Genomic DNA, 55,487 nt, shown 5'->3' on the forward strand with positions numbered 1-55,487 from the left:
TGCTTCTGACTTGCTGCGATCAGCGAAGCCTTGAATTCTAGCACAGTTTTTAGCGTCGTTGCAATCAAATTTCTTCGATTTTTTCAACACCAGCGATCTGCATCGCTCTCTTCAGCAGAGCCTTGCATTGTAGCACGTTTTTTCGCGCTGTCTACAAGACTTTTCTGACTCATCGCTGTCTGCAAGGCAGTGTGGCGACGAGGGATCGAACTATAGCATGGGTTTTTACCGATGGCGTGAAATTCGTGAACTTCCCTTCAAGTTGCCAAAGCAACCGAGACCACGCCCTTCGCCATCGGCCCGTAGCCTGCCCTAGCGGGCAGGCTACGGGCGTGAGGCCTTGCCGCCTGTGCCAGGAATCGGGCCCGCATAGATAATGCGCGCACGATGGCATTGATTACTTTGTTAGACGCCCAACTGGCGTTCGGGCATGTGGCGCTTCTCGACCACGCCCAGTTTTCCCTGGAGAGCGGCGAACGTGTGGGCCTGATCGGTCGCAACGGCGCAGGGAAGTCCTCTTTGTTGAAGATTCTTGGCGGACTGGCCAAGGCCGATGACGGCCAGGTCCAGACGCAGTCCGGTATCCGCATTACTTATGTGGCGCAGGAGCCGGTGCTTGTGCCCGAGCAGACAATCTTCGAGTCGGCATCCGCCGGCATAGCCGAGGTGATTGCCGTGCGCGACCGCTACCTGGCTGGCGCCGAGGGCGAGGATCTCGATGCGCTGCAGTCCCAGATCGAGGCCTATGACGCCTGGAACTGGGAGCAGCGCGTGGAGGAGACTCTGCAGCGGCTGCACCTCGATCCCGAAGCCGTGGTGGGCACCCTGTCCGGCGGGATGAAGAAGCGCGTGGCACTGGCCCAGGCCCTGGTGGCGAGACCCGATGTACTGCTGCTGGATGAGCCGACCAACCACCTGGATCTTGACGCCATCGAGTGGCTGGAAGAGTTGCTACTGAACTTCAAGGGCAGCGTAGTGACCATTACGCACGATCGATCCTTCCTGGACCGGGTTTCCACGCGCATCGTGGAGCTGGATCGTGGAACGCTGCGCTCGTATCCCGGCAATTTCGTCCAGTACCAGCAGACCAAGGAGGATCAGCTGGCCCAGGAGGCCGTGATCAATGCCAAGGCCGACAAGCTGCTGGCCCAGGAAGAGGTCTGGATCCGCAAGGGCGTGGAAGCCCGCCGCACGCGCAGCCAGAGCCGCATCGGCCGGCTTGAGCAGTTGCGGGCCAACCGCGCTGCCCGCCGCGAGGTGCTGGGTGGCGTGAAGATGGACATTGCGTCGGGCCGAGGCGACGGCTACCAGGGCAAGATCGTGGCCGAGCTGACGGATGTGGCCAAGTCCTTTGGCGACAAGAACATCGTCTCCCACTTCACCGCCACCATTTTGCGCGGAGACAAGGTGGGCCTGATCGGACCCAACGGCGCAGGCAAGACGACGCTGCTCAAGATGATTCTGGGCGAACTGGCACCTGACAGCGGCCAGGTGAGGCTGGGGGCGAATCTGCAGGTGGCGTACTTCGACCAGATGCGTCACCAGATCGACATGGATGCCACGCTGGAGGACTTCATCAGCCCCGGCAGCGAGTGGATCGAGATCGGCAGCCAGAAGAAGCACGTGAAGAGCTATCTGTCGGATTTCCTGTTCTCCCCGGCGCGCGCCCATTCCCCCGTTCGCTCGCTGTCTGGCGGGGAGCGCAACCGCCTGCTGCTGGCCCGGCTGTTTGCCCGGCCCGCGAATGTGCTGGTGCTGGACGAGCCGACCAACGATCTCGATATCGAGACGCTGGAAATGCTGGAAGACCTGCTGCAGAACTACGACGGCACCGTTTTTCTGGTCAGCCATGACCGCAGTTTCCTGGACAACGTGGTCACCAGCACCATCGCCTGGGAAGGCCCGGGCCAATGGCGCGAATATGAAGGCGGCGTGCAGGACTGGCTGGATCAGTCCCGCCGCAGCCGCGATCTGGCCGAGGCCGCGCAGCCCAAGCCATCCAAGGAAGAGGCCAAGCCCGTTGCGGCACGCAGCGACGGCAAGCCCAAGCGCAAGCTCAGCTACAAGGAGCAGCGTGAGCTCGATCAGTTGCCCGAAAGCATTGCAGCGCTGGAGGCAGAGCAGAAGTCCATTCGGGAAGCCTTGGCCGATGGTTCGCTGTATGCCAGCGACAATTCCCGCGCCGTTCAGTTGCATCAGCGCGATGGCGAGATCGATGAGCAGCTGATGGAGGCGCTGGAGCGCTGGAGCGCACTGTCGGAGTGAGCTTTCTTCGGACGAAAAAAAAGAGCGCATGGCGCTCTTTTTTCATGGGTGCCGCCAGGACCGGCCGTTGCACTCAAATGCGGTGGTGAACCTGGTCCGAACCTATGCGCAGCTTGCCCAGCAAGGCGGAGGCGATCTGGTTGAGGGGCAGCACCTCGTCGGCCGCACCATGGGCGATGGCCTCGCGCGGCATGCCGAAGACGATGCAGCTGGCTTCGTCCTGCACGAAGTTGTAGCTGCCCGCATCGCGCATTTCACGCATGGCGACCGCGCCATCGGCACCCATGCCGGTGAGCATGATGCCGTAGGCGTTGCGGCCCGCACAGGCCGCCACCGACTTGAAAAGCACCTCGACCGAAGGCTTGTGGCGATTCACGGGCGGGCTGTCATCCACCACGGCGACATAGTTGGCACCGCTGCGCTGCACGGAGAAATGCTTGCCGCCCGGTGCGATGTAGGCGTGGCCGGGCAGCAGCCGCTCGCCCTGCTGTGCTTCCTTCACGGTCATCTGGCACAGGCTGTTGAGCCGGGCCGCGAAGCTGGTGGTGAAGCCCGGCGGCATGTGCTGAGTGATGACGATGGCCGGGCAGTCGGCCGGCAGATGGGTGAGCACTTCACGGATGGCCTCGGTGCCGCCGGTGGAGGCACCGATGGCAATCAGTTTTTCCGTGGACAGCCGCCCCAGCAGCGACGCCGGTGCAGCCTGGCGCGGCGCGCTCATGCCAGCCGAGGCGGAGACCGGCGCCACCGCGCTGCCGGTGGCGGGAGCCGCACTGCGCGGAGCGACCGGCAGGCGCCGGACCTGGGCCACGGCAGCAACGCGGATCTTGTCAACGATCTGCGCGGCCAGCTCCTGCAGGCCGTTGGACACGCCCACGCGCGGCTTGGCCACGAAGTCGATGGCGCCCAGCTCCAGCGCGCGCATGGTGACCTCGGCGCCGCGCTCGGTCAGCGTGGAGATCATGACCACCGGCATGGGGCGCAGCCGCATGAGCCGGCCCAGGAAGTCGATGCCATCCATGCGGGGCATTTCCACATCGAGCGTGATCACGTCGGGATTCATCTCGCGGATCATCTCGCGTGCGATCAGCGGATCGTTGGCCGAGCCGATGCATTCCATGTCGTGCTGGCGATTGATGATCTCGGACAGCAGACTGCGCACCAGCGCAGAGTCGTCCACCACGATCACCCTGATTTTCCTGTCCATTCCTTTGAACCTTCCTCAAAACAGGTCGACCGAGCCGCCTGCCGTATTGCGTGCCACGACGGCTGCATTGCCGCGCGTGAATTCCTGCTGTACCAGCTCCTCCGGATGGGCATGTGCCAGGCGCTTGACCATGGCCTTGCCGCTGGCGGGGAAGAACACCACCTTGCGCGGGTAGATGTCCAGCACATCCTCCGAGACGATGGGGATGCGTTCGGTCTGCAGGTACTGCGTGACGAAGGCGGTATTGCGTTCGCCCACGTTCATGGTGGTGAAGTTGTGCATCACCTGGCCGCCGCCGAAGATCTTGGCCTGCAAAGACTCGCGCCGTGCGCCGAGCTTGAGCATTTCGTTGATCAGCAATTCCATGGCGTACGAGCCGTAGCGGCCCGACGCATCGGCGGAGTCGCCGTCGGGCAGCATGAAATGGTTCATGCCGCCCACGCGCATGGTGCGGTCCCAGATGCAGGCCGAGATGCACGAGCCCAGCACGGTGACCAGGATCACGTCCTCGTTGGAGACGAAGTATTCGCCCGGCAGCACCTTGACGGCGTTGTGCTGGAAATGCGGGTCGTAGTAGAAGAACGACGCCTCGCCGGGGTAGCGCTGCTGGCGCTTGAGCTGCTCCAGCGAGGAGCGCGGCACCGGGTCGCCCGGCGCCGGGTAGTCCGCAGCGGTATAGCTGTTGATGCGCGGCGTGCGGCGGCGCTCCGAAGGCGGCGGGGGCGGTGCGAAGGCGGAGCGGTCTCCGATCATGGGAAGACCCCCTTGTGTGCGGCAGGACCTGCGTCAGCGGCGCTCATAGACCGTCTTCCCCTTGAGCGTGAACAGATCGCGCGAGTCGCTGAAGTTCTCGGCATGTCCGACGAACAGCAGGCCCCCGGGCTTCATGACGCGGTGGATGCGCTCCAGCACGCGGCGCTGCGTGGCCGCATCGAAGTAGATCATCACGTTGCGGCAGAAGACCACGTCGAAGGGATCGCGGAACGGCCAATCGTCACGGATCAGATTGACGTTGAGAAACTCCACCAGGCGGCGCAGCTCGGGCTTGACGCGCACCAGGCCCGCATTGCCGGCCTTGCCCCGCAGGAAGAAGCGGTGCAGGCGCTCGGCGCTCATGCCCTTGATGCTTTCGGCGCGATAGACACCGGCCGACGCCGTGTCCAGCACACGCGAGTCGATGTCGCTGGCCTGCAACTGGAAGCTGGGCGTGGCGCCCAGCACTTCCAGGGCCGTCATGACGATGGAGTAAGGCTCTTCCCCGGTCGAGGCCGCGTTGCACCAGACCTTCCAGGCCGTGCCGGCCGGCTTGCTGCGCAGATGCTGGGCAAAGATCTCGAAATGGTGCTGCTCGCGAAAGAACGCGGTGAGATTGGTGGTCAGCGCGTTCACGAACTCCTGCCACTCCACGCCATCGGACTGGGACTCCAGCCAGTCCAGGTAGGTGGCAAAGCTGTCGTAGCCCGTCTCGCGCAGGCGCCGCGACAGGCGGCTGTAGACCATGGCGTGCTTGCCATCGTGCAGGCTGATGCCGGCACGCTGGTAGATCAGCGCCTGCACGCGGGCGAAGTCCCGCGACGACCATTCGAATTCGCGCCCCTGGGCCAGGGGCCCGTTGGCTGCCCCGTCGTCGGCGACGGGGCGCGCGGCCAGTGCCGCATTGGAAGAACCGGATCGCATGAGGGCGCTCAGTGCAAGAACGGGTCTCAGTCGGCCGAAGCGACCAGGCCCATGTCCACGTTGTTCATGAGCTTTTCGATGTCCAGCAGGATGAGCATGCGCTCGCCCACCGAACCCAGGCCCAGGATGCAGCCGCTGTCGATGGCGCTTTCGATGTCCGGCGCGGGGCGCACGGCTTCGGGAGCCAGCTCCATCACGTCGCTGACCGAGTCCACCACGATGCCCACCACGCGGTTGCGCAGGTTCAGGATGATGACGACGGTGAAGCTGTTGTATTCGACCTGGGAGCAGTTGAACTTCAGGCGCATGTCCACGATGGGCACGATGGTGCCGCGCAGATTCACCACGCCCTTGATGAACTCCGGCGCATTGGCGATGCGCGTGGGCGGCTCGTAGCCGCGGATTTCCTGCACCTTCAGAATGTCGATGCCATATTCCTCCTGGTCCAGGCGGAAGGTCAGGTACTCGCGCGCGCCGGTGGCGACGCCTGCAGTCTTAGCGATCACGCTCATTGCTCAGCTCCTCAACTGTCGGGCCCGCGCCGTGGTGGCGAAAGCCATGGTTTTTGGCGGCGCGCAGGCTCTGCCTGCGGCTCCGTCGTTTGTCGTCAGGTATCCCTGTCCTATTCAGTGGCGCGCGCGGCGCACCAGCGCACCCGTGTCCAGAATCAGCGCCACCGTGCCATCGCCCAGGATGGTGGCGCCCGAAACGTTGGGCACCTTGCGATAGTTCGATTCCAGGTTCTTGACCACCACCTGGTGCTGGCCCAGCAGCTCGTCGACCAGCAGGGCCACGCGGCTGCCGTCGGACTCGACCACCACCATGATGTTGCTGGACTGGCTGGTGTCGCTGCGCGGCACACGGAAGGTCTTTTCCAGCGCGAACACGGGCATGTACTCGTCGCGCACCTTGACCAGTTGCGTGCCGTTGGCCACGGTGTTGACGTCCTCTTCCTTGACCAGGAAGGACTCGACCACCGAGGACAGCGGCAGGATGTAGACCTCGTCGCTGACGCCCACCGACATGCCGTCCATGATGGCCAGGGTCAGCGGCAGGCGAACGGCCACGCGCATGCCCTTGCCCTGGTTGGACTCGATCTCCACCGAGCCGCCCAGCGCCGCGATGTTGCGCTTGACCACGTCCATGCCCACGCCGCGCCCGGACACGTCGGTCACCACATCGGCCGTGGAGAAGCCCGGCGCGAAGATCAGCTGCCAGACATCCTGATCGGGCATGCTGTCCGAGACATCCATGCCGCGCTCGCGGGCCTTCTTGAGAATCTTCTCGCGGTTCATGCCGCGGCCGTCGTCGCGCACCTCGATGACGATGGAGCCACCCTGATGGGAGGCTGCCAGCGTCAGCGTGCCATGCTCGGACTTGCCAGCGGCCAGGCGCTCCTCGGGCATTTCGATGCCGTGGTCCACGCTGTTGCGCACCAGATGGGTCAGCGGGTCGGTGATCTTCTCGACCAGGCCCTTGTCCAGTTCGGTGGCTTCGCCCAGAGTGATCAGGTCGATCTTCTTGCCCAGCTTGCCGGCCAGGTCGCGCAGCATGCGCGGGAAGCGGCTGAACACGGTGGACATGGGAATCATGCGGATGGACATCACCGATTCCTGCAGGTCGCGCGTATTGCGGTCCAGATCGGCCAGGCCCGCCAGCAGTTGCTGGTAGGCCGATGCATCCAGCCCGTGGCTGTTTTGCGCCAGCATGGCCTGGGTGATGACCAGCTCGCCCACCAGGTTGATGAGCTGATCGACCTTGGCCACCGACACACGGATGCTGGTCGACTCCATCTGCGCCTGCTGCGCCTGGGCAGCCGTCTTGGCAGCGGGCTTGGCCGCGGCACCGGCCGGCTGGATGGCCAGCGCGCCGTCGGCCTGGGGCATGCCGGGTGCACCGTTGAAGAAGCCGTAGGCCTCTTCGGCGGGCGGAATGGCGACCGAGGCCAGGGCGGCGTCGGGATCGTGCGCGGCATGCTCTTCGGCGACGGGGGCTTCGGCCACCTGCACCGCTTCGGTTGCAGGAGCGGCCCCGGCCGCCTCATCGGCTGCCGTGATGCGAACCTGCTCCTTGGCCACGTGGAAGGCGAACAGATCGAGCAGGTCGTCGTCGGTGGACGAGGTCTGCACGGCAAAGAGGCGGCTTTGCGGCTGATCGCAGGCCAGGTCCTCGATGCGGCCCAGGCCGGGAATGTCGCGGAACAGTTCCTTGATGGCCTCGGCCATCTCCAGACGCTCCAGCGGACCGATCAGGATGTGCAGCGAACGGCCGCCACTGGCGGGTGCCGTTCCGACGGCGCCGCCCGATACGGGCGCGGCAGGCGCGGGCGCCTCGACCGGCGCTGCCACGGGAGCAGGCGCCGGTGCCGGTGCAGCGGCCGGGGCGGCTGTTGCAGGCACGGCACTGCGGCCTTCTGCCAGCATCTCGATGCGCGCCACCAGATCCGTGGTGGACAGGGCCTCGCCCTCGTTGCCGGCCTGGTGGCGTGCCAGCAGGCTGCGGCTGGCATCGGCCGACTCCAGCAGCACGTCGACCATTTCAGGAATCGGTGTGATCTCGTGCCGGCGCAGCCGGTCGAGCAGCGACTCCATGCGGTGCGTCAGCTCGGTCACGTCGGCAAAGCCGAAGGTGGCCGCCCCGCCCTTGATCGAGTGCGCGCAACGGAAAATGCCGTTGAGCTCCTCGTCGTTGGCCGCCGACAGATCCAGATTCAGCAGCATCTGCTCCATCTGGTCGAGGTTCTCGGCCGCTTCTTCGAAGAAGATTTGATAGAACTGGCTCAGGTCGAAGTCTGCGCCCGCTCCTGCCCCATCCTGGTGTAGATCCGCCATCTTTGGTCCTGCTGTTTCCTGTTGCCCGTACTTATCGGCTCAACGCATTACTTTCTGAATGACTTCGATCAAACGGTTCGGATCGAAGGGCTTGACCAGCCAGCCCGTGGCGCCCGCAGCGCGTCCGGCCTGCTTCATCTGGTCGCTGGATTCGGTGGTGAGAATGAGAATGGGCGTGTTCTGGAACTTCGGGTTTTCGCGCAGCTTGCGCGTCAGGCCGATGCCATCGAGGCGCGGCATGTTCTGGTCGGCCAGCACCAGATCGACTTGTTCGAGCTGGGCCTTTTCGAGCGCATCCACGCCGTCCACGGCCTCCACGACGCGAAATCCCGCTCCTGCGAGGGTGAACGCCACCATCTTTCGCATCGAGGGGGAATCATCAACAGCCAGAATCGATCGCATGTATAGCTCCAACAGACGGGCAATAAAAGGTGGATGGGTGCATGGTCAGCGGTCAGAACAGTTCGACCGAGCCGGCATCCATCTCGCTTTGCGTGACGGGATTGGGCCGGTCGGGTATCGCCGGCAGGCCCAGGGAATCGTCCTCTCCCTCGTCCACACCCATGGTGGCTGCGGCCAACTGGAACGCGCAGCCTTGCAAAATCTTCGTAATATGGGCGATCAGTTGGGAGGACATGTCGTGAAACTGCAACTCGGTCACCGCCAGCCTCAACGTGGACCGGGCGGCATCGAGCTGGGGCAAGGCGGCTAGCGCCTCGCCGGCCAGCTGGCCGTGGGTCTCGTCGAAACGGTCCAGCAGGTTCTGCGTTGCGTGATTGAGAAGGCCTTCCAGGCGCTGCAGATCGCGCATCGCCACCAGCAAGGCATCCTGCAGGTCTGCGGCCACCATGACGGGCATGGGGACGGCAGGCTCGCCCGAAGGCTTGTGCATTGACTGCATTGTTACTCCACCACCAGCGTTTCAGCCCAACGTGCGCCGTGCCTTGCAGCACGGCCAACCCTTGTCAATCGTTCACGGGAATGCCGCGCATCCCTTGGTGTACACGACCATTTGCATTTATGTTCCAAAATGTATCTCATGATAGCGCCCCCGGGGATGCCAGACCACCGCACAAGCCCTTGCGCATACTGCACATCGAGGATTCCGCCGCCGACCAGGCGCTGGCGCGGCTGAGCCTGCTGCGCGGCGGGCTGGTCTGCGAGATTGTCGTGGTCGACACGCTCGATGATGCCGCAGCTGCGCTGCACAACCAGGCATTCGACCTCATCCTGGCCGACTACCACCTGCCCGGCTTCACGGCGCTGGATGCCTGGGAGCTGGTTCGCCGCCAGCCCGGGCATCCGCCCTTCGTGCTGCTGTCCGGCGCCATCGGCGAGTCGGCCGCCGTGGATGTGATGCGCGAGGGCATCAGCGACTATCTGCTCAAGGACCACATCACGCGCCTGCCCCATGTGGTCTCGCATGCGCTGGAAGTGCACGAGGCCCGCCTGGCACGCCGGCGCGCGGCGGCCGAGCTGGCGGCGTCCGAGCGGCGCCTGGCCGACCTGACCGAGCACCTGCAGACCTCCACCGAGCGCGAGCGCGCCAGCATCGCCCGCGAGATCCACGATGACATCGGCGGCTCGCTGACCTCGGTGAAGTTCGACGTGGCCTGGATCGCGCGCAATGCGCCCGAGGGCGGGCTGCGCGAGCATGCGCAGGCTGCGCTGGAGATGCTGGAGCACGCGCTGGGCGCCAGCCAGCGCATCATGATGAACCTGCGCCCGCCCGTGCTGGACCAGGGACTGGTGGCCGCCGTCCAGTGGCTGGCCGAGAATTTCGAGCGCCGCACGGGCGTGCCTACCCGTGTGCGCAGCAGCCGCGAAAGCATGGACATCGCGCCCGACATCCAGGTCGTGGCCTACCGCACGGCCCAGGAGGCGCTGACCAACGTCGGCAAATATGCCCAGGCGCGCCATGTGGACATCGATCTCTCGGACCGCGAAGGTTTTCTCACGCTGGAGGTGACGGACGACGGCGTGGGCCTGGCCGACGGCGCCCGCGACAAGCCCGAATCCTTCGGCCTGCGCGGTCTGGGCGAGCGCGCGCGCACCGTTCGGGGCTGGCTGGATGTCAGCAGTCAAGCCGGACGCGGAACCTCGGTCATCGTCTCCATTCCGCTGGACGATGGCGGCGCTTGCCCTAATATCCCGGGCAATGAATGCTGAACGCCATGGCGGCGTGACCCTTTTTCCAGGAGGCCGACTTTGATCCACGTGGTGCTGTGCGACGACCATGCGGTGCTGCGCCGGGGCATCCGCGACACCCTGGCCGAGGCAGTGGACATCAGCGTCACCGCAGAAGCAGGCAGCTATGCCGAGCTGCGTGAGCAGCTGCGCACCGCCGCCTGCGACGTGCTGCTGCTGGACATCAACATGCCCGGCCGCAGCGGCCTGGAGGCCCTGGCCAGCGTGCGCGAGACCCATCCGCTGATCAAGGTGCTCATGGTCTCCATGTACCCCGAGGACCAGTACGCGCTGCGCTGCCTCAAGGCGGGCGCCCAGGGATATGCCAACAAGGCGGGCGATCCGATGCTGCTGATCGAGGCCGTGCGCACGGTGGCCACGGGCCGCAAGTACCTGACGTCCGAAGTGGCCCAGATGCTGGCCGACAGCCTGGCCCAGCCCGCACCCCAGGTGCCGCATGAAAGCCTGTCCGAGCGCGAGCTGCAGACGCTGATCAAGATCGCGGCCGGGCAGCGGCTGACCGACATTGCCACCGAGCTGATGCTCAGCCCCAAGACCGTCAGCGTCTACCGGGCGCGCGTGCTGGAAAAACTGCAGATGAGCAGCAACGCCGAACTCACGGCCTACGCCATCCACAACCAGCTGATCTGAGGCTTTTGCGGCCGGCAGAGCGGAAAATCTGTTGTTTTTCACAACTGCTTACATTGAGGTGCCAAACACCGCGATGCCGCGCTGCAGCAAGGCGACCAGGGGCTGCTCGAGCAGCGGCAGCGTGGCCATCAATCCCGTCAGGCCCACGGTGAGCGTGACCGGGAAGCCCACGGCATAGATGTTCATCTGCGGTGCCACGCGCGAAATGATGCCCAGCACCAGGTTCACGAACAGCAGCATGGCGACCATGGGCAGGGCGATCCAGAAGGCGCTGGCAAAGACCGCCGCCCCCATCTCGTGCAGCCGCATCTGGTTGATGGCCTGCAGGAAGCTGCCGTCCACAGGAAACGCCTCGTAACTCTTGAGCACGGCCATCAGCACCAGCAGGTGTCCGTTGATGACGATGAACAGCAGCGTGGAAATCTGGACCATGAAGCGCGCCACGGCGCTGAGCTGGGCATTGGTCGTGGGATCGAAGAAGCTGGCGAAGTTCAGGCCCATCTGCAGGCCGACCACCTCGCCCGCCACCTCCACGGCGGCAAACACCAGGCGCACGGCAAAGCCCACGGCCAGTCCCACGCCGACCTGCTGTATCAGCGTCCCCAGCGCCTGCGGCGAGTTGATGCCGATCACGGGCTGATCGCCCAGCACGGGCTGCGCGCACACCGCGACCAGGAAGGCCAGGCCGATCTTCAGCCGCATGGGAATGACGCGCTGCGAGAACACGGGAGCCACGGAAAACATGGCCAGCACGCGCAGAAACGGCCAAAGAACTGGCGACAGCCAGGCCACCAGTTGGGCTTCGCTGAAGGTGATCACGGCGGCGTTTCCTGCGCGCGGCGAAGGGCTCAGCCCACCGCCTGCGGAATGGTCTCTATGGTGCGGCGGATGAAATCCACCAGCGTGCTCAGCATCCACGGACCGGCAATGGCAAACACCAGCACGGCGGAGATGAGCTTGGGCACGAAGGCCAGCGTGGCCTCATGCACCTGGGTCACCGCCTGGAAGACACTGACGGCCAGGCCCACGGCCAGCACCACGCCCAGCACGGGCATGGAGATCATGAGCAGCAAGGTCAGTGCCTCGCGGCCGAAGGTGAGCACGTATTGGGAGGTCATGGAAGGATTTCCAATAAAACGGGACTAGACGGCGAAGCTGGCCGCCAGCGATCCGATGAGCAGGTTCCAGCCATCGGCCAGCACGAAGAGCATGAGCTTGAACGGCAGGGCCACCAGCACGGGCGACAGCATCATCATGCCCAGCGACATCAGGATCGAGGACACGACCATGTCGATGACCAGGAAGGGGATGAAGATCATGAAGCCGATCTGGAACGCCGTCTTCAGCTCGCTGGTCACGAAGGCCGGCACCAGCACGCGCAGCGGCGCGGTCTCTGCGGTGACGCCGGCTTCGAGCTTGGCCAGGCGCGCGAACAGCGCAAAGTCCGACTGGCGCGTCTGCTTGAGCATGAAGTCGCGCATGGGCGCCTCGGCCTTTTCAATGGCCTGCTCGAAGGTCGCGGCATTCGTGGTGTAGGGCACATAGGCCTCCTGGTACACGCGGTCCAGGGTGGGTCCCATGACGAACAGCGTCAGGAACAGCGACAGGCCGATGATCACCTGGTTGGGCGGCGCCGACTGCGTGCCCAGCGCCTGGCGCATCAGCGACAGCACGATGACGATGCGGGTGAAGCCCGTCATCATCAAAAGGATGGCTGGCAGGAACGACAGCGCCGTGAAGAACAGCAGGGTCTGGATGGGCACCGAAAAACTGGTGCCACCGCTGCCCTGGCCGATGACCAGCGGCAGGCTGGCGGGCGCGCCCTGCGCCCAGGAGGCCAGCGGCGTGGCGCAGCACAGCGCCAGCGCTGCGGCGCCGGCGGCCTGGCTCAGCGTGCGCGCCGGGCGCTTGCAGGAATATTCAAACATTCGCACCGTCCGCAGGCAGGCTGCGCGCTTGCGCCATCGCAGCCGAAAAATCAGCAGGGGCCGGGGCCTGCAGCACATGCAGGCACTGGATGCTTTGCGCCGTGACGCCCAGCACCAGCCGCACAGTCTGCGCGCCCTCGCCCACTTCCACCGTCACCACCCGCTGCTGCGGGCCCACGCCCACGGCGCCCAGCACCCGCGACTGCAGGCCGGCTGCGCCACGCAGCGCAGCCGTGCGCTGCTGAAAGCGGCGCAGCAGCCAGGGCAGAGCAGCCATGGCCGTGACCAGGGCCACGACCGTGAGCAGGGTCGGCCACAGCGGGCCCATGCCGGCGCTCTCAGCCACGGCTGACCCGGCGCAGGCGCTCGGACGGCGTGACCACGTCGGTCAGGCGGATACCGAACTTGTCGTTGACCACCACCACCTCGCCCTGGGCGATCAGGTAGCCGTTGACCAGCACGTCCATGGGCTCGCCGGCCAGTGCGTCGAGTTCGACCACCGAGCCCTGGGCCAGCTGCAGGATGTACTTGATCGGCACCTTGGTGCGGCCCAGTTCCACCGACAGCTGCACCGGGATGTCCAGCACCATGTTGATGTCGTTGACCGGCACGTCGCCGCCACCGGCGTAGGGGCGCACGGGCTCGCCCGTCAGCGGGCCGCCCTGTTCCGCCTCCAGCTTGGCGTCGCGCTCGCGCTGCTCGTCCAATGCCTCTGCCCATCCCGAGAACGGATCGTCGCCAGCGGGCTTTTGCGTGTCTTCAGTTGCCATTGTTTTCTCCCATCCAGCCAGCATCGGCACCGCGCAGGCAGTGCTCGACACGGATTGCATACTTGTCGTTGTGAGTGCCGTACTGGCACTCGAAAATCGGAACGCCGCCGATGGAGGCGCGGATCAGCGGCTCGCGGTCGAGTTCGATGAAATCGCCGGGGCGCATGGCCAGCAGCTGCTCCACCGTGGCGTCGGCGCGCGCCAGTTCGGCCACCAGGGTCACCTCGGCGGCCTGGATTTCGCGCTTGAGCACCTTGACCCAGCGGCGGTCCACTTCAATGGAGTCGCCCTGCGTGGAGGAGTACAGGACATCACGGATGGGCTCCAGCGTCGCATAGGGCATGCAGATGTGGATGGAGCCCGAGATGTCGCCGATCTCCAGCTGGAAGGCCGTGGACACGACGATTTCGCTGGGGGTGGCAATGTTGGCGAACTGCGGCTGCATCTCCGAGCGCTGGTAGCCCAGCTCCAGCGGATAGATGCCGTGCCAGGCCTTCTTGTATTCCTCGCAGATCACGTTGACCAGGCGGTTGATCACGCGCTGCTCGGTGTGCGAGAAATCCCGCCCTTCGATGCGTGTCTGCAGCCGGCCCGTGCCGCCGTACAGCGTGTCGATGACGCCGAACACCAGCGAGGGATCGCAGACCACCAGGCCGCTGCCGCGCAGCGGGCGGATGGCGACGATGTTGAAGTTGGTGGGCACCACCAGCTCGCGCAGGAAGGCGCTGTAGCGCTGCACCGACACCGTGCCCACCGACACCTCGGGGCTGCGGCGGATGAAGTTGAACAGGCCGATGCGGAAGTTGCGGGCAAAGCGCTCGTTGACGATCTCCATCGTCGGCATGCGCCCGCGCACGATGCGCTCCTGGCTGGAGATGTCGTACTGGCGGATGATGCCCGCCTCGACCTCCTCGGTCGTGGATTTCTGGCTCTCGCCGGTCACGCCCTCCAAAAGGGCATCGACTTCTTCCTGGGAGAGAAACGAATCGCTCATGGCGCCTTGCCTCCCCGGTTACTGGATGATGAAGCTGGAGAACAGCACGCGGCGCACGGGGTTCTTGCCAGGGGAGCGGCGGCGCTCGCCATCTTCGTCCTCTGCATCCTCGTCGCGGCTGCGCTTCTTGGCCTTGGCCTGGTTGCCGTAGCCCAGCGGTGCGGACACTTCGTTGAGCACGTCGGCAGCCAGGCGTTCCTTGCCGTCGCGCTCCAGCAACTCCTCGGCCGTGCGCTGGGACACCAGCATCAGGATGCCGTTGCGGATGCTGGGCAGGTACTGCTTGACCGTAGTGGCCGTCTTCTCGTCGGCCAGCTCCAGCGTGATGCCGATCTGCACGAAGCGGTCGCCGCCCGGGTCGGACAGATTGACCACCAGGCTGTCCAGCGGCAGGAAGGTGGGAACCGTGACGGCCGCCTTGCTGGAGCCGCCCTCCTCCTCATCGGCATTGCTGTGCCGCTTGGACAGCAGGATGAAGGCAGCGGCCGCGCCTATGGCCAGGACGGCGATGATGACGATCAGCACGATCAGCTTCTTGCCCTTGGCCGGGGCGGGAGCTGCATTGTTGGCGGCATTGGGTGTGGCAGACACTGGAATTCCTCTGGGTGAGCGGGACCGCCACGCGCTCGCGCATCATGCGCGGCGCCATGACGCAGCAGGCCCATGGCAGGAATTATTCGGCGATTGGACCTCGGGCCATGGCCTGAATAAGCGCATGAAACCCCGGTTTCTCGCTGGCTTGATGGCCCCCAAACGCCACAGGCCGGGCAGCTTGTCGCCACCCGGCCTGTTCTGAAAACCCGGAAAACGGCGCATGCGCCGCCCCGCAAGAAGCGCAGGAAGAATCAGACGAACAGATCCACCCCGCCTGCCGCCGCGCGGCCACCAGCCTGTGCGGCGCCATTGCCGCCCGTGACGCCGGCGGCATCGACCATGGCGCTCACGCGGCCCTGGCGCGCCTGGGCATCCGCGCCCTGGCGCCCCCCCGCTTCGCCATTGCCGGACTGGCCACCCGCGTCCACGCTGACGCCGGCCAGTTGCAGGCCCTGGGCCTGCAGCAGCTCGCGCAGCTGGTCGGCACCGTTGCCCAGCCATTCGCGCGCCTGGGATTCGCTGGCGCCAAAGCGCACATGGGCCTCGTTGCCCTGCAGGCTGACCTGCACCTGGATGGCCTTGCCCTCATGCTCGACAGACAGCGAGGCGTTCTGGCTCTTGTTGTGCACCCAGAAGGCCACCTGCTCGGACACCTGCTGCTCGCGCTCGGTGGAGTTGCCCGGCTGTGCCTGGGCGTCGGGCTGGGCCAAGGCTGCGCCATTGTGTCCGGCGGCCTGCTGTCCCAGGGACTGGCCGGCGTGGGCCGCGCCCACGGCGGCTGCAACCCCATGCAATCCGTTGGCGGCAGACTCTGCGGAGCCGGTGCCACCTTCGCGGGCCCGCTCGAACAGGCCGCGCCATTCCGCGGGCCGCACCGCCGCCATGCCGTTGAGCGCAATGCCCGACGCCAGGGCCGCGTCCTGCCGTACGCCGGGCGCCAGCGCCTGGGGTGTGTGCTCATGCGTGGCCTGGGCTGCAGATGCCGTGCGCGCTGCGGCGGCCGTCAGCGCCGTATCGGACTGCACGGCGGCCAGCACATCGGCCGCCTGTGTCTGTGCCTGGGCGCCCTGGCGCGCAGCGGTATCGGCGGGCGTGCCGGCTGCAGCGGCATCCACTGCGCCAGCCAGCGCCGCCGTGTTGGCGTTCGCGGCCAGCGCCGCGCCTGCGGCATCGCCCGCTGCAGGTTGCGGCGCCATGAAGGCGGCATGCGCCACCACGCCCTGCTCCTGGCGCAAGGCCAGCATGGCGGCACTGCCCCGGCCAGACAACCAGTCGCCCGCCACGCCCTGCAGCATGTCGCGGTCGCCCTTGCCATCGAGGTGGGCGGTCTGCCCGACCAGGCTGAGCCAGGGCGCCTGGCCGTTGGCGGCCAGCAGCATGGCATCGGCCTGCGCGGAAGTGGCCATATCGGCCGTCTCCGCCTGGGGCTGCAGCGGCAATTGCGTCTGCAGCAGCCCCTGCGCCAGGCCGGACAGGTCAGCCGGATCCTTCAGGCTGCCCTGAATTGCTCCCTTGAGGTTGGCCAGTGCGCCGGCCCCCTCATCGCCGAGGACCTGGCCCAGGTCCGGCAGTCCGCCAATGCCATCCATGGCGGCCAGCAGCGAGGAAAAGCCTGCGGCCTGCTCATTGGACGGCGGCTGCGCCGCGCGCGCGGAACGCACGCCCTCCATGGTGCGCTGCATGGCGCTGCGCGCGTCGGCGCGCTGTTCGATCTGGTTGGTGGACATGCGTCAAGCCTCCTGGAATGTCAGCCCGAAGCTGCGGCGGAAAAACTGGATGGCCGCACGTTCGTCGGTTTCCTTTTGCTCGCGGCGCATCTGGCCCAGCGCCAGGTCGCGGCGGCGCACCTCGACCACCTTGCGCAGGCTGCTGACCCGCAGCTCGCAGGCCATCAAGGCCTTTTGCGCGGCCTCCAGGCGGATGGCCAGGTCGGCCAGCACCCGTGTCTGCAGGCCGATGGCGTGCTGCAGGCGGTCCATGAACTGGTATTGGTGGAACATGACTTCGGGCTGTACGGACTGGTTCTGCTGCACGCCCCAGCGTGCCTGCATTTCCTGCACGTAGTGCTGCAGCTGGTCCATCTGCGCCTGCGCCGCCTGCTGCGAGCGCTGACGCTCCTGCACCGCCTGGCGCGCCTCGTCACGCTTGCGCGACGCGGCATCGATGGCCACCATCAAGGCATTCAAGGACGACATACCGGGTTTTCCTCCCTGTGTTCGCTGTTGCGTTATCTCAGTGCCGCGTCACCGCATCACTGACCACCGAGCGCGGCGGCCATGCCCGAGATGCTCTCGTCCATGGAAGCCGACTCGAACATGCTTTGCTGCAGAAAGGCCGCCATGGCCGGCTGCAGCCGTATCGCCTCGTCCATCTGCGGGTCCGAGCCCGCCATGTAGGCTCCGACCTGGACCAGGTCCCGGCCCTTCTGGTAGCGCGAATAGACAGCGCGAAAGCGCCTCGCCAGCTCGAAGTGCTCGCGCGAGACCACGTTGTGCATCACGCGCGAGGCCGATTGCTCGATGTCGATGGCCGGGTAGTGGCCCGACTCGGCCAGCGCCCGCGACAGCACGACGTGGCCGTCCAGAATGGCGCGTGCCGCATCGGCGATCGGGTCCTGCTGGTCGTCGCCCTCGGACAGCACGGTGTAGAAGGCCGTGATCGATCCCACGCCGTTGAGGCCGTTGCCGCTGCGCTCGACCAGGGCCGGCAGCTTGGCAAAGCACGACGGCGGATAGCCCTTGGTGGCCGGTGGCTCGCCAATGGCCAGCGCGATCTCGCGCTGGGCCATGGCATAGCGCGTCAGCGAATCCATGAGCAGCAGCACATGCTGGCCCTTGTCGCGGAAATGCTCGGCAATGGCCGTGGCGTAGGCGGCACCCTGCATGCGCAGCAGCGGCGGCGCATCGGCCGGCGCAGCCACCACCACGGCGCGGCTGCGGTCCTGTGCGCCGAGGATGTCCTCGACGAACTCCTTGACCTCCCGGCCGCGTTCACCGATCAGGCCGACGACGATCACGTCCGCCTGGGTGTAGCGCGCCATCATGCCCAGCAGCACGGACTTGCCCACGCCCGAGCCTGCGAACAGGCCCAGCCGCTGGCCCCGGCCCACGGTGAGCAGGGCGTTGAGCGAGCGCACGCCGGTGTCCAGCGTCTCGCGCACCGGGTCGCGGTCCATGGCGTTGATGGGGTTGCGGTCCAGCAGATCGGCCGTGACGTCGGCCAGCGGCCCGCCATGGTCCAGCGGCTGCCCCTGCGAATCCACGACACGGCCCAGCAGGCCGCTGCCGATGGGCAGGCGCAGCACGCCGGCCGCCATGGACACGGGCTCTTCGGGACCGTCGCCAAAGCGCAGCGGGGCGACAAAGGGTTCGGCCGGCGTCACGATGGCGCCGCTGGACAGCCCCTGGATGTCGCCCGCAGGCATCAGGAACGCACGCTCGCCGGCAAAGCCGACGACTTCGGCCAGCACCGGGTCCTGGCCTGCCTGGCGTATCCAGCATTGCGAGCCCACCGGCACCTGCAGGCCCGTGGCCTCCAGCACCAGGCCGGTCAGGCGCGTGAGCGTGCCGTGGGTTTCCAGCGGAATGTCGCTGTGCAGGCGGGCGCGGGCATTGGACAGCAGCTGCTGCCAGGGCTTGCCTGCATCGGCCAGGGAGGCATCAACCGGCATCGCGTTCTCCGTCATACCAGGTGGAGACCAGGCCCAGCGCGGCCACGGCGCGGCGCCAGCGCTTGTCCATGCCGGCATCGACCTGGGCACCGCCCGATTCCACGCGCACATCGCCCTGGGCCACGCCAGCGTCGCTGATCCACTGCACCTTGGACTGGGCGCCATGCTCGGCGCGCAGCGCCTCGTCCAGCACGGCGAAGTCGGCAGGGTTCAGGCGCACGGTGGCGGCGCGGCCGTCGGAGGCCAGCATGTCCAGCGCCTCGCGCACCACGGGCAGCAGGGCCTGGGGCTGGCTGCGCAGCTCCTGGCGGACCACCTGGCGCGCGATGTCGCAGGCCAGGTTCAGCAATTCCTGCGCCGCATCCGCCTGCAGCTGCTTGAAGCCGGCGTCCAGGCCGGACAGCAGCGCGTCCACGCGCTGCGCCGTCTCTCGGCCCGTGCCGGAGACATAGTCATCCATGTGCTGCTGCCACTGCTGCCGGGCTTCCTGGCGGCCTTGCTCCAGGCCCTCGGCATGGCCTTCGGCGCGTGCCTGCTCCAGCAATTCATGCAGCCGCTCCTCGTCCACGGCGGGGGTGGATGCCGCCGTGCCTGGCGCGTCGGCGTCGACATCCAGCACCATGGAATCGGCGTCCAGCCGGGGCGCATCGGAGCGCCCGGGCAGCGACAGGCTGTGGAAGCCGGACGAGGAAGCGGGTGTGCGCGCCATGCCGGCGCCACCGGGTGCAGCCTGTGCATCGGGGGCGCCCTGAATGTTCGGCAGGCCGGGCAGGCTTTGCAGGCCGCCCATGTGGTCCACGGCACCAAAGCGCCACTGCACCACCTGGCGCTCGTCAATCTCCTCGGAGGGAATGAAGCGCGAGTTCATCCCACTAGACATAGCTGTCCTCCGCGCCGCTGCCGATGGTGATCTGGCCTTCTTCGGCCAGACGGCGCACCACCTTCAGGATTTCCTTTTGCTGCGCTTCCACTTCGGACAGGCGCATCGGGCCGCGGCCTTCCAGGTCCTCGCGCAGCGACTCGGCCGCACGCATGGACATGTTGGCCAGGATCTTGTCGCGCACTTCCATCGAACCGCCCTTGAGCGCGATGATCAGCGTCTCGGACACCACTTCGCGCAGCACCAGCTGCACCGAGCGGTCGTCCAGTTTGACCAGGTCGTCGAACACGAACATCTTGTCCATGATCTTCTGGGCCAGGTCCGGGTCGTAGTTGCGGATGGTGTCCAGCACGGCCACGTCGGCATTGCCGCCGAGGTTGTTGATCATCTCGGCCGCCGTCTTGACGCCGCCCAGCGAGGTCTTGCGGATCTTGTCGCCTCCGGCCAGCACCTGGAACAGCACCTCGTTGAGGTCCTTGAGCGCGGTCGGCTGAATGCCTTCCAGCGTGGCCACGCGCAGCATGACTTCGCTGCGGAAACGCTCGGGCAGCTGCATCAGCACGGCAGCAGCCTGCTCGTGCTCCAGGTGAACCAGGATGGCGGCCACGATCTGCGGATGCTCGCCGCGCAGCAGTTCGGCCACCGACAGCGGGTCCATCCATTTCAGGCTTTCGATGCCGGAGACATCGCCGCCCTGCAGGATGCGGTCGATCAGCAGCGCGGCCTTGTCGTCGCCCAGGGCGCGCTTGAGCACCGAGCGCACATAGCCGCTGGCGTCGTCCACCAGCAGGCTTTGCGCGGCCGCGTCATCGGCAAAGCGGTTGATGACGAAGTCCACCTTCTCGCGCGAGACGCCGCGCATGTGCGCAATGGTCTCGCCGAGCTTTTGCACTTCCTTGGGTGTGAGGTGCTTGAACACCTCGGCCGCTTCCTCCTCGCCCAGGGAGACCAGCAAGATGGCGGCGTCGTTCAGGCCTCGTTCGTCCATATCTCAGCAATCCGTGTTTGGCAGGCTCAGGTGGCCTCGCCGTTGATCCAGGTCTTGACGATGTTGGCCACCGCGATCGGGTTCTGCTTGGCCAGTTGGCGCGCCTGCTCCAGGCGCACCTGCTCCTGTGTGGGAGACAGATCGACAGCGGGTCCGGCCAGCGCCGGACGGTCCAGCTGCTCGCCCTCGATGGCATTGAGCTGACCGCCCACGGCAGCCGTCTTGCGGCCCTTGAGCATGGGTCGCACCAGGCCCAGCAGCAAGATGGCGCCGAACAGGGCCAGGCCGATGGGCACGCCCAGGCTGCGGGCCATGTCCAGCACTTCGGGCTGGCGCCACAGCGGCACCTCGGCCGGCGCTTCGTCCTGCACAAAGGGTGTGCTGACCAGGTTGACCGAGTCACCGCGCTCGGCGCTGTAGCCCACGGTCTCGCGCACCAGGGTCAGCAGTTGCGCCTGCTGCGCCGCCGTCAGGCCGCGCGCTGCGGCGGCAACGGTGGCGGCATCGGTGGCGCCACCGGCTGCATTCGGCGCAGCGGCCGCCACCAGGGGCGCATTGATGACCACGGCGGCCGTCAGGCGCTTGATGCTGCCCGTGCTGCCGCGTGTGTGGCGCACGGTCTTGTCCACTTCGTAGTTGGTGATGGACTCGCGCTTGCTGGCAGAGCGCACGGCGTTCTGTCCATCGGCCGCCTGGGGTGCGGGATTGGCGCCATTGACCGGCGCGGACGCGTTCTGGGGCGGCTGGTTGCTGGTGGCGCCGGGGATGCCGGTGGGCTGGGGCGGCTTTTGCTCGCCCGTGCTCTCCACCACCTGCTGGCTGCGCACCACGCCCGCGTCGGAGGACTGGTTGGGGCGGTGCTGCTCCGAGGTCGATTCGGTCTGGCTGAAATCCATCTCGGCCGAGACCTGGGCCTTCACATTGTTCTTGCCGACCACAGGCTCCAGGATATCCAGGATACGGCGCACGTACTGCTGCTCGATCTGCTGGGTGTAGTTCAGCTGCTGCATGTCCACGGCGTTGGCGTTGCCGTCGGGCGACTGCGACAGCAGCTTGCCCGAGTCGTCGAGGATGCTCACGGCCGTGGGCGCCATCTCGGGCACGCTGGAGGCCACCAGGTGCACGATGCCCGCGATCTGCGTGCGGTCCAGCACGCGGCCGGGGTACAGGCTCAGCAGCACCGAGGCCGAAGGCTTTTGCTGCTCGCGGAAAAAGCCGTTCTGATTGGGCAGGGCCAGATGCACGCGTGCGCTTTGCACGGCGGCCAGGGCCTGGATGGAGCGCGTCAGCTCGCCTTCGAGGCCACGCTGGAAATTCAGGCGTTCCTGGAACTGGGTGATGCCGAACTTGCTGTTTTCCATCAGCTCGAAGCCCGTCACCGAACCCTTGGGCAGGCCCTGGGTGGCCAGCTTCAGGCGCACATCGTGCACGCGGTCGGACGGGATGAGGATGGCGCCGCCGCCTTCCGTGTAGCGGTATGGCACGTTCATCTGCGACAGCTGGGCGACGATGGCGCCACCATCCTTGTCGCTCAGATTGGAGAACAGCACCTTGTAGTCCGGCTGGCGGTAGAACATGGCCGCCGCCCCCACGGCGACAACCAGCAGCACGGCGATCGCGCCCCAACGCAGGCGCTGGCCACGGTCCATGGCCGTCCAGCGCTGCTGCAGGGCAGGCTGGGGGACGGGAGTGGCTTGGGGGACAGGGATTTCAGCGACAGCAGACATCTTGGTTCCAGGTGTTCGAGCCCTGCACACACAGGACCCTAGCGTGCTGTCGATTATTCGAAGTCCGCCGCTTCACATTCGCCCGATAAGCGCGCCGTTTGACCTTCTATTTGCCCGGATGCGAAAACCCTGCCGACCTACGATCTCGTCATCTTGCTAACTCCGATGGAATGTGTCATGGACCTTCGCATCCCCAGTACCACCTCTCCCCTGTACGGCACCCAGCTCCCCAAAGGCGTGGGCGCAGGCGACGCATCGACCAAAGTGGCGGCTGGCGGCTTCAGCCAGGCCCTTCAAGGCGCGCTGCAGTCCGTCAGTTCAGCCCAGAACCACTCCAGCCAGCTGCAGCGTGAAGTGCAGCTGGAGAACCCGGCCGTCAGCCTCGAAGAAACCATGATCGCCATGCAAAAGGCACAGATCGGCTTCCAGGCCACGATGCAGGTGCGCAACCGGCTCGTGCAGGCCTATACCGACGTGATGAACATGCAGGTCTGAGGACGTCCGGCCCCGGCCGGACCCTCTTTGCCCACCCAAACCGCAGACCGCAGACCCAACAGCATTTGCGCGCACCATCGCATGGCTGCGTCTTTCCGGCACGCGCAGGATCCGGCCTTCTTCAAGGCGTTGTTCCGCTTTCGCCGAACCGGGCCTTTGCCCACCCTCCCCATTCCTGGCCGCCCGTCACCGCACGGCCCAAAGCACCCCGTCTTTTTCAGCAAGCGTGACCTCCTCCCGCGCATGGAGGGTCGCCTTCCGATGCGCAGCCCTGCCTGCACCGGCCGGCAGGCGCGTCACGCCGACGCCACCCCGGAAAAGACAAAACCCTCGGGCACGCATGCCGGAGGGTTGATCAGGACAGGAAAAAAGGAAGAAGGAGGCTGCTTCAGCTGGCCGAGTGGTAGATGCGCGCCTTGCCCGGTCCGGCGTGAGGGTGTCCATACAGGTCACGTCCATACGTGGCCTGGTCCGAAGCCTGGGGAATCAGCGCCGCCGCCTGGTGCTGGGCCACCACCGCCATGCGCGCCAGCTGGTCGCGCTGCATGGCCATCTGCTCGCCCAGTGCCTGGGCGCGCTCGCGCAGCTCCTGCGTCCAGTCGGCCGCGCTGAAGCGGCGGGCCAGTTCGGAAAACGCAGCCATGGCATCGCGCAGCCGGGTGCTGGACTGCTCCAGCGCGACCGCATCCTTCGATTGCAGCGAGGCGGACACCATCCGGACCACCGCGTCCAGGGAATCGAGCATCTCGCTGAGAGTCATGGGACAGGCCTTGCTGAAAAAAGAAAGCGCGTGCTCGCGCCGGAAGGAAAAAACCGAGAAAGAACCGAACCCGCGCTCAGACGCGCGAGTGCGAGAGGAATTCCTCGGAGTTGGCCAGCAGCTTGTCGGCCACGGCGTCGGCGTTCACGCGGAAGGTGCCGTTGGCAATGGCTTCGCGGATTTCCTTGACGCGGTTGGCATCGAAGTCGGCGGTGGCACGACCAGTTTGGTCCAGTGCGCGGGCCGAGTTCGAGAACGACACGGGAACACCGGCCGCCTTGGCAGGCTGGGCCTGTGCGGAGGATTCCTCGCTGGCAATGGCGCTGGCTGTCTTGGGCTGCTTGGCGGCGGCCTGGGAGGCAGCGGCGGGCAGTTCCGGTTTTTGACCTATCTTCATCTTGATTCTCCAATCGCCCTGGCGGCGTAAGGCGCTGTGCCTAGCTTTCGACTGCCTGGAACAAAACTTGAGGTTTTTTTACTGCACCAGCACCACGCCCTCGGGATTCACCACCCCGGAGATGAGCCGGCCATTATCCATGCGAACCCGCACGGTCTGGCCTTCGCCGGCGGCAGACATGGCCTTGCCCGACGATGTGACGGAAAAACCACCACCATTGACCAGAACACGCACTTCGGCACCCACCGCGAACAGCGCCGGCGTGCGCAGCATGTTCTGGCGCAGTGCCTGGCCTGCGGCCAGTGGGCGGGAAGCCACCAGGCCCACCCAGTCCTGCTGGTTGGCGTAGACGGCGGCCGAATCCTCGGCCCAGTCCACCTCGGCCTGGACGGCGTCGTCGGCCGACAGCGGGCGGCCCGAAGGCACGCCGTTTTGCAGCACCCAGGCAGGCCCCCAGGCCTTGACCGTGATGGGCAGGAACACATTCCAGGCCACGGCGCCCTGCAGGCAGCGCAGGCCCAGGCGGGTACGGCCCCACAGGCGCGAGCCTGCGGGCAAATAGGGTTCGACCTTGGCGCAGGCGGCCAGGCGCAGGCGGGGATCGAGCTGGCCCATCTGCACTTCCATGCGCAGGGGCAGGGCGCCCGCACCGGCCATGCCCTGCTGCAGGGCCTCGTCGGCAAAGCGCTGGCCGATCTGGCTGAGCTGGGCCGCGCCATCGGGCGCGTTCTGCGCGAACGCGCTGCCTGCCAGCGATGCTCCAGCGGCGAGCGCAGCGCATGCGGCGGCGCGGGCGAAGGCTCGGGCGGCGGAAGGCGGATGGGCGGTGCTGAAGTTCGACATGGCTGGGGCTCCTGACTTGCTCCGGCACCCCGTCAGGATGGGCGGGATACATGGAGCGATGCCAGCAAATATAGGGCGGGCGCCGTTTTCCGAAGCGCCGAACTGCGCAGGCAAACGCGCTTTCTTTGCGCTTTAGCGTTCGGGCCCGATTTCCATAATCGACGCATGCCGCAGTCCGTGGGCTGCCGCCATTTCGTCAACCGATCACCGCAAATCCCAGAGGGCGAGGCCGACATGCTCGACAAGATGACTGAACGACTGGACTTCCAGAGCAAGGCGCTGGTGCTGCGCGCCGAGCGCCAGCGTGCAATCGCCAGCAACATCGCCAATGCCGACACCCCGGGCTATGTGGCACGCGACTTCAATTTCCGCGAGGCGCTGACGGCCGTCACCTCCGGCCCCTCGCCCATGACGCTGGCCAGCGTCAGCCAGGGCGGCCACATTCCGCTGCCTGCCGCCGCCTCGGGGCAGAGCGCGCAAAGCCATCTCGGCTACTCGGTGCAGGCCCAGACCAACATGGACAACAACACCGTGGACCTGGACCGCGAACGCGCCAACTTCGTCGACAACGCCGTGCGCTACGAAGCCACGCTGCGCTTTCTGAACGGCCAGGCCAAGACCATGCTGTCGGCCATCCAGGGCCAGTAAGCCGGCGCCACAGACCACAGGAGCTTTCCCATGTCCATGTTCTCCATCTTCAGCATCTCCGGCAGTGCCGTCAGCGCCCAGTCCCAGCGCCTGAACGTCGTGGCCTCGAACCTGGCCAACGTCGATGCCGTGGCCGGCCCCGACGGCAAGGCCTACCAGGCACGCCAGGTGGTCTTCCAGACCGTGCCCATGGGCGAGGAAGGCTCCTCGGGCGTGCGCGTCAGCGCCATCAGCCAGGACAACACGCCGGGCCGCCGCATCCACGATCCCCAGCACCCGCTGGCCGATGCCGAAGGCTATGTGACGCATTCCAACGTCAGCGCCGTGGACGAGATGGTCAACATGATCTCGGCCTCGCGCTCCTACCAGAACAACGTCGAGGTCATGAACACGACCAAGTCGCTGCTGCTCAAAACCCTGCAGATGGGCCAGTGAGCCCCGTCCGCACCACATTCCAGGAGCCACTCCCATGATCTATGGCGCAGGCAGCGTCGCCAGCACGGCCGACCTCAACAGCAAGAACACCACGAGCAATTCGAACACCGACCCCGCAGCAGCGCAGGACCGCTTCCTGAAGCTGCTGGTCGCGCAGTTGAACAACCAGGATCCCATGAATCCCATGGACAACGCGCAGATGACCTCGCAGATGGCGCAGATCAACACCGTCACCGGCATCCAGCAGTTGAACAAGACCATGGAAAGCATGGCCGGCCAGTTCACGGCCATGCAGGTGCTGCAGGGCACGCAGATGATCGGCCGCACCGTGCTGACCGAGGGCAACACCCTGGGCGTGGGCAAGGAAAAGTCCTATACGGCGGCCTTCGACCTCGAAGGCCCGGCCGCCGATGTCAAGGTGCAGATCACCACGGCCGGCGGCGAGCTGGTGGACACCGTCGAGCTGGGCAGCGGCACCGCGGGCCGCAACTACTTCACCTGGGACGGCAGCAAGTACACGGGCGATGCCAGCCAGCTGCGCTACACGGTGCAGGCCACGAATGCCGACAAGGCCGTGGCCTCGACCACGCTGTCGCCCCACGCGGTGCTTGCCACGGGCACCACCGACGGCAAGCTGACGCTGGAGCTGGACGACGGCACCAACGTCGCCTACACCTCCGTCAAGGCCGTGTACTGAACACCGCACCAAACACCCCAAACCATCGCAGGAGCACACCATGGGATTCCAACAAGGCCTCTCGGGTCTGAACGCCGCCAGCAAGAACCTGGACGTGATCGGCCACAACATCGCCAACGCCAACACCACGGGCTTCAAGTCCTCGCGCGCCGAGTTCGCCGAGGCCGTGGCCAGCGCCGTCGGCTCGGCCAGCGGCCAGACCAGCGGCATCGGTGTCAACGTGGCCGCCGTGACCCAGCAGTTCCGCCAGGGCCCGATCACGACCACGGGCAACAACCTGGACGTGGCCATCAACGGCAACGGCTTCTTCGTGGTGCGCCAGCCCGATGGCAGCACGGCCTATACGCGCGCCGGCAGCTTCGGCCTGGACAAGCAGGGCAACCTCAAGACCGTGCAGGGCGACAACGTCATGGGCTACCCCGTGGACGCCACTACGGGCAAGGTGCTGGCCGGCGGCCAGCCCGTGCCCATGGTCTTCCCGTCGGGCCAGCCGATTGCGGCCAAGACCACGACCAAGATCAATGTGGAGCTGAACCTCGATGCGCGCGCCACGCCCGCGGCAGGCAACCCCACAGCCACGCCTCCCGTTGCCGCCACGCCGCGCGCCACCTATGGCACCTCGATCAACGTCTATGACAGCCAGGGCGTGCCCACGCCGGTGCAGATGTACTTCGAGAAGGACGCGGCGTCCAACACCTGGAAGGTCTACGACGGCCTGGACGACCCCACGGCATCGCCGCCCAAGGTCGCCACCTTGCTGACCACCCTGGTGTTCGATGCCTCCGGCAAGATCACCAGCGGCAGCCCCGTGACGGCGCAGATCAAGAGCAGCAACCCCAACGCGCCCACGCCCGGCACCATCAACGGCACGGCCGGCGTGACGCTGGACTTCTCCAGCGTGACCCAGTTCGGCACCAAGTTCGCGGTCAGCAGCCTCAAGCAGGACGGCTACACCTCGGGCGCGCTCACCGGCATCAACATCGGCAACGATGGCGCCATCGTGGCCACCTACTCCAACGGCGTGACGCGCACCGAAGGCCAGCTGGCCCTGGCCGCCTTCACCAACACCCAGGGCCTGGGCGCCGTGGGTGACAACAAGTGGGTGGAAACATCGGATTCGGGCCCGGCGCTCAACGGTACGGCCCAGTCCGGCACCTTCGGCTCGCTGCGTTCGGGCGCGCTGGAGGACTCCAACGTGGACCTGACCGCCGAGCTGGTGAACATGATGACCGCGCAGCGCGCCTACCAGGCCAATGCCCAGACCATCAAGACCCAGGACCAGGTCTTCTCGACCCTGGTGAACCTGCGCTGATAGCCAAGAACTGAGTCAGGAGAGCCGGCATGGACCGCATCATCTACACCTCCATGACGGGCGCCAACGCAGCGGCGCAGCGTCAGTCCGTGCTGGCCCACAACCTGGCCAATGCCGGCACCAATGGCTTTCGGGCCGAAATGTCCACCTTCCGCTCCGTGCCCCTGCAGGGCAGCGGCGCGGGCACGCGCGTGTTCGCGCTGGAGGCGACCTCCGGCTACGTGGACACGCCCGGCCCCACCCAGCGCACGGGCCGCGCACTGGACGCCATGGCCATGGGCCGCGCCTGGTTCGCCGTCCAGGGCCTGGACGGCCAGGAAGCCTACACACGCAACGGCGTGTTCGAGGTTTCCCCCGAGGGCCAGCTGGTCAACAGCAACGGCCAGGCCGTGCTGTCGGACGGCGGCGGCCCCATCGACATTCCGCCCGAGTCCACGATTTCCCTGGGCTCCGACGGCACGCTGACCGCCAAGACCGGCAACCAGCTGCCCGTGGCCGTGGGCCGCGTCAAGCTGGCCACGCCGGCCGAGGACGCTGCGCTGGTGCGCGGCAACGACGGCCTGTTCCGCACGGGCAACGGCGAGCCGCTGCCCAACGACGAGAACGCCCGCCTGCTGTCGGGCGCCATCGAAGGCTCGAACGTGAATTCGGTGGAGACCATGGTCGGCATGATTGCCGCCGCCCGCCAGTTCGAGACCCAGATGCGCCTGCTGCAGACCGCAGAAACCAATGACAAGACGGCCAGCCAACTCTTGAGCATGAACGGCTGAAAGCACTGAAAAGGAAAACGCCATGATCAATTCGCTGTTCATCTCCAAGACCGGCATGGAAGCCCAGCAGACCCAGCTGGATGTGATCTCCCACAACCTGGCCAACGTCTCGACCACGGGCTACAAGCGCGCCAGCGCGGTGTTCGAGGATCTGATCTACCAGAACCTGCGCCAGTCGGGCGCCCAGACCACCGAGCAGAACCAGCTGCCCACGGGCCTGCACCTGGGCCTGGGCGTGCGCACGGTGGCCACCTCGCGCAATTTCCTGCAGGGCGCCCTGCAGCAGTCCAACAATGCGCTGGACGTGGCCATCGACGGCAACGGCTTCTTCCAGGTCAACATGCCCGACGGCACCACGGCCTATACCCGCGACGGCTCCTTCCAGGTCGATGCCCAGGGCCAGTTGGTGACTGCCAGCGGCATGCCCATCGCCAACGGCGTCACCATTCCCCAGGGCGCGACCAAGGTGTCTATCAGCCCCGAGGGCGTGGTCAGCGTGACCATGGCCGGCCAGGCTGCGCCCCAGCAGGTGGGCAACATCGCGATGAGCCAGTTCATCAATCCGGCCGGCCTGGAGCCGCGCGGCCAGAACCTGTTCACGGAAACCGCTTCCTCGGGCCAGCCCCAGCAGGGCCAGCCCGGTGTCAACGGTATGGGCATGATCAAGCAGGGCTACCTGGAAGGCTCGAACGTGAACGTGGTGCAGGAGCTGGTGACCATGATCCAGACCCAGCGCGCCTATGAAATGAATTCCAAGGCCATCCAGACGTCGGACCAGATGCTGGCCAAGCTGGCGCAGTTGTAATTGATCTCTCCCCCTGAGCGGCTTCGCCGCTTCCCCCTCTCTACTCGCTTCGCGAGGGAGGGGGACGACGCCCTCGCTGCGGGGCGGCCCTTGCTCGGCGTCCCTGACCTGGGCCGCGCCGGTCTCCGGGGTCGCGCCACATGCCTATGGCTCGCCAGGTTCATGCGAAGCATGGATCACTGAAACACCGGGAACATCGCCATGACCCAACGAACCTTCTCCCTTTCCGCGACGGGCACATGCCTGGCGCTGGCGGCAGTCCTGTCGGGCTGCACGACGCTCAATGACCCGCCGCCGGTGGACATGCCGTCCACGGCGCCGCCGGTGCTGCCGCAGCCCGCCCCGGTGGCGGGCAGCCCCACGGGCAGCCTGTTCAACGCGGCCAGCTACCGGCCCGGTTTCGAGAACCGGCGTGCGCGCCTGGTGGGGGATCTGGTGACGGTGCAGATCGTGGAGCGTGTGACGGCCAGCCAGAAGTCGGATTCGGGCCTCAAGCGGTCCAACAAGACCACGGCCGGGATTTCGGCGCTGCCGCTGTTTTCGGGCAATGCGCTGGCCAATCTCAAGGACCGCTCCAACATCGGCTTCAACAACAACAACGACTACACGGGCTCGGGCTCGACGTCCAGCGACAACACGTTCACGGGCGCCATCAGCACGACGGTGGTCGATGTGCTGCCCAACGGCCATCTGGTGATCGCCGGAGAAAAGCAGATCGGCGTGAACCACAACGTGGATGTGCTGCGCTTCACGGGCACGGTGGACCCGCGCACCATGCAGCCCGGCAGCCTGGTCGCATCGACCCAGGTGGCCAACGTGCGCGTGGAATCGCGCAGCCGCGGGCAGGCCGGGGAAGCGCAGTCAATTGGCTGGTTGTCCCGGTTCTTTTTGAACGTTATGCCGTTCTGATTCTCCGGAGAATGGACAGCATGAAAGTACTGTCCATGCTCCTGACATTGCGCCAAGCGCAGCGCCCCTTCTGGGTTGCAGCCGCCCTCGGCGCCAGCATGCTGACCCTGCCGGCGCATGCAACACGCATCAAGGAGGTCGCTGCCATCCAGGGCGTGCGCAGCAACCAGTTGACCGGCTACGGTCTGGTGGTCGGCCTCGACGGCACGGGCGACCAGACCACCCAGATGCCCTACACCAAGCAGGCCCTGGCCAACTACCTGGAGCAGATGGGCATCTCGCTGCCCGCCACAGGCAACGCGGGCCAGCTGCAGCTCAAGAACGTGGCGGCCGTGATCGTCACCGCCGAGCTGCCGGCCTTTGCCCAGCCAGGCCAGACCATCGACGTGGTCGTCTCCTCCGTGGGCAATGCCAAGTCGCTCAAGGGCGGCACCCTGGTGACCACGCCGCTGCGCGGTGCCGACGGCGAGATCTACGCGCTGGCCCAGGGCAACCTCGTGGTCGGCGGCGCCGGCGCCTCGGCCGGCGGCTCCAAGGTACAGATCAACCACCTGAGCGCGGGCCGCGTGCCGCAGGGCGCCCAGGTCGAACGCGCAGTTCCCACCCCGATCAACGAAGGCGACAGCATCACGCTGGGCCTGAACGCCACCGATTTCCAGACCGCCGACAAGGTGGTGCGCGCCATCAACCAGCGCATGGGCCAGGGCGTGGCGCAGGCGCTGGACGGGCGCACCGTGCGCGTATCCGCGCCCCAGGACCCGGGATCGCGCGTGCGCATGATTGCCGAGATCCAGGAGATGCCGATCGAGACCTCCAAGCCCTCGGCCAAGGTCGTGATCAACGCACGCACGGGCTCCATCGTGCTCAACCAGGCCGTGACCCTGGGCCCCTGCGCCATCGCCCACGGCAACCTGGCCATCACCATCAGCACCACGCCGGTGATCAGCCAGCCCGGCGCCTTCTCGCAGGGCCAGACCGTGGTGGCCCAGAAGTCCGACATCCAGATCAAGCAGGAGCCCGGCAACATCATCAACATGCCCGGCTCCCCGCAGCTCACCGACGTGGTGCGCGCACTCAACACGCTGGGCGCCACGCCCCAGGACCTGCTGGCCATCCTGCAGGCCATCAAGGCCGCAGGCGCTCTCAACGCCGAACTGGAGGTGATATGAGCATCGCACTTCCCAATGGATCGCAGACTGCGGCCAGCAATGCGCTGGCGGCCGACGCCCGGTCCCTCAACGCACTCAAGTTCGCGGCCGGCGAGAACAGCCCGCAGGCCGCGAAGGAAACCGCCAAACAGCTGGAATCGCTGTTCATGCGCGAGATGATCAAGAGCATGCGCGAGGCGACCATGAAGTCCGGCCTGCTCGACAGCGCACAGGGCAACCTCAGCACCGACATGCTGGACCAGCAGCTGTCGGTGGCCATGTCGGGCCAGCCCGGCGGACTGTCGGATGCCATCACGCGCCAGCTGGCCCGCACCATGGGCTCGGAAGCCGCCGAGGATGCCGAGATCTCCGTGCCCTCCACGCTGAGCATGAGCCGCATCGCCTGGCGCAGCACGGCCACCAATGCCAATGGCGCCGCCGGCGGCACCGCTGCCATCGGCGCCTGGAGCGGCAGCCGCAGCAGCGCGGCCCAGTCCGTCAACGCCTACGCGCCCGCGCCCAAGGGCCGCGACAACTTCGTGGCCCACCATGGCGACGCCGCGGCGCGCGTGGCGCAGGAAAGCGGCATTCCGGCCGCCTTCATGCTGGGCCAGGCCGGCCACGAGACCGGCTGGGGCAAGAGCGAGATCAAGAACGCCGATGGCAGCAATGCCCACAACCTCTTCGGCATCAAGGCCGGCAAGGGCTGGACGGGCAAGGTCGCCGAGGTCACGACCACCGAATACATCGACGGCGTGGCGCGCAAGGTCACGGCCAAGTTCCGCGCCTACGGCTCCTACGAGGAGTCCTTCCGCGACTATGCGCGGCTGATCACCAGCAATCCGCGCTACGAGAAAGCCATGGGCAAGACCGACTCGGCCCTGGCCTATGCGACCGAGCTGCAGAAAGCCGGCTACGCCACCGATCCCGAATACGCCAGCAAGCTCAGCCGCGCCATCCAGAGCGCCGTGCAGAGCGCGGCACGCGCACAAGCCTAAACCGAGAACACGCCATGAGCCTTTTGAACGTCGGATCCCGCGCCCTGATGGCGAATCAGATCGCCCTGCAGACCACCGGCCACAACATCGCCAACGTCAACACGGCCGGCTACTCGCGCCAGAGCGTGGCCTTCCAGACCTCGCCGGGCCAGAACATGGGCAGCGGCTACATCGGCAATGGCGTGGATGTGAACACCATCCTGCGCAACTTCAACGAGTTGCTGAACCGCCAGGCGGCCACGGCCAGCGCCGTGTCGGCGGCCGATTCGGCGCGCGCCACCTCGCTGGCGCAGATGCAGGAAGTGTTCAGCGGCGGCAAGACCGGCCTGGGCGCGGCCATCACGGACATGATGAATTCGTTCGGCGATGTGGCCGGCGCGCCCACCGACCCGTCGGCACGCCAGGTGGCGCTCACGCGCATGAACGAGCTGGCGGCGCGCTTTCGCTCGGCATCGGCCCAGCTCGACGAGCTGGACTACAGCGCCAAGCAGCAGATGGGCAATGATGTGACCGTGGTCAACAGCCTGGCTGGCCAGGTGGCCACGCTCAATGCGCAGATCAGCCGCTCCATCGCCTCGGGCCAGACGCCCAACGACCTGCTGGACCAGCGCGACCAGTTGGTGCGCAATATCAACAAGTATGTGCAGACCAGCCAGATCCCCGCGGACGACGGCACCATCAGCCTGTTCGTGGGCGGCAGCCAGCCGCTGGTGCTGGGCTCCAGTTCGGCCCAGCTCACGCTCAAGGAGGCCACGGAGTTTCCGGGCAGCGGCAAGATGGCCCTGTACTTCCAGCAGCCCGGCGGCCAGAGCGTGGAGCTGACGCCCTCCATGCTGGGTGGCGGCGAGATCGCCGGCCTGCTGCAGTTCCAGGGCAGCGACCTGACCGAGGGCCGCAACCTGCTGGGCCGCATGGCACTGGCCATCGGCGACACGCTGAACCAGCAAAACAACCTCGGCCTGACGCTGTCGGGACAAAGCGGCAGCAATCTGTTCAAGCTGTCCATGGTCAGCAACGGCTCGACCACGGGCGCCCAGTGGACAGGTGCCACCACGCCGACAACCACGGTGGTCGATGCCAGCCAGCTCAAGGCCTCCGACTACCAGGTCGTCTTCGGCAGCACGGCCCCAGCGGGCAAGGTCATCCGCCTGTCCGACGGCAAGGTCACGGACTTCACCGACATGGCCGACCTGAGCTCCAAGGAGATCGACGGCCTGCGCTTCGACCTCAAGGCCGAAGGCGTGCAGGGCAACTCCATCCTGTTCCGCCCCATGGCGGCAGGCGCCCACGACATCCAGGCCGCCGTGCACTCGCCCAACGACCTGGCCGTGGCCAACCCCGTGGCCGCCAGCATCAAGTCCCTGGGCGACGCCACGCTGCAGATGGGCGGCATCCAGGTCAGCGCGGGCTTCGACCTGTCGACCTTTGCCGGCGCCGAGGTGTCGTTCAGCAAGAACGCTGCCGGACAGCTGGAGTACACCATCACCCCGGCACCGGCAGGCGGCATCCCGGCCACGGGCCTGTACACCTCCGGCCAGGCCATCCAGCTGGCGCCGGGCCTGCAGGTCAAGATCACCGGCACGCCCGCCATCAACGGAACCAACAGCGACAAGGTCACGCTGGGCAAGGCCACCGATCCGCAATACGGCACGGCCTACCAGCGCGATGCCGGCAATGCCAGCTCCTTCCTGGCGCTGCGCGACAGCAAGCTCTTCGATGGCTCGACCACGCTGAGCGACGGCTTTTCCACCGCCATGGCCCAGGTGGGCACCCGCACACAGAGCGCGCAGTACGCGGCCAAGCTGTCCGAGACCATCGCCAAGAACCTGGAAGCGGACCGCACGGCCGTCTCGGGCGTGAACCTCGACGAAGAGGCCGCCAAGCTGCTGCAGTACCAGCAGTCCTACCAGGCCTCGGCCAAGATGCTGCAGGTCGCGCAAAGCATTTTCGACAGCGTTCTGCAGACCGTGGGCCGCTGATCACAGGACAGGAGCATTCCACCATGAGCATCTCCCGCATTGGCACGGCCAACATGTACGAAAGCACCATCAACAACCTGAACTCGCGCAACACGAGTCTGGTGGACCTGATGGAAAAGACCACTTCCGGCAAGCGCGTGGTGCGCGCCAGCGACGACCCCGTGGCCGCCGCCCAGGCCGAGCGCGCGCTCACGCGCATCTCCCGCTCGGAAAACGACCAGCGTGTGCTGGGCCTGCAGCGCGATGTGATGGCCCAGGGCGAATCCAAGCTGGGCACCGCCCACGACGCGCTCAAGGACTTCCGCGACCTGATCCTGCAGTCCGGCAACGGCTCCTATGACCAGAAGGCGCGCGATGCGCTGGTGCAGCAGCTCGAAAGCATACGCAACCAGGTGCTGAGCTACGCCAATGCCAAGGACTCCAACGGCCTGCCCATCTTCCGCGGGCTGGGCAGCAAGGAAGACCCTCTCACCAACGGCAACCCCGGCACCAATTCCCAGCTGCAACCGGGCCAGGCCACGGGCAGCGAAAACGGCCTGCCGCTGGCGCTGGACGGCTTTGCGACCTGGATGAACGTGCCCACGGGCAACGGCGTGTTCGCCGTGACGCGCCAGTCGCCCACGGGCAGCTCGGCCTATGCCGACCTGGGCACGGTGTCGGACCCCAGCGCCATCACGGGCGCCAGCTACACCCTGAATTTCACCAAGGACGCCACGACGGGCGCCCTGAGCTACACCGTCACCTCCGGTGGCACGACCGGCCCGGCCGTTCCCTACACGGCCGGAGACACCATCACCGTGGGCGGCATGTCGATGAAGATCTCGGGCAACCTGGCCACGGGCGACAGCTTCACGCTGGGCCCCAGCCAGCGCACCGACCTGTTCAGCGTGCTGGACAACGTGATCGCGGGCGTGAAGAACGGCGCCACCGATGCCGGAGCCATGCAGCAGGCGCTGGGCCGCGGCCTCAACGAACTCGACGCCGGCATGAGCCGCGTCCAGGCCATGCGCAGCTTCGCCGGCGACCAGCTCAACCGCGCCGACCGCCTCGAAGACGACATGAAGAACCAGGCGGACCAGCAGGAAGCAGCGCGCTCGCGGGCCGAAGACATCGATATGATCAAGGCCCTCTCCGATGTGGACATGCAGAAGGTGGGCATGCAGGCGGCCTTGCAGTCCTACGCCTCGATCCAGAAACTGTCACTGTTCAACTTCATCAACTGATAACCGCCCGCGCATGCATCCATGGTCCAGTCCGTCCTGAGCTCTCTGACCCTCGGCTATAGGCCGCTCTGGAACCAGGCCCGCCGTCTGGCGGGCGTGCAGCTTTATCTTCACGAGGAGCCCGGCGTCCAGGCCGACGTGGCCCACCTGCTGCGCATACTGCGCGAGACCTGGGGCACGCAGTCGCCGCCGGTGCTGCTGTCGCCCCAATCCCGCCAGGTGCTGTGCGACCTGCTGGAGAACGCCTCCAAGGGAAGCCCCTGGATCGAAGTGCGCGGCGACTGGCTGCAGGACTCCGCCATCTATGACCTGGTGCGCCAGGCCCATGCGCGCGGCCTGATGCTGGTCTGGCGCGGCCCGCTGTCCGACGTGCCCGACGCCCAGGCCGCCCACTGGTTTGCCAGCAGCCTGCTGCATCTGCCGCCCGAAGGCGCCTCGGGCATGCCCAATCAGACCGTGCTTGCACTGCAGCAGGCCGCGCAGGCCGCCGAAGCGCCGACCAAGCTCCAGGCCCTCAAGCAGGCCGCCAGGCCCGCCCCCACCCTGCCCCCCCTGCAGCTGCTGGGCGGCCAGATGTATGAAGGGCTGGAAAGCCTGGCCCTGGCCGATCTGTGCCTGGACAGCTTCCATGCGGGCGCCATCGCCGGCTGGCCCGTGGCCGATGCATTGCATGCCCAGCGCCATCACCCCGCCCTGCCCAGCCGCGACACCGTGCTTGCGCTGATGCGTGCCGTCGATGCCGAGCAATCGCTGGAAGCCTTCGAGCAGATCCTGGGCGAGGACCCCATCCTGGCCTATCGCTTCATGCTCTACACCAACTCCGCGGCCCTGGGCCTGCGGGGCAATGTGGACTCGCTGCGCCGCGGCCTGGTGATGCTGGGCTACGGCACGCTGCAGCGCTGGCTGTCGGACCAGCTGCCCCACGCCTGCACCGAGCCCAGCCTGATACCCGTGCGCACCGCCATCCGGCTGCGCGCCAGCCTGACCGAACGCCTGATCGAAGCCGGCATCAGCCACGACCTGCAGCGCGAGGTCTATCTGCTGGGCCTGTTCTCGCAGCTGGACCAATTGCTGGGCGAGCCCCTGCCCACCGTGCTGCGCCGCGTACCGCTGTCCGAACGCGTCTTCGACGCGGCCGTGACGCGCACCGGCCCCTACGCGCCGGCCCTGATGATGGCCATTGCGCTGGAATCCGACGATCCCGCACCGATTCGCCAGCTGCGCGAAGACAACGACTTCGAGATCGAGGACGTCAACCGCAACCTGCTGCGCATGCTCAGCGAACTGCAGGTGCAGCCCGCGCCGGCGGCCTGATCGATATACGGCGACCCACAGCGGCCGAACCTGCGGCCTGATCTGCAGCCGCTGCCATCCGCAGATTCCACCCATGAAAAAACCGCCTGGATCTCAGGCGGTTTTTTCATGTCCGGCAGGAAGCTGCAGATGCAGCTGCCGCCGTCAGGCCATGGCTCAATGCATGGCGTGGGGCTGACCGTCGAACATGTGCTCGAACTGTGCCAGCCAGGGCTCGGCCAGCGTGCGGATCTGGGCATCGTTGCGCAGGATGCGCTGCATGATGCGGGCCTTCTCCTTGCGTTGCTCAGGCGCCAGCGGCTCGTCATGGGACTTGAGCCGCAGTTGCTCGATCAGCACGGCACAGGTGCCTTCGTAGCGCGTCACTCCCTCCCAATCCTTGTTCTGTGCGGCCTGCAGCATCTTGGCGCTGCTGTCTTCTATGGCCCGGTAAAAGTCAATCAATGTCAACTCCATTTCTAGGTCCCGGCAACGGCTGGCGTGTTGGCGATATCACGCCAACCATTGGCAATCGGAGCCAACACGTCCTGCGCGCTTTGCAGCAGCGCTGCGTCGTTGCGCAGATTGGCCAGCGTCAGCTGGGTGATGCTGTAGTCGTAGACGGAAATCAGGTTCTGTGCCAGCTCGCCGCCTTCATCGGGATTGACGGAGGCCTTCAGGCCTTCCTCCAGAATGCGCACGGCCTTGCCGATCTGCACACCTTTCTCGCCGATGTCGCCACGCTGCAAGGCGCCCTTGGCCGCGTTCAGCGCTTTCTCAAGCGCGTCGAACAGCAGCTGGATCAGTTGATGGGGCGATGCGCCGTCCACGGAGGACTGGACGCCGACCTGGGCGTAGGCACTTGCAGCACGACGGTTGAGCGATGTGTACATGTTCGTTTCCTTGATGTCTTGTTCTTCGGCTGCAATGCCCGAAAATTTAGAGGCACCGGGCATTGGTTACAGAAAACAGGACCGCCGCTCCGCATGGCTCCTGTCTATTTATTCCACTGGGAAACCTGCTGGTTCATGTAGGCACTCAGCGCCGAGTAGCCGCTCATCTTCTTGTCCAGCGAAGCGTACTGCTCACGCAGGCGCTTTTCCAGCGAATCGGCCTGGTCATTGATCCGGTCCTGGGACTTGCCATTGCTCTTCTTGAGTTCCTGCAGGCTCTTGCTCTTGGTGTCGAAGGTGCCATCGAATTCCAGCGCCTTGCGCGTGAAATCCTTCATGCGCGCGGCCAAGCCCTGCGTATCAGGCTGCCCGTCCGTTCCCACCGCGGCAAACATCTTGCTCATGGACTCGGGGTCCTTCAGCGCTGCGTCCAGCTTGGTCTTGTCGCTGGCTGTCGTACCGTAGGCCAGCTTGCCGCCCTTCTGGATCTGAATGCCCATGTCCGACAGGCGCTTGAGCGTGTCCGCTGCGCCAGCAACCGTACCCGAGACCACGCTGCGCAGGCTGTTGGTCATGCCCACCGTGGTGGAGTCGCCCTGCAGCACGCCGGCGGCCTTGCTTTCGGCGTCGTACTTGGTCGAGCTGGCCAACGCGTCATTGAGCGCGTTGTAGGCATCCATGAAGGCCTGGATCTTCTTCTTCATGCCCTCAGTGTCCGAGGACACCGTCACCGTCACCGGGGTGGCGGCCGCCGTCACCTGGTTCACGGTGATGTTCAGGCCAGGCACGGTCTGCTTGAACTCGTTGGTGGTCGACTGCACCGTGATGCCATTGACATTGATCTCGGCATTCTGGGCGTACTGCGCCACGGAGCTCGTGGTTGCCTTGCCGTTGAAGGCCAGGGCCGACAGGCTGGCATCGCCACTGGCACCGACCGTGAAGCCGGCATCGGCACCCGTGGCACGCGAGCGCAGCACCAGGCGTTCACCCTGGGCATCCTTGAGCACCGACGCCACCACGCCCGTGCCCTTGCTATTGATGGCCTGGACCACGTCTTCCAGCTTGGCACCGGCCGCGATATCGATCTCCACGGGAGTGCCGGGATTGCTGAACTGGTCGCCAGTCTTGTCCCAGCTGCCCATGGTGATGGTGAGCTTGCCAGCCCCGAACTGGGTGGACGCCGGCATGACAGCGGTCGCAACAGACTGGCTGCGCGCCAGATCCGTCACCGAGATCACCGAAGATCCGGGCAGAGCATTGGCGTCCGTCACCGTGGCAGTCACGGCCGTATTGGTCGTGGTGGCATTGGTCAGGCGCCATGTATCGGCATCGGCCAGCGAAGTGGCCGCGTCCTGAAGCGTGGACATCAGGGACTTGATCTGCCCGAACGTGGATATCTTGGAATCCAGAACAGACGCTTTTTGCTGAAGCGGAACCAGTGACTGCCTTTGCAGGGCCACCAGTTTGGCGATCATCGTCTCGTCCAGGCCGCTGCCGCTGATGCCAGCTGAACTCAAGGTGGCCATGACCATCCCTTTCTAAGTGCAGAACACCTCCGCGCCACAGCGCAGAACGCGTCCTTGCGAACACGCACACCAAATGCCCGAAGGCATTCCCCGGTATCTTATCGACCGGTTTCTCCCGAACCTGAGGCTTTTTTTGGCTACGCCCTGCGCAGCCAGGCTCAAAAGCCCCGCAGGCTCCCTCTTACTGGATCAGCTTGAGCACCGACTGGGGCAGCTGGTTGGCCTGGGCCACCATCGCTGTACCAGCCTGCTGCAGGATCTGCGTGCGGCTCAGGTTCGCGGTTTCAGCGGCAAAGTCGGCGTCCATGATGCGCGAGCGTGCGGATGCGGTGTTCTCTGCTGCCACCTGCAGGTTGGAGATCACGGCCTCGAAGCGGTTCTGTGCGGCACCGAAGGTGGCGCGTGTGTTGTTGACCAGATCCAGGGCGGTGTCGATGGCAGCCATGGACAGGCGGGCATCAGGCGCCGAGCTGCCCGCGCCGAGCAGCGAGCCCAGGGCTCCACCCAGGGACGGCGGCGTGCCGCCGGTAATGGCCAGGCCGCCGGGCGTAGAGCCCGTCAGGTTCACGGCCATGATCGTGATCTGGTTGTCGGCCCCGGTATTGGCACCCACCTGGAACACGGTGGCATTGTTGTTGTCCAGCAGCTGGCGGCCGTTGAAGCTGGTGCTGCCGACGATACGGGCGATTTCCTGCGCCAGCTGCTGGAACTCCTTGTCCAGCGAACCACGGTCCGTCGTGCCGTTGGTGTCGTTGGCGGCCTGCACGGCCAGCTCACGCATCCGCTGCAGGTTGTCGCTGAGCTTGCCCAGTGCGCCTTCGGCCGTCTGCGCCATGGAAATGCCGTCATTGGCATTGCGCATGGCCACATTCATGCCTCGCACCTGGGCGTTCATGCGCTCGGCAATGGCCAAGCCTGCCGCGTCGTCCTTTGCACTGTTGACACGCAGGCCCGAAGACAGGCGCTGCATGGTGGTGCTCAGCGACGACTGGGACGTGTTGAGATTGCGCTGGGCGTTAAGCGAAACAAGATTGGTGTTGATGATGGATGCCATGGGGCAGCTCCTCGTTAGGCATGAACAATGGCCAACCGTTCGACGACCCCAAGCCGCCAGAACGCCAGAAAGCACGCCAGGACTTCCAGCTCTGCCTATCTGATGCCAACGATTGTGCGGAAAAGCCCTTGCGCCAAAGCGCCGATAAAGCCCATGATCGGACGCCAATTCACCTTTCGAACACCCTCTTCACCCACTCTTTCGCCCATAAAAAAACCCCAGGCAGATGCCTGGGGCCTGGAGAATTCCGGCCGCCTCTTGCTTGGAAAGGCCGCCGGACTCGCACTATCAGCGCAGCAGGGCCAGAACGCCCTGGGGCAGTTGGTTGGCCTGGGCCACCATCGCCGTGCCAGCTTGCTGCAGGATCTGCGAGCGGCTCAGGTTGGCGGTTTCCGAAGCGAAGTCGGCATCCATGATGCGGCTGCGGGCAGAAGCGGTGTTCTCAGCTGCCACTTGCAGGTTCGAGACCACGGCCTCGAAGCGGTTCTGGGTGGCACCCAGCACGGCGCGCTCGGAGTTGACCGTATCCAGAGCCGTGTCCAGGTTGCTGATCACGGTAGCCAGGGCAGTAGCGTCCAGAGCCGTGGTGGCGTTGGAGCCGATCGAGGCGCTGGTGATGCCGGTGATGTCGGTGTTCGTACCCAGATTGCTCGTGGTGACGGTGATCGAGTCGTTGGCCGAAGTGTTGGCGCCCACTTGGAAGTTGATGGCGCCAGCATCGGTGCTCAGGATCTTCTTGCCGTTGAAATCAGCGCCCTTGATCACGCGGTCGATTTCCTTGCCCAGCTCGACGAATTCCTTGTTCAGCGAAACCTGGTCCTTGGCGCCGTTGGTGCCGTTACGGGCCTGCACAGCCAGTTCACGCATACGCTGCAGAGCGTCGGTCACCTTGGACAGGGCGCCTTCAGCGGTCTGGGCCATCGACACGCCGTCGTTGGCGTTGCGCACTGCCACGTTCATGCCGCGGACCTGGGCGTTCATGCGTTCTGCGATGGCCAGGCCGGCTGCGTCATCCTTGGCGCTGTTGACGCGCAGGCCGGAGGACAGGCGCTGCATGGTGGTGGACAGCGAGCTTTGCGAAGTAGCCAGGTTGCGCTGGGCGTTCAGCGATTGCACGTTGGTGTTGATAGACATGGCCATGGTGACAACTCCTAGTAAAGTCAGTTACGTCGCCGCCACGGTGCCCTCGCTTATCGCAAGGCGGGCGGCGGCGGCCCAATCCGACCATCGGCCGCTTTCACATCGAATTACGCGGCTTTTGGTGGGCTCAGGACTTTTTGTCCCTCTGCTGAGTTGGTTTTCGGAGCTGCCCCGGCGAACTTTAGGGGGACTTCACAAGATTTTTTGCACTGCGCGGCATGGCCATCCGCGCGGTGCATGGTTCGCTGTTACAAAACGGGGGCCACAGGAGCGGCCAGACCCAGATCCTCATAGGAGACACGCAGATCCACAGGCTCCTGTCCCTGGCACCAGCGGGCCCAGGCCTGGCGCATCCCCATCGCCACCGAGCGCGCCACGATGTCCGCCTGTTGCGGCTCCTGGTCCTGCAGGCGTGCACGCAGCCCCTGGCGTATCTGCTGCAGCTGCGGCAAATGTGCCTGCCAGAACGCAGCCTGGTCCAGCAGTTGCGCCAGGTCCCGTGCTGCAAAGCCCTGGTCCAGGCCGACACGAGCCATCACTTCGGCCGACTGCCGCCCCGCCAGCAGCTCCCCCATCAGTGTCAGCGTGGGCACGCCCATCCACAGGGCGTGGTTGGTGACCACTCCGCCGGTGAAGGGCAGAGTATCCAGGCAGATATCTATGTCATGGTGCGCCTGCAGATAGTGCTCGAATCCCATCTGCTCCACAAAATCGACGCGCTGCGCGGCCACGCCCTCCTCGGCCAGCCAGTCGCGCAGGTGCTGCGGAGGACCGGAACGGGGGCAGGCCGCGATCTTCAGCCTCGCCGTGGGCAGTGCACGCAGCACCTCACCCCAGACAGAAACCACCTGGCGGTTGATCTTGGACAGGCGGTTGAAGGAGCCGAACGTCAGATGGCCGTTGCGCAGCGCCGGCAGTGGCGCCACGGCCTCCTGGTGGATGCCGCCATCGAAGACGTAGGCCAAAGGAACACGCATCAGCCGTTCGGTCAGCTGGGTCTTGAGCAGTTCGTCCTCCAGGATCAGGTCGCTGAGCACGATGTAGTCCATGCTTTCCAGGCCTGTGCTGCCCGGGTTGCCTATCCAGGTCATCTGCAGCGGCGCGGGCTTTGCGGCAAACAGATCCAGCCGGTGACCACGCGTATGGCCACTGAGATCGATCAGGATATCGATGCCGTCGGCCCGAACCAGGTTGGACAGCGACTGCACATTCATGTCCTTGATGCCGCGCCACAGCTGGAACAGGCCCTGGAATTCCTTGGTGACCTCATCGTGAATCTCGTTGTTGCAATAGGCAACGCACACCAGGTCGCCATGCCGGGACAGCTCGCGCATCACCGGCAGGAAGAACTTGGCCACCGCATGCGCGCGAAGATCACCGGACACGAAGCCCACACGCAATGTCTTGCCGCGGTCACGGGCGTTCTCATGCCCCATGCCCCGCTGCCCCTCGGAATGCCGCCGCATGAGCGCACCATATTCGCGGTTGGCCCGCCCCACCGAGGCTGCACTGGCCTCAGGCGAATGGATCATGGCGAACAGGCGCGCGCTATAGGCGGGCTCGTAGTCCGGGTGCAGCCTGACCAGTTCATCCAGCTGGCGCATGTGGCGCAGGGCATCGCCGCAGCGGTCCCAGTAGGCGGCGCGCTGGAACATCAGCTCCCGGTCACCGGGAAGGCGTTCCAGCGCTTCGGTCAAGGCCCGGTCGAGCCGGAGCAGGTCACGCGTTTCCAGCAATACCTGGCAGCGCAGCATGTGCGCGCGGGCATTGTCAGGCTGGATGCGCAGCGCCTCTTCGAGCAGTTCCAGCGCCTGCTCCCATTTCTTCTGGGCAAACAGCGTGAAGGCCGTCTCGCAGTGGAGCACGGCATTGTCGGGGCGCAATTGGAGCGCCTTGCGCAAGCAGGTTTCAGCCTCTCCCAGCCGTCCTCCGGAGCACAGCAGCAACGCCAGATGCAGCAGCAGCTCCAGACTCTCAGGCTCGATCTGCAGCGCCATGCGATAGGCAGTTTCCGCCTGCAGCTCCCAGCCAGCCTCGCCCAGCACATGGGCGCTGGCCAGGCACAAACGCAGGTCCTCGGGCCGCTGCTGCATGAGCAGCACCAGGAACTGCGCACATTCCTGCAGCCGTCCGGTTTTCTGCAGCGCGGCCGTCAGCCGCGACAGTGTGTCCACATCCTCCGGGTCGAGCAGCAGCGCATTCACATAGCAGGGCAGGCTGTCCTCGGTACGGTCCTGGGCGCACAGCGCATCGCCCAGATGCGAGAAAGCCTGCGTCCAATGCGGCCGCAGCGCCAACGCAGCGCGCATCGCACGCTCGGCCTCGGCTGCGTGGCCTGCCTGCAGGCAGATGCCGCCCAGGTTGAACTGCACCTCGGCATCGCGCGGCAGCAGAACGGCTGCCTGGCGCGCTGCCTGCAGGGCCGCCTCGATGCGGCCGTTCGCATGATCGGCTGCCGCCTTGAGCTTCCAGACCAAGCCGCTCTTGGGATACTGGCGCACCAGCGAACCCGCCAGCTGGCTGACCTCGGCATGCTCGCGCTGGGCAAACAGCTGCCCCAGCAGCCGCAGCTGCGCCTCGGGCACCCGACCACGGCCATCGCCAGCAACCGGCGCCGCCTCGGGCTGCGCCGGCCCCAGCGGCCAGCGCGCGGCCTGCACCTCCAGGAACGCAGCTGCCTGCGCGCCCTGCACCAGGGCCACATCCTTTTCCAGCTGTTCCAGCGCAATCTCCTGCATGCCGTTGGCCCGTGCCACGTCGATCAGCGAGATGGCCATGTCCAGCAGCCCCTCGCGGATCAGCATGTGGATGTACAGGCGCCAGTAGCCAAAATCCGCAGGCCGCACGCCGATGGCTGCCTCCAGATAGGGCAGTGCCTCGGCACTGCGCAGCTGGTGCAGACCCAGCAGCTGGGCCATGCCGTGCAGCGCCTCGGCATGGGCAGGCTCCTGCTCCAGCACCTTTTCATAGGCCTGGCGAGCCTGCTCGAACTGCCACTGTTCATGCAACTGGCGGGCCTGCTGCAAATGCTCGTTCGTATTCATCTTGGGTTTTCAAGGTTGCGGGCAAGCGCCCCACCACAGGCCCGGCGCCCAGGCCGACACCCGCACAAATACCGCCATCGTGCAGGCAAGCCGGCAGGCACGGCCCCCGGATAAGCGGGCGCAAACCGCATTTCTTCCACCTTTGCCAGACGGACCGGTCACCAGCTGCTACAAAACAGGAAGCACGCCACGTGGCTGTATGCCATCATCCCCGGCTTCGCACGGACACAATCGCCTCTCGCAGCATCGGAACAGGCCCCGCTTTTACCTACAGTTCCAACCTTCCGGCGCAGGAGGGCTCTGCGAAAATTCATCGAAGCGTTTGCCCTCATAGGCAGGTGCGCAGCTCTTTTTCAGGAACATATCCCATGCCCTCCATTGACCAATTCATCGAAAGCTTTCTGACCGCCGTGGACTTCCAGGAAGCCGTAGCAGTCACCCCTGACACCGAACTCAGGAGCCTGCCCGAGTGGGACTCGCTGGCCGCGCTGGGCGTGATCGTCATGTTCGACGTGGACTACGGCAAGACCATCACGGGCGACGATCTCAAGAACTGCTCGACCATCACTGATCTCTACAAGCTGCTGGGATAAACACCATGGCGCTGTCCACTCTGCACAACGTCCGCTTTGCGGGCATGGCCAGCTGCATACCCCGGCGCGAGATCTCCAATCTGGAGGATTGCCCGCCCTCGCAGCGCTCCGAACGCGAACGGCTGGTGCGCAACATCGGCATCCATACCCGGCGCATCTGCCCGGAGTGGCAGTGTTTCTCGGACCTGGCCTTCGTGGCCGCGGAAAAGCTGCTCGATGAACTGCAGTGGCAGCGCGACGAAATCGACGTCCTGATCGTCGTCACGCAATCGCCCGACTATCTGATCCCCGCCACGGCCATCATCCTGCAGGACCGGCTGGGACTGGCGCACGGCACGATCGCCTTCGACGTGAACCTGGGTTGTTCTGGCTACCCGTTCGGCCTGCACATGCTGGGCAGCATGATCTCGGCAGGAGGCCTTAAAAAAGGCCTGGTGCTGGTGGGAGACAAATCCGCGACCATCATGGATCCCCTGTTCTCGGACGCCGGCACGGCCACGGCGCTGGAGTTCGACGCCAGTGCGCCTCCCATGTATTTCGACCTCAACAGCGATGGCAGCGGCTACAAGGCCATCATGCTGCCCGCTGGCGGACATCGCGAGCCCTACGGAATCGAACACGTGATCCCCAAGCGCGATGAGCATGGCTTCCTGCGCCTGCCCGCCGACCTGGTGCTTGACGGGCCGGCGGTGCTGAGCTTCTCTACCCAGCGTGTGCCGCCTGCCGTAGAACGCCTGCTGGAGTACTCCCAGGTGGACAAGGAGCAGATCGATCACTTCATATTCCACCAGGCCAACCGGCTGATCAACGAGACCATTCGCAAGAAGCTGCGCCTACCCGCGGAGAAGGTTCCAAGCACCCTGCATGACCTGGGAAACACCAGCGGCGCCTCGCTGCCTGTCACCCTCACCGCACGGCTGCACGAACAGCTGGATGGCGCCAAGGCGCGGCTGCTGCTGAGTGGCTTCGGCGTGGGCCTGTCCTGGGGAACCGCCATCGTGGACGTGGACAAGGCACGCTTTCCTGCAATGACCGAAGCATGACTGCCAACGATCCCTTCTCCCTGGCAGGCAAGCGCATCCTCGTGACGGGTGCATCGTCGGGCATTGGCCACCAAACAGCGATCTCCTGCGCCAGCCAGGGCGCCACACTGATCATCACGGGCCGCAATGCAGAGCGGCTTGCCCACACGGCAGGCCTGCTCGCAGGCGATGGCCATGTCAGCGTGGTCGCCGATCTCACCCAGGCACAGGACATCAGTGCGCTTGCGGCCCTGGCAGGCTCGATCGATGGCGTGGTCCACGCAGCCGGCATCTCTAAGCTGGTGCCGTTGCGCATGGTCAAGCAAGCCCATCTGGAAGAGATGTTCGCGCACAACACATACGCCCCGATCCTGCTGACCAAGGAATTGCTGGCCAAGCGTCTGATCCGGCCCCACGGCTCCATTGTGTTCATCAGCGCCGTGGCATCCCACATCGGGCCACTGGCCAGCAGCGGGTACTCAGCCAGCAAGGCAGCCCTGCTCGGCGCCATGCGTTCGTTGGGCCTGGAGGTTGCCAAACAAGGCATCCGCGCCAATTGCCTTGCACCGGGATATGTGCGCACCCCCATGCTGGACGGACTGTCCGCAGGAGGCGTGGATACCGAGGAATACGCCAAGCTCGCCCCGCTTGGCATGGGAGAGCCGCAGGACGTCGCACTCGCAGCAGTCTTCTATCTGTCCGACGCCAGCCGATGGATCACCCGGAACTACTTCACTATTGACGGCGGCCTGACGGTTTCCATGGATGTCTTTGCATGACCCAAGCTGCGCACGACCCATTTTCCCTGCAGGGCAAGACCGTGCTGGTCACCGGCGCTTCATCGGGCCTGGGCAGGCAAATTGCCATTTCCTGCGCCCGGCGCGGTGCCCGAATCATCGCCACGGGGCGTGACCGCCAGCGCCTGCAGGGCACCTTCGACCTGCTCGAAGGCAGCGGCCACCAGCAGATCGAAGCCAACCTGACTGATGCGCAGGACAGGACAGCCCTGGTTCAGGCAACGCCGCGGATCGACGGCCTGGTGCACTGCGCAGGCCGCCAGATGCTCAGCCCCATACGCCAGCTGCAGGAGTCCCTCATGACGGAGATGTATGCCATACATTTCCTGGCACCCGTCATGCTGACCCAGCAGCTTCTGATCACGAACAAGCTGGCGCCCGCAGCCTCCATCATCTTCATGCTCTCGACGTCGGCCCACATCGGCACGCGTGGCGTGGGACCCTACTCCGCGATGAAGTCGGGGCTGCTGGGCATCATCCGTTGCCTGGCTGTGGAGCAGGCCCGGCATCGCATGCGGGTCAACGGAATCTCTCCCTCGGTCGTACCAACGCCCATGTGGGGCGATGCGGGGCAGAACGAACAGCTTCAGGCGCAGGAGGCCCGGCACCCCCTGGGTCTTGGCAAGCCTGAGGATGTGGCCAATGCCGCCATTTATCTGCTGTCCGATGCCAGCCGCTGGGTCACCGGCACCAGCCTGGTCATGGACGGCGGCGTCGTTCTTTGACATGTCAGCACCCCGTTGAAGGAGGAGCCATGCGCTCACGCATGTATCCCGGTTGCTACCTGGACGAGAGCATCTTCCAACGTGAGCAACGCAAGATATTCCGCAAGGTCTGGATGTTTGCGGGGCTCAAAATGCTGGTGTCGGAGCACAACGCCTTTCTCACCCGCAAGATTGCCGGCATTCCGGTGGTCATCCAGAACTTCCACGGTGAACTGCGGGCCTTCGAGAACGTCTGCCTGCATCGCAGCGCTCCCCTGCAGACCGGGCCAGTGGGCCGGCGCCCCCTGGTCTGCGCCTACCACGCGTGGCGCTATGGGGAACAGGGCCAGGTGGAGCATATTCCTGACGGCGACACCCTTTATCGCTTCAGCAGTGAGGAACGATGCGGACTGAAGCTTCGCCAGTTTGCACTGCGCACGGTCGGTAACCTGCTGTTCGTCAACCTGGACCCCAACCCCTTTCCACTGGAAGAACAGTTTTCCCCGGAATTCATCGCTTCACTGGAGAGCAGCTCCGAAGCCTATGACAGCGAAGTCATGGTGACCACATGGCACGGGAAGTACAACTGGAAGCTCGCCTACGAGAACCTGCGCGACGCAAACCACGCCCGATTCGTTCATCCGGGGACATTGGCCAAGACCGTGACCTTCGCCCCCCAGGTGAACGAGTCGCTGCTTGCCGAGACAGCGAAGCCGCTGCAGGACACCAGCCAGCAGGGATTGCGCCAGCAATTGCGCCGCCTCAGCAAAGGCGGCATGGATGCGCACATCAGCCGCATGCAGCGATTCGGCTGGCATGACCTGGTGCAACGCTGGGGCGCAGAGGATGCCTACTACAACTGGCTGGCCTACCCCAACCTTCACATCGCCAGCGCCAACGGGGGCCACTCCTTCATTCTGGAATACCACACGCCCCTGACACCGGACACCACCAGCATGGAGGTCTATCGCTTCTCGGCCCGCAAGAAGCAGGCTTTCACGTATTCCCATGCCGTGCTTCTGGCGGAAATGCATGCCAGCAAACTGGTGCTTGCAGAGGATGTGGACATCATGGAAAAAGTCCAGGCTTCCCTGCACCCCGACGCCCCCATTGCGACGCAAGGCGCCTACGAAGGCGACAACCGCCTGGTGGAACGCTGGTACCGCCACCTGATGGAGGATGGCAATGGCCTGTAAATGGATCATTGGCGCCAGCGCCTTCCTGGACGTGGCCTGTGAGGCCTGGCGTCAGGCCTGCCCCGGACTGCAGGTGGAAAGGATCCATGTGCAGCAAGACGCCCTCTACGAGTTCGATCTGGGGGTTCTGGACGCGCTTTCACCGGAAAAGGGGACGGCCTTCATTGCCTTCGACGAGCGATTTGGCAACTTCAAGCGCATGGAACTCATGGCAGCCGCCCAGGTACGGGGGCTGCGGCTTGATCCCTATATCAGCCCACGCGCCATGCTGGCCGCCGACGTGAGCGTGGGCATCAACACCTTCGTGGCGGATGGCGTCATCATCGGGTCCGGCAGCCGCATCGACGCCAACTGCGTCCTGCTGCCCGCCACGAATATCGGAAACGGTGTGGACATCCAGTCATCTTGCTGGCTGGAACCTGGCGTGATGGTGGGAGATGGCGCACGGATCTCGGCGCAGTGCACCCTGCGCAGCGGGGCCTTGATCGCGCCGCGCATCCACATCGGCCGCGAGTGCGAACTGGGCTGGCCCCGGCGCTATGACACGGACATCGCCGGCAAAACCGTTTTCGATCCCCGCTACGACGAACCAATCCGCACCTACGGATCGTGAAGGATAGGCCCTGCGCAGGGCGGGCCTGCCGTGTCCGGCCGCGCACCTGTTGCGTCAATCGATTTTGCGTTGCCAGAATTCCCGTACCGACACATCCAGGGCACTGATGTCGCTGGCGCGCTGCAAGGCAAATTCCTGATCCTGCATCATCTCGTCCCAGTCGCTTTGCCGAAAGCACATCTCGCTGGCCATCTTCACGTTGAACAGGGGTATGAACTTGTACGAAAACCAGTCCAGCCGGGAGTTGATCGGCAGCAGACGGTCATGTGCAAAACGATAGGAATCCTTCAGCGTCTCGGCGGCAAATCCCAGGCTCCTTGCATAGGACTTCCACAGATAGCTTTCCATGGTGACATCGGCCAGCTTCTGGAAATGCATGCCGGCCGAATGCTCGATATCCGCCTCGGACAGGCGGTCTTCCGGCACGGACCACAGCCTCACCATATCTTCCGTGCGCGCCAGCATGGTCTTTTCGGAAAAATGGAAAGGCACGTGGCGCCAGCCTGAGCGCAGATCGATGGCTATTTTTCCCTTGTTGCGTCCACCAGCAAAAAAATGCTGGATGGCCTCATGGATGCTGGAGCCCGTCAGGAGATTGTCACTGCGGCAACGCACGGCGTACTCGATGCCTTTTTGCGCCAGATGCTCCACGCCGAGGCGGGCGGACCGCGCAATATAGTTGGTGTTGTGCCGTCCCTTGTTTTCCGGCTGTGCCACCAGAATCAGCGCATCCAGCCATGGACGGCAGCGATCGAGCAGTTCCCTGGGCTGATGGTCCCAGGTCACCATGCACTGGTAGGCCGAAGGAAAGCGCATGCGGTTCCACGCCAGCACCTGGGGCGTGAAGTCAAAGGCCAGACCCTGTACAAAAATACCGGCTTTCGGTGTGCCCTTGAGGCTTCGCGCCATGCTGAGACCGTCCATCAGGCGCTGCCGTTCCTGCAGCTCGTCCATCAGGGGCACATCTCCCACATCCAGCTCCACTGCACGCATTACCTTGAACTTCCGGAACTCCCCGTAGGTGATCTCGCTCAATCGCTCCGAAAAATCGTATGAAAACACCAGAATCAGCGTGTTCTCTGGATCCTCATTCATCAAGGCTTCGGGAGATCTGACCTCCGCGCCGTTCAAAACCCTGCCCTGATTTTCCTGCCAGGGGCAAACCGTATATTCAAGCTTTATACGACTGCTGATCAGCGGATAGTATTTCTTGAAGAACTCTCCCGCACCCCAGCCCACGACACGCAGTTTGGCGATGTCCAGATCCGGATATCTGAGCAGGACCCTTTCCAATGAACCAATTATTTCAGCCATGCGGTTTCACCCCATGCATTTCCAATATATCCTCCACAGCAAAAGCGGTCATACCCGATCGCCCCGCTGAACCAGGTGACCATAACGCTGACGCCCGGCCTGCGTGGAAAGCAGATAGTTCAAATAATCGAGGTCCTCTTGATAATCTATATCAAACCTGCACTGGCGTGTCTGTACTGCATAGCCAATCCTGCCCCCCAGAAAATTTGAATCAAATCCATCAGGCATATTAAAGAACTCACCCGAAAATATCCGGTATGCAGGCGCACAATCCTGCCGCCGGATCATGGATCTTCCCTGAAAATCAGAGGTCACAGGGTGAATGCATTCATTGCGCACATTGAATATCCGCGGATCTTCTGGCGTCACTACGCAAACCGAACTGTAATTACCCGAAATGAATTTCCCGTATGCCTCCACAAATGCCGCCTGCTCGCGCAAGGGATGCGTAGGCCTCAGCCAGACCAGGCTGCGAGGCAGTTCGATATCTCTCGACTTCGCCTGCACTGACAGATCCAGCAGGATGTCTTCCTCCATGGACAGGTCTGCGGATGCGCTTTCAGAGCGCAGGAATGGAACATAGGCCCCATATTTTTCGCCAATTTCAGCGTACTCCTGGCTGTCCGTGGAGAGAACGACCTTGCTGACAAAAGGCAGGCTTTTTGCAAATAGTATGGAATGCGCCAGCAAAGGCAAGCCATTGAGCTGCGCGATGTTCTTTCCGGGAAAGCCTTTGGAGCCGCTTCTAGCGGGCACCACGGCCCATAATTCATGGATGCTGGTCAATTTTCGATTTCCTCAAAGCGCATTCAGACAGTATTTTTCCTGAAATATTTATGATGTTCACTCTGGTTGATCTTCTTCACACCAGAGCCCAGGATCATTTCGGCTTCCCGAATATGATCCACATAATCCTTGAATGCTGGCGTGGACAGATCGACCGCCACAGCATCAAAATGCGCCCACTCCGTGTTCCCCATCTTGACGTGCTTCTCCACCATCCTGGCGCCGGCCGCCACCGCGAGGGCTGAGGCCTTCCATCCCATGTCATGGCTGGAGTAGCCGGGGATGATTCTGGGGTCAGCTCGTGCCATTTCACGGTACCGGTGCACCACGGCCACATTGCAATCTTCCAGTGGCGTGGGATATGCCGAATTGCATTGCAGCAGGTACAGTCGCTCGCAACTCTTGAATGTTTCCAGTACAAACTGCTCATAATCTGCACCGGTCATGCCCGTGGAAAGAACCACCGCGCCACGGTAGTTTTTCGCCACATATTTCAGGTAATCATGGTGCTCTGAAATCGTGGATGGCAGCTTCACCATGGGCATTTCCGAATCCATCTCCAGCATGAAGTGGAAGGATTTCTCATCCAGCACGGAAGCAAACCATCCCATGTCGAGGCTGCGGCAGAGCTGGTCCAGATAGCAAAAATCCTCCCTGCCCAGCTCGATCTGATGGCGGTAGTCCGCAAACGTCTTGCCAAAGGGAGAGACATAAGGGGATGACAGCTGCTCACGGGTATAAAAACTCTGCACATCCCTTTTTTGCACCTTGACCAGGTCGGCGCCCGCCGCCTTGCTGGCCCGCACCATGTGCTCCAGCCGGCCGCGGTCCCCGAAGTGATTGGTGGTCAGCTCCGCCACGATCGCCACTTCGTAGCCATTGCGCCCAGAACTCGCCTTTCCCAGGCTCTGGTTGAGATCCTGCGGGGTCAGCGCACTGAAAGGCCGGCTTCCCACATGCAACATGCGCACATTGGAATCCCTCAGGAAATACAGCGCATTGATGAAATAGAACTCCTGAACAGAAATACGAATGGATTTCTGCTCTTCGCCCTGAGGAGAATAATCATGCGTAATCGATCTGCTGTATCCAGCCGAGGCGTCGAAATCAAAACCGACAAAGTAGACATTCTGCCGACGCCGCCGGATACCCGCCACTTCACGGGCAATCTTCAACGCGGTCAGCAGCAATATGTCCTCGATCACAACGGGAACACTCATGAACCGCTGCATGAGGAGTTCCGAAGATTCCTGCGTCAACGGCACATGCGGAACATGGATGACCTTTCGCCCCGCCGGTGCAAACCCCGGCAATGAAGTCACATAGGCATGCGAACGGCATCCCTGGGCCACGATGGCATCACCCGCCCATTCTTCCCTGAATACCGTGATATCTGCCGGGCATATCTGCTCCGCATCATTCACGGCGATGATCAGCGATTTTTTGATCAGCCCGGTATCCACCAGATCGGCCGAGGAGCCTTTTCCCAGAATGAAGATATTGTCATCGCTGTATGTCGATACGATATTTTCTATCTGGCTGGAGAAATTTCCCATCGAATACCTCATCGTCTACGAACACTGTGCAACCATTTTCCAAGGCCAGCATGAGCCCGGGCATCAAATCCCAGGCACAGGCGCCTTTCGGATTGATGAATCTCTTGAACGACCCCGTGATGACGCTGTGAAGGTTGTATACCGCGCATCCGGTCACTCTGTACTCGCCAGCCTCCCGGATGCCCTGGAGAATGGATTCGTCGAATGACGAGGAAAACCCCGTGATCCGTGACTGGCGCGCAATCACCTTGTCGCCCGTGATCAGGCGCTCACCCAGCTCTGGCAGCATCAGCGCGCTGCCCAGGTGCTGCCCGCCTGCCCAGACGCTCAAGCAAGAGCCCCATTCCTTGAGGCCGGAGCAAAAATTCTCGGTTCCGTCAATGGGGTCCATCAACACCACATAGCCGCCCATGTCCACGGCGCTGTGGTCATGCGATTCCTCGCCGACAAAAACCACTCCGTCCAGCCGCTGCCGAAGCCAGTCTCCGATCAATCGTTCAATGAAAATGTCGGCCTCGGTCACCGGGCTGCCATCTTTCTTGTACCGGATGCTGTAGCGTCTTTCGAAGATGGCCGGCAGGGCCGACTCGATCACATCGCAAGCGTCTTCGAGCAAGGCTCGCATGTTCATACGCATCTTTCACTCATGAGAGTTCGGTGCCGCGCTCGCAGGAAAGACTAGCGTCACGGCTTCAGACGGTGCCATAGATCCTGACCGTTGAAGGAAACAGCGGATCGACGAAACTGCCATCGGGCAGAGATTGGGTGTACGCGCCGGCAATACCGATGGCACAGTGGCGGCCTACTTGCAGACCCGCAGCGATGTGCACATCACCTGCGACCACGCTGTGCGAGCCCAGTGTGGTGCCTCGACCGATGCTGGCGCCGGGGCCTACCCAGGCGTTGGCTCCCAGCCGGGCGCCAGCCTCGATGCGTGCGGCATCGCAGATGACAGTGTTGTTGCCGATCTGCACGCCATGGGCGATGACGGCGCTCGCCCCGATCCAGCAGTTTTCCCCGATGCGCACGCCATCGGCCACCGCTGCCGAAGGATGGCGCAGGCTGAGCGCACGAAATCCCCCGAGACGAAGCCTCATATAGATATCCAGGCGCGCATGGTTCAGAGCTTGATCGTCGATGGCCGTGAAGATGCGCAGGCCCGAAGGGTCCTGTCCCTGCAGCATCGCCATTGCCTGGTCGGCGACCGCGCCCTCGGGCGACAAAGGCATCAATCGCAGCGTGCCACCCGCCGCCAGTGCAGGTGCACAGGCGACGATGTCATCGAACAAGGTGCCGTGGCCCATGAGGGCCATCGCGACAGATGGTGCCTGGGTCATTGCGAACGCCCCATGAGTTGGCGGTAGGCCATGGCCACGCGGTGCAGTTGCACTTCGTAGGCGCCATGCCTGGCCACCGGGCCGGCTGCATGCAGCCCGCGCTGCAGTGTCTCAAGAATCACCCTGTCTTCGTCCAGCACACGCTTTTCGATCTTCATGTGCTCCCAGAGAATGGCCGGCATCGCCGCCAGGCGCTGGAGAGGCCGCGCAGTGGCCAGGGTGAAGCGCACGTCCGTGCGTGCGGGTGCCACAGGGTCAAACTGCTGGATCAGAAAGAAGTAGCCTCCGACCGAGATGAAGTTGGTGTTGGGGTAGAGAAAGTAGTTGTAGTAAACATCCTTGTCGCCAAAGCGGTCCACCGATCCGTGCCACGCACTGCGAGGCAGCTTGAGTGGCGTCTCCCGCAGGAAACTCAGGTCCTGCAGATCGGCCTCCTGCGCCGGGTCCGCCTCGGGCGCGACACTCAGTTCGTGCAACGCGCCTTTTTCCATCAGCGGCCGGAAAGACTGCGGATGGACGAAGGGCACGTGGTTGTAGTCCAGGACATTTTCAAAGTTGAGCTTCCAGTTGTAGGCCGCTGGCATCGCGCAATGGATGGCCTGCGCGCACATATGTCCGCTGCTGTCGGCAAGGGATTGCAGCAGTGCGGGCCCGAACTGCTGCTCTATCGGCAGCGGGTCCGCATCGAGGTTGACGAACAACAGATTGCCGATGCAGCGGACAGCGAACTCATCGAGACACAGCTGTTCACGCCGTGCATCGCCGTAATGGTAGAGGCGGTGCTCACCCGGCAGGCCATGAACGTGGCCCGTGTTGTCGTAACTCCAGCCG

The 55,487-nt window shown here is 64.8% G+C and carries 57 protein-coding genes (1 of these 57 running past the window's edge); 22 read left to right on the forward strand and 35 right to left on the reverse strand.

Going from position 1 to position 55,487, the window contains the following annotated elements; genetic code table 11:
• Positions 1-387: 387 nt before the first annotated feature.
• The gene (locus ACF8LI_RS25580) at positions 388-2,265 is read left to right on the forward strand and encodes an ATP-binding cassette domain-containing protein (RefSeq protein ID WP_016449337.1); all 1,878 of its coding nucleotides are present in this window, start codon (positions 388-390) and stop codon (positions 2,263-2,265) included.
• A gap of 73 nt (positions 2,266-2,338) precedes the next feature.
• Here ACF8LI_RS25580 and ACF8LI_RS25585 read toward each other — a convergent pair whose 3' ends face one another.
• The 7 genes from ACF8LI_RS25585 to ACF8LI_RS25615 form a co-directional block, all read right to left on the reverse strand.
• Positions 2,339-3,472, reverse strand: coding sequence for a chemotaxis response regulator protein-glutamate methylesterase (locus ACF8LI_RS25585; RefSeq protein WP_034366524.1), 1,134 nt, complete (start codon positions 3,470-3,472; stop codon positions 2,339-2,341).
• Between the two features lie 15 nt (positions 3,473-3,487).
• Entirely contained in the window at positions 3,488-4,225 is a 738-nt protein-coding gene (gene cheD / locus ACF8LI_RS25590) for a chemoreceptor glutamine deamidase CheD (protein ID WP_016449335.1), read from the reverse strand.
• Positions 4,226-4,258: 33 nt separating this feature from the next.
• The gene (locus ACF8LI_RS25595; protein WP_016449334.1) at positions 4,259-5,149 is read right to left on the reverse strand and encodes a CheR family methyltransferase; all 891 of its coding nucleotides are present in this window, start codon (positions 5,147-5,149) and stop codon (positions 4,259-4,261) included.
• A 26-nt stretch (positions 5,150-5,175) separates the two neighbouring features.
• Positions 5,176-5,661 carry a chemotaxis protein CheW gene (locus ACF8LI_RS25600; protein ID WP_016449333.1) on the reverse strand — a complete coding sequence of 162 codons (486 nt, stop codon included), beginning with the start codon at positions 5,659-5,661 and terminating at the stop codon, positions 5,176-5,178.
• A gap of 114 nt (positions 5,662-5,775) precedes the next feature.
• Positions 5,776-7,980: a chemotaxis protein CheW gene (locus ACF8LI_RS25605; protein ID WP_047327038.1), complete on the reverse strand. Its 2,205-nt coding sequence runs from the start codon at positions 7,978-7,980 to the stop codon at positions 5,776-5,778.
• Positions 7,981-8,019: 39 nt separating this feature from the next.
• Complete coding sequence (locus ACF8LI_RS25610) at positions 8,020-8,382, reverse strand: response regulator (protein WP_016449331.1); 363 nt, start codon at positions 8,380-8,382, stop codon at positions 8,020-8,022.
• 52 nt (positions 8,383-8,434) lie between these two features.
• The gene (locus tag ACF8LI_RS25615; RefSeq protein WP_016449330.1) at positions 8,435-8,881 is read right to left on the reverse strand and encodes a hypothetical protein; all 447 of its coding nucleotides are present in this window, start codon (positions 8,879-8,881) and stop codon (positions 8,435-8,437) included.
• 119 nt (positions 8,882-9,000) lie between these two features.
• Between ACF8LI_RS25615 and ACF8LI_RS25620 the strand changes: the two genes are divergently transcribed.
• A complete protein-coding gene (locus tag ACF8LI_RS25620; RefSeq protein ID WP_312840966.1) occupies positions 9,001-10,149 on the forward strand; it encodes a response regulator in 1,149 nt (382 codons plus the stop codon).
• 39 nt (positions 10,150-10,188) lie between these two features.
• Positions 10,189-10,818 carry a response regulator transcription factor gene (locus ACF8LI_RS25625; protein WP_016449328.1) on the forward strand — a complete coding sequence of 210 codons (630 nt, stop codon included), beginning with the start codon at positions 10,189-10,191 and terminating at the stop codon, positions 10,816-10,818.
• 48 nt (positions 10,819-10,866) lie between these two features.
• Here the strand turns inward: ACF8LI_RS25625 and fliR are convergent, their stop codons facing one another.
• The 13 genes from fliR to fliF all read right to left on the reverse strand — a co-directional run bounded on the left by fliR (position 10,867) and on the right by fliF (position 22,369).
• Positions 10,867-11,637, reverse strand: coding sequence for a flagellar biosynthetic protein FliR (fliR, locus tag ACF8LI_RS25630; RefSeq protein ID WP_012202582.1), 771 nt, complete (start codon positions 11,635-11,637; stop codon positions 10,867-10,869).
• Between the two features lie 29 nt (positions 11,638-11,666).
• On the reverse strand, positions 11,667-11,936 hold the full coding sequence (fliQ, locus tag ACF8LI_RS25635) for a flagellar biosynthesis protein FliQ (RefSeq protein ID WP_012202581.1): 270 nt from the start codon (positions 11,934-11,936) through the stop codon (positions 11,667-11,669).
• Positions 11,937-11,960: 24 nt separating this feature from the next.
• Entirely contained in the window at positions 11,961-12,746 is a 786-nt protein-coding gene (gene fliP / locus ACF8LI_RS25640) for a flagellar type III secretion system pore protein FliP (RefSeq protein ID WP_392414507.1), read from the reverse strand.
• Entirely contained in the window at positions 12,739-13,074 is a 336-nt protein-coding gene (locus ACF8LI_RS25645; RefSeq protein ID WP_012202579.1) for a flagellar biosynthetic protein FliO, read from the reverse strand. Before ACF8LI_RS25645 ends, fliP begins: the two co-directional genes overlap by 8 nt.
• Before the next feature lie 10 nt (positions 13,075-13,084).
• The gene (gene fliN, locus ACF8LI_RS25650) at positions 13,085-13,516 is read right to left on the reverse strand and encodes a flagellar motor switch protein FliN (RefSeq protein WP_016449326.1); all 432 of its coding nucleotides are present in this window, start codon (positions 13,514-13,516) and stop codon (positions 13,085-13,087) included.
• Positions 13,506-14,510: a flagellar motor switch protein FliM gene (gene fliM / locus ACF8LI_RS25655; RefSeq protein ID WP_016449325.1), complete on the reverse strand. Its 1,005-nt coding sequence runs from the start codon at positions 14,508-14,510 to the stop codon at positions 13,506-13,508. Before fliM ends, fliN begins: the two co-directional genes overlap by 11 nt.
• Before the next feature lie 18 nt (positions 14,511-14,528).
• A complete protein-coding gene (gene fliL, locus ACF8LI_RS25660) occupies positions 14,529-15,101 on the reverse strand; it encodes a flagellar basal body-associated protein FliL (RefSeq protein WP_016449324.1) in 573 nt (190 codons plus the stop codon).
• Between the two features lie 254 nt (positions 15,102-15,355).
• Positions 15,356-16,831: a flagellar hook-length control protein FliK gene (locus ACF8LI_RS25665; protein WP_016454328.1), complete on the reverse strand. Its 1,476-nt coding sequence runs from the start codon at positions 16,829-16,831 to the stop codon at positions 15,356-15,358.
• Positions 16,832-16,834: 3 nt separating this feature from the next.
• A complete protein-coding gene (gene fliJ / locus ACF8LI_RS25670) occupies positions 16,835-17,299 on the reverse strand; it encodes a flagellar export protein FliJ (protein ID WP_016449322.1) in 465 nt (154 codons plus the stop codon).
• 56 nt (positions 17,300-17,355) lie between these two features.
• Entirely contained in the window at positions 17,356-18,774 is a 1,419-nt protein-coding gene (fliI, locus tag ACF8LI_RS25675; RefSeq protein ID WP_016449321.1) for a flagellar protein export ATPase FliI, read from the reverse strand.
• The gene (locus ACF8LI_RS25680) at positions 18,764-19,654 is read right to left on the reverse strand and encodes a FliH/SctL family protein (RefSeq protein WP_016449320.1); all 891 of its coding nucleotides are present in this window, start codon (positions 19,652-19,654) and stop codon (positions 18,764-18,766) included. The genes fliI and ACF8LI_RS25680 overlap by 11 nt, the downstream gene beginning before the upstream one ends.
• Positions 19,647-20,642 carry a flagellar motor switch protein FliG gene (fliG, locus tag ACF8LI_RS25685; RefSeq protein ID WP_012202571.1) on the reverse strand — a complete coding sequence of 332 codons (996 nt, stop codon included), beginning with the start codon at positions 20,640-20,642 and terminating at the stop codon, positions 19,647-19,649. The genes ACF8LI_RS25680 and fliG overlap by 8 nt, the downstream gene beginning before the upstream one ends.
• 26 nt (positions 20,643-20,668) lie before the next feature.
• Positions 20,669-22,369, reverse strand: a complete 1,701-nt coding sequence (fliF, locus tag ACF8LI_RS25690; RefSeq protein WP_026062017.1) for a flagellar basal-body MS-ring/collar protein FliF — start codon at positions 22,367-22,369, stop codon at positions 20,669-20,671.
• A 177-nt stretch (positions 22,370-22,546) separates the two neighbouring features.
• On the opposite strand from fliF, the gene fliE reads away from it, so the two are divergent.
• The gene (gene fliE / locus ACF8LI_RS25695; RefSeq protein WP_016449318.1) at positions 22,547-22,864 is read left to right on the forward strand and encodes a flagellar hook-basal body complex protein FliE; all 318 of its coding nucleotides are present in this window, start codon (positions 22,547-22,549) and stop codon (positions 22,862-22,864) included.
• Between the two features lie 388 nt (positions 22,865-23,252).
• Here fliE and ACF8LI_RS25700 read toward each other — a convergent pair whose 3' ends face one another.
• From ACF8LI_RS25700 to flgA, 3 genes are all read right to left on the reverse strand, one after another.
• Entirely contained in the window at positions 23,253-23,624 is a 372-nt protein-coding gene (locus ACF8LI_RS25700) for a hypothetical protein (RefSeq protein WP_016449317.1), read from the reverse strand.
• Between the two features lie 76 nt (positions 23,625-23,700).
• A complete protein-coding gene (flgM, locus tag ACF8LI_RS25705) occupies positions 23,701-24,021 on the reverse strand; it encodes a flagellar biosynthesis anti-sigma factor FlgM (protein WP_016449316.1) in 321 nt (106 codons plus the stop codon).
• Positions 24,022-24,099: 78 nt separating this feature from the next.
• Entirely contained in the window at positions 24,100-24,864 is a 765-nt protein-coding gene (gene flgA / locus ACF8LI_RS25710; RefSeq protein ID WP_016449315.1) for a flagellar basal body P-ring formation chaperone FlgA, read from the reverse strand.
• 234 nt (positions 24,865-25,098) lie between these two features.
• Between flgA and flgB the strand changes: the two genes are divergently transcribed.
• The 12 genes from flgB to ACF8LI_RS25770 all read left to right on the forward strand — a co-directional run bounded on the left by flgB (position 25,099) and on the right by ACF8LI_RS25770 (position 37,102).
• Positions 25,099-25,512 carry a flagellar basal body rod protein FlgB gene (gene flgB / locus ACF8LI_RS25715; RefSeq protein WP_013800365.1) on the forward strand — a complete coding sequence of 138 codons (414 nt, stop codon included), beginning with the start codon at positions 25,099-25,101 and terminating at the stop codon, positions 25,510-25,512.
• Positions 25,513-25,542: 30 nt separating this feature from the next.
• The gene (gene flgC, locus ACF8LI_RS25720) at positions 25,543-25,947 is read left to right on the forward strand and encodes a flagellar basal body rod protein FlgC (RefSeq protein WP_016449314.1); all 405 of its coding nucleotides are present in this window, start codon (positions 25,543-25,545) and stop codon (positions 25,945-25,947) included.
• Positions 25,948-25,981: 34 nt separating this feature from the next.
• Positions 25,982-26,644: a flagellar hook assembly protein FlgD gene (locus tag ACF8LI_RS25725; RefSeq protein ID WP_016449313.1), complete on the forward strand. Its 663-nt coding sequence runs from the start codon at positions 25,982-25,984 to the stop codon at positions 26,642-26,644.
• Between the two features lie 40 nt (positions 26,645-26,684).
• Positions 26,685-27,956: a flagellar hook protein FlgE gene (flgE, locus tag ACF8LI_RS25730; protein WP_017403966.1), complete on the forward strand. Its 1,272-nt coding sequence runs from the start codon at positions 26,685-26,687 to the stop codon at positions 27,954-27,956.
• Between the two features lie 29 nt (positions 27,957-27,985).
• Entirely contained in the window at positions 27,986-28,726 is a 741-nt protein-coding gene (locus ACF8LI_RS25735; RefSeq protein WP_016449311.1) for a flagellar basal body rod protein FlgF, read from the forward strand.
• Positions 28,727-28,748: 22 nt separating this feature from the next.
• Positions 28,749-29,531 (forward strand): flagellar basal-body rod protein FlgG, encoded by a 783-nt coding sequence (flgG, locus tag ACF8LI_RS25740; protein ID WP_012202560.1) that lies wholly within the window; start codon positions 28,749-28,751, stop codon positions 29,529-29,531.
• Between the two features lie 201 nt (positions 29,532-29,732).
• Entirely contained in the window at positions 29,733-30,440 is a 708-nt protein-coding gene (locus ACF8LI_RS25745) for a flagellar basal body L-ring protein FlgH (protein ID WP_012202559.1), read from the forward strand.
• Positions 30,441-30,460: 20 nt separating this feature from the next.
• Positions 30,461-31,609, forward strand: coding sequence for a flagellar basal body P-ring protein FlgI (locus ACF8LI_RS25750; protein WP_016449310.1), 1,149 nt, complete (start codon positions 30,461-30,463; stop codon positions 31,607-31,609).
• The gene (gene flgJ / locus ACF8LI_RS25755) at positions 31,606-32,586 is read left to right on the forward strand and encodes a flagellar assembly peptidoglycan hydrolase FlgJ (RefSeq protein ID WP_016449309.1); all 981 of its coding nucleotides are present in this window, start codon (positions 31,606-31,608) and stop codon (positions 32,584-32,586) included. Before ACF8LI_RS25750 ends, flgJ begins: the two co-directional genes overlap by 4 nt.
• A gap of 14 nt (positions 32,587-32,600) precedes the next feature.
• Positions 32,601-34,565 carry a flagellar hook-associated protein FlgK gene (gene flgK, locus ACF8LI_RS25760; protein WP_034366512.1) on the forward strand — a complete coding sequence of 655 codons (1,965 nt, stop codon included), beginning with the start codon at positions 32,601-32,603 and terminating at the stop codon, positions 34,563-34,565.
• Positions 34,566-34,588: 23 nt separating this feature from the next.
• Positions 34,589-35,788 carry a flagellar hook-associated protein FlgL gene (flgL, locus tag ACF8LI_RS25765; protein WP_016454332.1) on the forward strand — a complete coding sequence of 400 codons (1,200 nt, stop codon included), beginning with the start codon at positions 34,589-34,591 and terminating at the stop codon, positions 35,786-35,788.
• 21 nt (positions 35,789-35,809) lie between these two features.
• Positions 35,810-37,102, forward strand: coding sequence for an HDOD domain-containing protein (locus ACF8LI_RS25770; protein WP_016449306.1), 1,293 nt, complete (start codon positions 35,810-35,812; stop codon positions 37,100-37,102).
• Positions 37,103-37,258: 156 nt separating this feature from the next.
• Here ACF8LI_RS25770 and ACF8LI_RS25775 read toward each other — a convergent pair whose 3' ends face one another.
• The 6 genes from ACF8LI_RS25775 to ACF8LI_RS25800 form a co-directional block, all read right to left on the reverse strand.
• The gene (locus ACF8LI_RS25775; RefSeq protein WP_016449305.1) at positions 37,259-37,558 is read right to left on the reverse strand and encodes a flagellar protein FliT; all 300 of its coding nucleotides are present in this window, start codon (positions 37,556-37,558) and stop codon (positions 37,259-37,261) included.
• Between the two features lie 2 nt (positions 37,559-37,560).
• Complete coding sequence (gene fliS, locus ACF8LI_RS25780; RefSeq protein ID WP_016454333.1) at positions 37,561-37,974, reverse strand: flagellar export chaperone FliS; 414 nt, start codon at positions 37,972-37,974, stop codon at positions 37,561-37,563.
• Positions 37,975-38,078: 104 nt separating this feature from the next.
• A complete protein-coding gene (gene fliD, locus ACF8LI_RS25785; RefSeq protein WP_016454334.1) occupies positions 38,079-39,500 on the reverse strand; it encodes a flagellar filament capping protein FliD in 1,422 nt (473 codons plus the stop codon).
• A gap of 181 nt (positions 39,501-39,681) precedes the next feature.
• Positions 39,682-40,554 carry a flagellin domain-containing protein gene (locus tag ACF8LI_RS25790; protein WP_061289112.1) on the reverse strand — a complete coding sequence of 291 codons (873 nt, stop codon included), beginning with the start codon at positions 40,552-40,554 and terminating at the stop codon, positions 39,682-39,684.
• A gap of 288 nt (positions 40,555-40,842) precedes the next feature.
• Positions 40,843-41,694, reverse strand: a complete 852-nt coding sequence (locus tag ACF8LI_RS25795; protein WP_017404688.1) for a flagellin domain-containing protein — start codon at positions 41,692-41,694, stop codon at positions 40,843-40,845.
• 248 nt (positions 41,695-41,942) lie between these two features.
• Complete coding sequence (locus ACF8LI_RS25800) at positions 41,943-44,738, reverse strand: tetratricopeptide repeat protein (protein ID WP_392414508.1); 2,796 nt, start codon at positions 44,736-44,738, stop codon at positions 41,943-41,945.
• A gap of 368 nt (positions 44,739-45,106) precedes the next feature.
• On the opposite strand from ACF8LI_RS25800, the gene ACF8LI_RS25805 reads away from it, so the two are divergent.
• The 6 genes from ACF8LI_RS25805 (at position 45,107) to ACF8LI_RS25830 (ending at position 49,663) form a co-directional block, all read left to right on the forward strand.
• Positions 45,107-45,331, forward strand: coding sequence for an acyl carrier protein (locus tag ACF8LI_RS25805; RefSeq protein WP_034366508.1), 225 nt, complete (start codon positions 45,107-45,109; stop codon positions 45,329-45,331).
• A 5-nt stretch (positions 45,332-45,336) separates the two neighbouring features.
• Positions 45,337-46,374, forward strand: coding sequence for a ketoacyl-ACP synthase III (locus ACF8LI_RS25810; protein WP_123695320.1), 1,038 nt, complete (start codon positions 45,337-45,339; stop codon positions 46,372-46,374).
• Complete coding sequence (locus ACF8LI_RS25815) at positions 46,371-47,132, forward strand: SDR family oxidoreductase (protein ID WP_312840969.1); 762 nt, start codon at positions 46,371-46,373, stop codon at positions 47,130-47,132. The genes ACF8LI_RS25810 and ACF8LI_RS25815 overlap by 4 nt, the downstream gene beginning before the upstream one ends.
• A complete protein-coding gene (locus tag ACF8LI_RS25820; RefSeq protein ID WP_123695324.1) occupies positions 47,129-47,875 on the forward strand; it encodes an SDR family NAD(P)-dependent oxidoreductase in 747 nt (248 codons plus the stop codon). Before ACF8LI_RS25815 ends, ACF8LI_RS25820 begins: the two co-directional genes overlap by 4 nt.
• A 29-nt stretch (positions 47,876-47,904) precedes the next feature.
• Positions 47,905-49,050: an aromatic ring-hydroxylating dioxygenase subunit alpha gene (locus tag ACF8LI_RS25825; protein WP_312840970.1), complete on the forward strand. Its 1,146-nt coding sequence runs from the start codon at positions 47,905-47,907 to the stop codon at positions 49,048-49,050.
• Positions 49,051-49,138: 88 nt separating this feature from the next.
• Positions 49,139-49,663 carry a UDP-3-O-(3-hydroxymyristoyl)glucosamine N-acyltransferase gene (locus ACF8LI_RS25830; protein WP_312840971.1) on the forward strand — a complete coding sequence of 175 codons (525 nt, stop codon included), beginning with the start codon at positions 49,139-49,141 and terminating at the stop codon, positions 49,661-49,663.
• Between the two features lie 54 nt (positions 49,664-49,717).
• On the opposite strand, the gene ACF8LI_RS25835 is transcribed toward ACF8LI_RS25830, so the two are convergent.
• The 6 genes in view from ACF8LI_RS25835 to ACF8LI_RS25860 are tightly spaced (at most 55 nt apart) and all read right to left on the reverse strand, a layout consistent with a single transcriptional unit that may run on beyond the window.
• Positions 49,718-50,977, reverse strand: a complete 1,260-nt coding sequence (locus ACF8LI_RS25835) for a WavE lipopolysaccharide synthesis family protein (protein WP_312840972.1) — start codon at positions 50,975-50,977, stop codon at positions 49,718-49,720.
• A 48-nt stretch (positions 50,978-51,025) separates the two neighbouring features.
• A complete protein-coding gene (locus ACF8LI_RS25840; RefSeq protein WP_312840973.1) occupies positions 51,026-51,763 on the reverse strand; it encodes an acylneuraminate cytidylyltransferase family protein in 738 nt (245 codons plus the stop codon).
• A 23-nt stretch (positions 51,764-51,786) separates the two neighbouring features.
• Complete coding sequence (locus tag ACF8LI_RS25845) at positions 51,787-53,319, reverse strand: N-acetylneuraminate synthase family protein (protein WP_312840974.1); 1,533 nt, start codon at positions 53,317-53,319, stop codon at positions 51,787-51,789.
• Positions 53,267-53,956 carry an inositol monophosphatase family protein gene (locus ACF8LI_RS25850; protein WP_312840975.1) on the reverse strand — a complete coding sequence of 230 codons (690 nt, stop codon included), beginning with the start codon at positions 53,954-53,956 and terminating at the stop codon, positions 53,267-53,269. Before ACF8LI_RS25850 ends, ACF8LI_RS25845 begins: the two co-directional genes overlap by 53 nt.
• 55 nt (positions 53,957-54,011) lie before the next feature.
• Positions 54,012-54,656, reverse strand: a complete 645-nt coding sequence (locus ACF8LI_RS25855) for a DapH/DapD/GlmU-related protein (RefSeq protein ID WP_312840976.1) — start codon at positions 54,654-54,656, stop codon at positions 54,012-54,014.
• On the reverse strand, positions 54,653-55,487 hold the 3' portion of the coding sequence (locus ACF8LI_RS25860; RefSeq protein ID WP_312840977.1) for an aromatic ring-hydroxylating dioxygenase subunit alpha. 272 nt of this gene lie beyond the right edge of the window; only the last 835 of its 1,107 coding nucleotides appear in the window; its start codon lies beyond the right edge, outside the window; the stop codon is at positions 54,653-54,655. Before ACF8LI_RS25860 ends, ACF8LI_RS25855 begins: the two co-directional genes overlap by 4 nt.

The sequence above is a fragment of the Delftia sp. WSY_12 genome, from assembly GCF_043104645.1.
In the GTDB taxonomy this organism is placed as follows: domain Bacteria; phylum Pseudomonadota; class Gammaproteobacteria; order Burkholderiales; family Burkholderiaceae_C; genus Comamonas; species Comamonas tsuruhatensis.

Excerpts from the sequence above, each read along its gene's own strand:
- ACF8LI_RS25810 (WP_123695320.1), top strand. The coding sequence starts at position 45,337 with ATGGCGCTGTCCACTCTGCACAACGTCCGCTTTGCGGGCATGGCCAGC.
- ACF8LI_RS25750 (WP_016449310.1), top strand. The coding sequence starts at position 30,461 with ATGAAAGTACTGTCCATGCTCCTGACATTGCGCCAAGCGCAGCGCCCC.
- ACF8LI_RS25775 (WP_016449305.1), bottom strand. The coding sequence starts at position 37,558 with ATGGAGTTGACATTGATTGACTTTTACCGGGCCATAGAAGACAGCAGC.
- ACF8LI_RS25790 (WP_061289112.1), bottom strand. The coding sequence starts at position 40,554 with ATGGCATCCATCATCAACACCAATCTTGTTTCGCTTAACGCCCAGCGC.
- flgG (WP_012202560.1), top strand. The coding sequence starts at position 28,749 with ATGATCAATTCGCTGTTCATCTCCAAGACCGGCATGGAAGCCCAGCAG.
- flgK (WP_034366512.1), top strand. The coding sequence starts at position 32,601 with ATGAGCCTTTTGAACGTCGGATCCCGCGCCCTGATGGCGAATCAGATC.
- ACF8LI_RS25835 (WP_312840972.1), bottom strand. The coding sequence starts at position 50,977 with ATGGCTGAAATAATTGGTTCATTGGAAAGGGTCCTGCTCAGATATCCG.
- ACF8LI_RS25855 (WP_312840976.1), bottom strand. The coding sequence starts at position 54,656 with ATGACCCAGGCACCATCTGTCGCGATGGCCCTCATGGGCCACGGCACC.
- fliQ (WP_012202581.1), bottom strand. The coding sequence starts at position 11,936 with ATGACCTCCCAATACGTGCTCACCTTCGGCCGCGAGGCACTGACCTTG.
- flgL (WP_016454332.1), top strand. The coding sequence starts at position 34,589 with ATGAGCATCTCCCGCATTGGCACGGCCAACATGTACGAAAGCACCATC.
- ACF8LI_RS25825 (WP_312840970.1), top strand. The coding sequence starts at position 47,905 with ATGCGCTCACGCATGTATCCCGGTTGCTACCTGGACGAGAGCATCTTC.
- ACF8LI_RS25595 (WP_016449334.1), bottom strand. The coding sequence starts at position 5,149 with ATGCGATCCGGTTCTTCCAATGCGGCACTGGCCGCGCGCCCCGTCGCC.
- ACF8LI_RS25585 (WP_034366524.1), bottom strand. The coding sequence starts at position 3,472 with ATGGACAGGAAAATCAGGGTGATCGTGGTGGACGACTCTGCGCTGGTG.
- fliP (WP_392414507.1), bottom strand. The coding sequence starts at position 12,746 with ATGTTTGAATATTCCTGCAAGCGCCCGGCGCGCACGCTGAGCCAGGCC.
- ACF8LI_RS25615 (WP_016449330.1), bottom strand. The coding sequence starts at position 8,881 with ATGCAGTCAATGCACAAGCCTTCGGGCGAGCCTGCCGTCCCCATGCCC.
- flgE (WP_017403966.1), top strand. The coding sequence starts at position 26,685 with ATGGGATTCCAACAAGGCCTCTCGGGTCTGAACGCCGCCAGCAAGAAC.
- ACF8LI_RS25735 (WP_016449311.1), top strand. The coding sequence starts at position 27,986 with ATGGACCGCATCATCTACACCTCCATGACGGGCGCCAACGCAGCGGCG.
- ACF8LI_RS25850 (WP_312840975.1), bottom strand. The coding sequence starts at position 53,956 with ATGCGTATGAACATGCGAGCCTTGCTCGAAGACGCTTGCGATGTGATC.
- flgB (WP_013800365.1), top strand. The coding sequence starts at position 25,099 with ATGCTCGACAAGATGACTGAACGACTGGACTTCCAGAGCAAGGCGCTG.
- fliD (WP_016454334.1), bottom strand. The coding sequence starts at position 39,500 with ATGGCCACCTTGAGTTCAGCTGGCATCAGCGGCAGCGGCCTGGACGAG.
- fliE (WP_016449318.1), top strand. The coding sequence starts at position 22,547 with ATGGACCTTCGCATCCCCAGTACCACCTCTCCCCTGTACGGCACCCAG.
- flgA (WP_016449315.1), bottom strand. The coding sequence starts at position 24,864 with ATGTCGAACTTCAGCACCGCCCATCCGCCTTCCGCCGCCCGAGCCTTC.
- fliI (WP_016449321.1), bottom strand. The coding sequence starts at position 18,774 with ATGCCGGTTGATGCCTCCCTGGCCGATGCAGGCAAGCCCTGGCAGCAG.
- fliG (WP_012202571.1), bottom strand. The coding sequence starts at position 20,642 with ATGGACGAACGAGGCCTGAACGACGCCGCCATCTTGCTGGTCTCCCTG.
- ACF8LI_RS25725 (WP_016449313.1), top strand. The coding sequence starts at position 25,982 with ATGATCTATGGCGCAGGCAGCGTCGCCAGCACGGCCGACCTCAACAGC.
- fliS (WP_016454333.1), bottom strand. The coding sequence starts at position 37,974 with ATGTACACATCGCTCAACCGTCGTGCTGCAAGTGCCTACGCCCAGGTC.
- ACF8LI_RS25645 (WP_012202579.1), bottom strand. The coding sequence starts at position 13,074 with ATGGGCCCGCTGTGGCCGACCCTGCTCACGGTCGTGGCCCTGGTCACG.
- ACF8LI_RS25805 (WP_034366508.1), top strand. The coding sequence starts at position 45,107 with ATGCCCTCCATTGACCAATTCATCGAAAGCTTTCTGACCGCCGTGGAC.
- cheD (WP_016449335.1), bottom strand. The coding sequence starts at position 4,225 with ATGATCGGAGACCGCTCCGCCTTCGCACCGCCCCCGCCGCCTTCGGAG.
- fliN (WP_016449326.1), bottom strand. The coding sequence starts at position 13,516 with ATGGCAACTGAAGACACGCAAAAGCCCGCTGGCGACGATCCGTTCTCG.
- fliM (WP_016449325.1), bottom strand. The coding sequence starts at position 14,510 with ATGAGCGATTCGTTTCTCTCCCAGGAAGAAGTCGATGCCCTTTTGGAG.
- ACF8LI_RS25600 (WP_016449333.1), bottom strand. The coding sequence starts at position 5,661 with ATGAGCGTGATCGCTAAGACTGCAGGCGTCGCCACCGGCGCGCGCGAG.
- ACF8LI_RS25815 (WP_312840969.1), top strand. The coding sequence starts at position 46,371 with ATGACTGCCAACGATCCCTTCTCCCTGGCAGGCAAGCGCATCCTCGTG.
- flgJ (WP_016449309.1), top strand. The coding sequence starts at position 31,606 with ATGAGCATCGCACTTCCCAATGGATCGCAGACTGCGGCCAGCAATGCG.
- flgM (WP_016449316.1), bottom strand. The coding sequence starts at position 24,021 with ATGAAGATAGGTCAAAAACCGGAACTGCCCGCCGCTGCCTCCCAGGCC.
- flgC (WP_016449314.1), top strand. The coding sequence starts at position 25,543 with ATGTCCATGTTCTCCATCTTCAGCATCTCCGGCAGTGCCGTCAGCGCC.
- ACF8LI_RS25745 (WP_012202559.1), top strand. The coding sequence starts at position 29,733 with ATGACCCAACGAACCTTCTCCCTTTCCGCGACGGGCACATGCCTGGCG.
- ACF8LI_RS25820 (WP_123695324.1), top strand. The coding sequence starts at position 47,129 with ATGACCCAAGCTGCGCACGACCCATTTTCCCTGCAGGGCAAGACCGTG.
- ACF8LI_RS25580 (WP_016449337.1), top strand. The coding sequence starts at position 388 with ATGGCATTGATTACTTTGTTAGACGCCCAACTGGCGTTCGGGCATGTG.
- ACF8LI_RS25665 (WP_016454328.1), bottom strand. The coding sequence starts at position 16,831 with ATGTCCACCAACCAGATCGAACAGCGCGCCGACGCGCGCAGCGCCATG.
- ACF8LI_RS25610 (WP_016449331.1), bottom strand. The coding sequence starts at position 8,382 with ATGCGATCGATTCTGGCTGTTGATGATTCCCCCTCGATGCGAAAGATG.
- ACF8LI_RS25700 (WP_016449317.1), bottom strand. The coding sequence starts at position 23,624 with ATGACTCTCAGCGAGATGCTCGATTCCCTGGACGCGGTGGTCCGGATG.
- ACF8LI_RS25845 (WP_312840974.1), bottom strand. The coding sequence starts at position 53,319 with ATGGGAAATTTCTCCAGCCAGATAGAAAATATCGTATCGACATACAGC.
- ACF8LI_RS25620 (WP_312840966.1), top strand. The coding sequence starts at position 9,001 with ATGTTCCAAAATGTATCTCATGATAGCGCCCCCGGGGATGCCAGACCA.
- ACF8LI_RS25770 (WP_016449306.1), top strand. The coding sequence starts at position 35,810 with ATGGTCCAGTCCGTCCTGAGCTCTCTGACCCTCGGCTATAGGCCGCTC.
- ACF8LI_RS25605 (WP_047327038.1), bottom strand. The coding sequence starts at position 7,980 with ATGGCGGATCTACACCAGGATGGGGCAGGAGCGGGCGCAGACTTCGAC.
- fliJ (WP_016449322.1), bottom strand. The coding sequence starts at position 17,299 with ATGTCGTCCTTGAATGCCTTGATGGTGGCCATCGATGCCGCGTCGCGC.
- fliF (WP_026062017.1), bottom strand. The coding sequence starts at position 22,369 with ATGTCTGCTGTCGCTGAAATCCCTGTCCCCCAAGCCACTCCCGTCCCC.
- ACF8LI_RS25680 (WP_016449320.1), bottom strand. The coding sequence starts at position 19,654 with ATGTCTAGTGGGATGAACTCGCGCTTCATTCCCTCCGAGGAGATTGAC.
- ACF8LI_RS25800 (WP_392414508.1), bottom strand. The coding sequence starts at position 44,738 with ATGAATACGAACGAGCATTTGCAGCAGGCCCGCCAGTTGCATGAACAG.
- ACF8LI_RS25795 (WP_017404688.1), bottom strand. The coding sequence starts at position 41,694 with ATGGCCATGTCTATCAACACCAACGTGCAATCGCTGAACGCCCAGCGC.